The 56820-nt window shown below is 72.7% G+C and carries 50 protein-coding genes (2 of these 50 only partly in view); 21 read left to right on the plus strand and 29 right to left on the minus strand.

Annotated elements, in window-relative coordinates:
- A protein-coding gene (locus tag ACF1AL_RS29065) for an MFS transporter (protein ID WP_386912716.1) crosses the window boundary here: on the minus strand, positions 1-502 show its 5' end (the start). It extends 803 nt beyond the left edge of the window; the window shows 502 of its 1305 coding nt (coding positions 1-502); it begins with the start codon at positions 500-502; its stop codon lies off the left edge, out of view.
- A gap of 70 nt (positions 503-572) precedes the next feature.
- On the opposite strand from ACF1AL_RS29065, the gene ACF1AL_RS29070 reads away from it, so the two are divergent.
- Positions 573-1616: a GlxA family transcriptional regulator gene (locus ACF1AL_RS29070; RefSeq protein WP_391702723.1), complete on the plus strand. Its 1044-nt coding sequence runs from the start codon at positions 573-575 to the stop codon at positions 1614-1616.
- Positions 1617-2189: 573 nt separating this feature from the next.
- Here ACF1AL_RS29070 and ACF1AL_RS29075 read toward each other — a convergent pair.
- The 3 genes from ACF1AL_RS29075 to ACF1AL_RS29085 all read right to left on the minus strand — a co-directional run bounded on the left by ACF1AL_RS29075 (position 2190) and on the right by ACF1AL_RS29085 (position 4188).
- Entirely contained in the window at positions 2190-2645 is a 456-nt protein-coding gene (locus ACF1AL_RS29075) for an ATP-binding protein (protein WP_366835766.1), read from the minus strand.
- Positions 2646-3150: 505 nt separating this feature from the next.
- Positions 3151-3663, minus strand: coding sequence for an EF-hand domain-containing protein (locus ACF1AL_RS29080; protein WP_384213881.1), 513 nt, complete (start codon positions 3661-3663; stop codon positions 3151-3153).
- 150 nt (positions 3664-3813) lie between these two features.
- The gene (locus tag ACF1AL_RS29085; protein WP_391828079.1) at positions 3814-4188 is read right to left on the minus strand and encodes an STAS domain-containing protein; all 375 of its coding nucleotides are present in this window, start codon (positions 4186-4188) and stop codon (positions 3814-3816) included.
- A 347-nt stretch (positions 4189-4535) separates the two neighbouring features.
- Between ACF1AL_RS29085 and ACF1AL_RS29090 the strand changes: the two genes are divergently transcribed.
- Positions 4536-5117 carry a sigma-70 family RNA polymerase sigma factor gene (locus ACF1AL_RS29090; RefSeq protein WP_366835525.1) on the plus strand — a complete coding sequence of 194 codons (582 nt, stop codon included), beginning with the start codon at positions 4536-4538 and terminating at the stop codon, positions 5115-5117.
- Positions 5118-5737: 620 nt separating this feature from the next.
- Positions 5738-6958 carry a zf-HC2 domain-containing protein gene (locus tag ACF1AL_RS29095; protein WP_391780723.1) on the plus strand — a complete coding sequence of 407 codons (1221 nt, stop codon included), beginning with the start codon at positions 5738-5740 and terminating at the stop codon, positions 6956-6958.
- A gap of 190 nt (positions 6959-7148) precedes the next feature.
- On the opposite strand, the gene purU is transcribed toward ACF1AL_RS29095, so the two are convergent.
- Complete coding sequence (gene purU / locus ACF1AL_RS29100; RefSeq protein ID WP_366835523.1) at positions 7149-8039, minus strand: formyltetrahydrofolate deformylase; 891 nt, start codon at positions 8037-8039, stop codon at positions 7149-7151.
- A 45-nt stretch (positions 8040-8084) separates the two neighbouring features.
- A complete protein-coding gene (locus ACF1AL_RS29105; protein WP_391702712.1) occupies positions 8085-8585 on the minus strand; it encodes a hypothetical protein in 501 nt (166 codons plus the stop codon).
- A 118-nt stretch (positions 8586-8703) separates the two neighbouring features.
- Here ACF1AL_RS29105 and ACF1AL_RS29110 point away from each other — a divergent pair, with 118 nt between their 5' ends.
- Positions 8704-10011, plus strand: coding sequence for an ABC transporter substrate-binding protein (locus ACF1AL_RS29110; protein WP_366835521.1), 1308 nt, complete (start codon positions 8704-8706; stop codon positions 10009-10011).
- A 38-nt stretch (positions 10012-10049) separates the two neighbouring features.
- On the opposite strand, the gene ACF1AL_RS29115 is transcribed toward ACF1AL_RS29110, so the two are convergent.
- Together ACF1AL_RS29115 and ACF1AL_RS29120 are read right to left on the minus strand one after the other, a co-directional pair.
- Entirely contained in the window at positions 10050-11036 is a 987-nt protein-coding gene (locus ACF1AL_RS29115; protein ID WP_391828081.1) for a hypothetical protein, read from the minus strand.
- A 1317-nt stretch (positions 11037-12353) separates the two neighbouring features.
- Entirely contained in the window at positions 12354-13739 is a 1386-nt protein-coding gene (locus ACF1AL_RS29120; protein WP_391660202.1) for a transcriptional regulator, read from the minus strand.
- 328 nt (positions 13740-14067) lie between these two features.
- On the opposite strand from ACF1AL_RS29120, the gene ACF1AL_RS29125 reads away from it, so the two are divergent.
- The 3 genes from ACF1AL_RS29125 to ACF1AL_RS29135 are packed head-to-tail and all read left to right on the plus strand — an operon-like array spanning position 14068 to position 17143.
- Positions 14068-14721 carry a bifunctional DNA primase/polymerase gene (locus tag ACF1AL_RS29125; RefSeq protein WP_391780725.1) on the plus strand — a complete coding sequence of 218 codons (654 nt, stop codon included), beginning with the start codon at positions 14068-14070 and terminating at the stop codon, positions 14719-14721.
- A gap of 44 nt (positions 14722-14765) precedes the next feature.
- Positions 14766-15557, plus strand: a complete 792-nt coding sequence (locus ACF1AL_RS29130; protein ID WP_384213867.1) for an ABC transporter ATP-binding protein — start codon at positions 14766-14768, stop codon at positions 15555-15557.
- Positions 15554-17143, plus strand: a complete 1590-nt coding sequence (locus ACF1AL_RS29135) for a transporter (protein WP_391780727.1) — start codon at positions 15554-15556, stop codon at positions 17141-17143. The genes ACF1AL_RS29130 and ACF1AL_RS29135 overlap by 4 nt, the downstream gene beginning before the upstream one ends.
- Before the next feature lie 145 nt (positions 17144-17288).
- Here the strand turns inward: ACF1AL_RS29135 and ACF1AL_RS29140 are convergent, their stop codons facing one another.
- Both ACF1AL_RS29140 and ACF1AL_RS29145 read right to left on the minus strand, forming a co-directional pair.
- A complete protein-coding gene (locus ACF1AL_RS29140; RefSeq protein WP_391828083.1) occupies positions 17289-18155 on the minus strand; it encodes an alpha/beta fold hydrolase in 867 nt (288 codons plus the stop codon).
- A gap of 624 nt (positions 18156-18779) precedes the next feature.
- The gene (locus ACF1AL_RS29145) at positions 18780-19472 is read right to left on the minus strand and encodes a metal-dependent transcriptional regulator (protein ID WP_366835514.1); all 693 of its coding nucleotides are present in this window, start codon (positions 19470-19472) and stop codon (positions 18780-18782) included.
- A 231-nt stretch (positions 19473-19703) separates the two neighbouring features.
- Here ACF1AL_RS29145 and ACF1AL_RS29150 point away from each other — a divergent pair, with 231 nt between their 5' ends.
- Entirely contained in the window at positions 19704-20183 is a 480-nt protein-coding gene (locus ACF1AL_RS29150) for a GNAT family N-acetyltransferase (protein ID WP_391828085.1), read from the plus strand.
- A gap of 161 nt (positions 20184-20344) precedes the next feature.
- Positions 20345-21742, plus strand: a complete 1398-nt coding sequence (locus ACF1AL_RS29155) for a PAS domain-containing protein (RefSeq protein WP_384213860.1) — start codon at positions 20345-20347, stop codon at positions 21740-21742.
- Between the two features lie 84 nt (positions 21743-21826).
- Here ACF1AL_RS29155 and ACF1AL_RS29160 read toward each other — a convergent pair whose 3' ends face one another.
- Positions 21827-22579, minus strand: a complete 753-nt coding sequence (locus ACF1AL_RS29160; RefSeq protein ID WP_391702694.1) for an SIS domain-containing protein — start codon at positions 22577-22579, stop codon at positions 21827-21829.
- Between the two features lie 648 nt (positions 22580-23227).
- Here ACF1AL_RS29160 and iscB point away from each other — a divergent pair.
- Positions 23228-24580 carry an RNA-guided endonuclease IscB gene (gene iscB / locus ACF1AL_RS29165; RefSeq protein WP_391828087.1) on the plus strand — a complete coding sequence of 451 codons (1353 nt, stop codon included), beginning with the start codon at positions 23228-23230 and terminating at the stop codon, positions 24578-24580.
- A 253-nt stretch (positions 24581-24833) separates the two neighbouring features.
- Here iscB and ACF1AL_RS29170 read toward each other — a convergent pair whose 3' ends face one another.
- Entirely contained in the window at positions 24834-25943 is a 1110-nt protein-coding gene (locus ACF1AL_RS29170) for a citrate synthase 2 (protein ID WP_391660211.1), read from the minus strand.
- A 186-nt stretch (positions 25944-26129) separates the two neighbouring features.
- On the opposite strand from ACF1AL_RS29170, the gene pdxH reads away from it, so the two are divergent.
- Complete coding sequence (gene pdxH, locus ACF1AL_RS29175; protein WP_384213855.1) at positions 26130-26810, plus strand: pyridoxamine 5'-phosphate oxidase; 681 nt, start codon at positions 26130-26132, stop codon at positions 26808-26810.
- A gap of 15 nt (positions 26811-26825) precedes the next feature.
- Here pdxH and ACF1AL_RS29180 read toward each other — a convergent pair whose 3' ends face one another.
- From ACF1AL_RS29180 to ACF1AL_RS29220, 9 genes are read right to left on the minus strand one after another with little or no spacing between them, the layout of a single operon-like run.
- Positions 26826-27446 (minus strand): hypothetical protein, encoded by a 621-nt coding sequence (locus ACF1AL_RS29180; protein WP_391828089.1) that lies wholly within the window; start codon positions 27444-27446, stop codon positions 26826-26828.
- Positions 27447-27480: 34 nt separating this feature from the next.
- Entirely contained in the window at positions 27481-28086 is a 606-nt protein-coding gene (locus ACF1AL_RS29185) for a TetR/AcrR family transcriptional regulator (protein ID WP_366835507.1), read from the minus strand.
- Between the two features lie 4 nt (positions 28087-28090).
- Positions 28091-28828 carry an enoyl-CoA hydratase family protein gene (locus ACF1AL_RS29190; protein WP_391828091.1) on the minus strand — a complete coding sequence of 246 codons (738 nt, stop codon included), beginning with the start codon at positions 28826-28828 and terminating at the stop codon, positions 28091-28093.
- On the minus strand, positions 28825-30393 hold the full coding sequence (locus ACF1AL_RS29195; protein WP_391828093.1) for a 4-coumarate--CoA ligase family protein: 1569 nt from the start codon (positions 30391-30393) through the stop codon (positions 28825-28827). Before ACF1AL_RS29195 ends, ACF1AL_RS29190 begins: the two co-directional genes overlap by 4 nt.
- A gap of 19 nt (positions 30394-30412) precedes the next feature.
- Positions 30413-31543: an acyl-CoA dehydrogenase family protein gene (locus ACF1AL_RS29200; protein WP_386584256.1), complete on the minus strand. Its 1131-nt coding sequence runs from the start codon at positions 31541-31543 to the stop codon at positions 30413-30415.
- 60 nt (positions 31544-31603) lie between these two features.
- A complete protein-coding gene (locus tag ACF1AL_RS29205; RefSeq protein ID WP_391828095.1) occupies positions 31604-33475 on the minus strand; it encodes a biotin carboxylase N-terminal domain-containing protein in 1872 nt (623 codons plus the stop codon).
- A gap of 5 nt (positions 33476-33480) precedes the next feature.
- The gene (locus ACF1AL_RS29210) at positions 33481-35079 is read right to left on the minus strand and encodes an acyl-CoA carboxylase subunit beta (protein ID WP_391828097.1); all 1599 of its coding nucleotides are present in this window, start codon (positions 35077-35079) and stop codon (positions 33481-33483) included.
- A complete protein-coding gene (locus ACF1AL_RS29215; protein WP_391828099.1) occupies positions 35076-36839 on the minus strand; it encodes an acyclic terpene utilization AtuA family protein in 1764 nt (587 codons plus the stop codon). The genes ACF1AL_RS29210 and ACF1AL_RS29215 overlap by 4 nt, the downstream gene beginning before the upstream one ends.
- Entirely contained in the window at positions 36836-37630 is a 795-nt protein-coding gene (locus ACF1AL_RS29220) for a TIGR03084 family metal-binding protein (protein WP_391828101.1), read from the minus strand. Before ACF1AL_RS29220 ends, ACF1AL_RS29215 begins: the two co-directional genes overlap by 4 nt.
- Before the next feature lie 143 nt (positions 37631-37773).
- Here ACF1AL_RS29220 and ACF1AL_RS29225 point away from each other — a divergent pair, with 143 nt between their 5' ends.
- Positions 37774-38532 (plus strand): class I SAM-dependent DNA methyltransferase, encoded by a 759-nt coding sequence (locus ACF1AL_RS29225; protein ID WP_391828102.1) that lies wholly within the window; start codon positions 37774-37776, stop codon positions 38530-38532.
- 162 nt (positions 38533-38694) lie between these two features.
- On the opposite strand, the gene ACF1AL_RS29230 is transcribed toward ACF1AL_RS29225, so the two are convergent.
- A complete protein-coding gene (locus tag ACF1AL_RS29230) occupies positions 38695-39609 on the minus strand; it encodes a DMT family transporter (protein ID WP_391828142.1) in 915 nt (304 codons plus the stop codon).
- Positions 39610-40053: 444 nt separating this feature from the next.
- Between ACF1AL_RS29230 and ACF1AL_RS29235 the strand changes: the two genes are divergently transcribed.
- Positions 40054-40818, plus strand: a complete 765-nt coding sequence (locus tag ACF1AL_RS29235; protein ID WP_391821215.1) for a GNAT family N-acetyltransferase — start codon at positions 40054-40056, stop codon at positions 40816-40818.
- A 162-nt stretch (positions 40819-40980) separates the two neighbouring features.
- On the plus strand, positions 40981-41205 hold the full coding sequence (gene infA, locus ACF1AL_RS29240; protein WP_366835497.1) for a translation initiation factor IF-1: 225 nt from the start codon (positions 40981-40983) through the stop codon (positions 41203-41205).
- 99 nt (positions 41206-41304) lie between these two features.
- Here the strand turns inward: infA and ACF1AL_RS29245 are convergent, their stop codons facing one another.
- Entirely contained in the window at positions 41305-44385 is a 3081-nt protein-coding gene (locus ACF1AL_RS29245) for an FAD-binding and (Fe-S)-binding domain-containing protein (RefSeq protein ID WP_391828104.1), read from the minus strand.
- A 168-nt stretch (positions 44386-44553) separates the two neighbouring features.
- Between ACF1AL_RS29245 and serC the strand changes: the two genes are divergently transcribed.
- The gene (serC, locus tag ACF1AL_RS29250; protein ID WP_366835495.1) at positions 44554-45672 is read left to right on the plus strand and encodes a phosphoserine transaminase; all 1119 of its coding nucleotides are present in this window, start codon (positions 44554-44556) and stop codon (positions 45670-45672) included.
- Positions 45673-45854: 182 nt separating this feature from the next.
- On the opposite strand, the gene ACF1AL_RS29255 is transcribed toward serC, so the two are convergent.
- Together ACF1AL_RS29255 and ACF1AL_RS29260 are read right to left on the minus strand one after the other, a co-directional pair.
- A complete protein-coding gene (locus ACF1AL_RS29255; RefSeq protein ID WP_391828106.1) occupies positions 45855-47375 on the minus strand; it encodes a cellulase family glycosylhydrolase in 1521 nt (506 codons plus the stop codon).
- A gap of 351 nt (positions 47376-47726) precedes the next feature.
- Complete coding sequence (locus tag ACF1AL_RS29260) at positions 47727-48704, minus strand: WD40 repeat domain-containing protein (protein WP_386584248.1); 978 nt, start codon at positions 48702-48704, stop codon at positions 47727-47729.
- Between the two features lie 256 nt (positions 48705-48960).
- Between ACF1AL_RS29260 and ACF1AL_RS29265 the strand changes: the two genes are divergently transcribed.
- From ACF1AL_RS29265 to ACF1AL_RS29275, 3 genes are all read left to right on the plus strand, one after another.
- A complete protein-coding gene (locus tag ACF1AL_RS29265; protein WP_384213829.1) occupies positions 48961-49635 on the plus strand; it encodes an SGNH/GDSL hydrolase family protein in 675 nt (224 codons plus the stop codon).
- A gap of 72 nt (positions 49636-49707) precedes the next feature.
- The gene (locus ACF1AL_RS29270) at positions 49708-50298 is read left to right on the plus strand and encodes a Uma2 family endonuclease (RefSeq protein WP_384213827.1); all 591 of its coding nucleotides are present in this window, start codon (positions 49708-49710) and stop codon (positions 50296-50298) included.
- A gap of 40 nt (positions 50299-50338) precedes the next feature.
- Complete coding sequence (locus tag ACF1AL_RS29275; protein ID WP_391780740.1) at positions 50339-51334, plus strand: aldo/keto reductase; 996 nt, start codon at positions 50339-50341, stop codon at positions 51332-51334.
- A gap of 155 nt (positions 51335-51489) precedes the next feature.
- Here ACF1AL_RS29275 and thpR read toward each other — a convergent pair whose 3' ends face one another.
- From thpR to ACF1AL_RS29290, 3 genes are all read right to left on the minus strand, one after another.
- Entirely contained in the window at positions 51490-52062 is a 573-nt protein-coding gene (gene thpR / locus ACF1AL_RS29280; protein ID WP_391660226.1) for an RNA 2',3'-cyclic phosphodiesterase, read from the minus strand.
- Positions 52063-52213: 151 nt separating this feature from the next.
- On the minus strand, positions 52214-53488 hold the full coding sequence (locus ACF1AL_RS29285) for an MFS transporter (RefSeq protein ID WP_384214069.1): 1275 nt from the start codon (positions 53486-53488) through the stop codon (positions 52214-52216).
- A gap of 99 nt (positions 53489-53587) precedes the next feature.
- Positions 53588-54025, minus strand: a complete 438-nt coding sequence (locus tag ACF1AL_RS29290) for a MarR family transcriptional regulator (protein WP_366835488.1) — start codon at positions 54023-54025, stop codon at positions 53588-53590.
- 154 nt (positions 54026-54179) lie between these two features.
- Here ACF1AL_RS29290 and ACF1AL_RS29295 point away from each other — a divergent pair, with 154 nt between their 5' ends.
- Positions 54180-54362 carry a ribbon-helix-helix protein, CopG family gene (locus tag ACF1AL_RS29295; RefSeq protein WP_110636649.1) on the plus strand — a complete coding sequence of 61 codons (183 nt, stop codon included), beginning with the start codon at positions 54180-54182 and terminating at the stop codon, positions 54360-54362.
- A 90-nt stretch (positions 54363-54452) separates the two neighbouring features.
- Here the strand turns inward: ACF1AL_RS29295 and ACF1AL_RS29300 are convergent, their stop codons facing one another.
- On the minus strand, positions 54453-55904 hold the full coding sequence (locus ACF1AL_RS29300) for an NCS2 family permease (protein WP_366835487.1): 1452 nt from the start codon (positions 55902-55904) through the stop codon (positions 54453-54455).
- Positions 55905-56018: 114 nt separating this feature from the next.
- On the opposite strand from ACF1AL_RS29300, the gene ACF1AL_RS29305 reads away from it, so the two are divergent.
- Positions 56019-56288, plus strand: a complete 270-nt coding sequence (locus tag ACF1AL_RS29305; RefSeq protein ID WP_366835486.1) for a DUF2530 domain-containing protein — start codon at positions 56019-56021, stop codon at positions 56286-56288.
- A gap of 155 nt (positions 56289-56443) precedes the next feature.
- On the plus strand, positions 56444-56820 hold the start of the coding sequence (locus tag ACF1AL_RS29310) for an HAD-IC family P-type ATPase (RefSeq protein ID WP_391821880.1). The gene runs 2020 nt beyond the window's last position; 377 of the gene's 2397 nt are visible here — the first part of the coding sequence; the start codon lies at positions 56444-56446; the stop codon falls past the right edge of the window.

Here is a 56820-nt window from a genome sequence, read left to right on the forward strand (position 1 = left end):
GCAGGAAGATCAGCTGGCCGGAGGCGGAGCCGGCCGTGAGGATGCCGCTGACCAGGCCGCGCCGCTCGGTGAACCAGCGGTTGGTGACGGTCGCCGCGAAGGCGAGCGCCATCGAGCCGGAGCCGAGGCCGACCAGCAGGCCCCAGCACAGCCACAGCTGCCAGGCTGCGGTCATCCACACGGTCAGGCCGGAGCCGAGCGCGATGATCGTCAGCGCGACGGCGACCACCCGGCGGATGCCGAAGCGGTCCATCAGCGCGGCGGCGAAGGGGGCGGTGAGCCCGTACAGCGCGAGGTTGAGGGAGACCGCGGCGCCGATCGTGCCGCGCGACCAGCCGAACTCCTGGTGCAGCGGATCGATCAGCAGCCCCGGCAGGGAACGGAAGGCGGCCGCGCCGACGATCGTCACGAACGTGACCGCGGCGACGAACCACGCGCGGTGGATGCGTCGCCGCCCGGCGGGTTCCTGGCGGGCGGTGAGGGCTTCGGTCGTCTGCGTCACAGGCTGAGCCTCCCGGAAAGTTGCTCCTCGAACGAGTGGCCCGAAGGACAGCATTCGCTAGGATCGGGCCATGGACTCAGCCGCACCGGCCACCACCCGGGAGCCGGCCGCCCCCTCCGGCGGCCCGCGCCCGCACCGCGTCGTCGTCCTCGCCCTGGACGGTCTGCTCCCCTTCGAACTCGGCATCCCGCACCGCATCTTCGGCCGCCCCCGCGACACCGCGGGCCGCCCCCTGTACGAGGTGGTGACCTGCTCGGTGCGCCCGCCGGGCCCGGTGCAGACCGACGCCGACTTCAGCCTGTACGTCGAGCACGGCCCCGAGGCGCTCGCGCAGGCCGACACGGTGATCGTCCCGGCGTCGTACGAACTCGGCCCGGTGTGGGAGCAGGGCGTGCTCACCGACGAGTTGAAGGCCGCGTTCGCCCTGATCCGGCCCGGCACCCGGCTCGCCTCGATCTGCACCGGCGTCTACGTCCTGGCCGCCGCCGGCCGGCTGGACGGGCGCCCGGCCACCACGCACTGGGCCGACGCCGAGCGCTTCCAGCGCATGTTCCCCCGGGTCGCGCTGGACCCGGACGTGCTGTTCATCGACGACGGCGACGTCCTCACCTCCGCCGGGGTGGCCGCCGGGATCGACCTGTGCCTGCACATGCTGCGCCGCGACCACGGCACGGCCGTCGCCAACGAGGTGGCCCGCTACACCGTCGTACCGCCGCACCGGGACGGCGGGCAGGCGCAGTACATCGCGCGGCCGGTGCCCGATCCGCAGCAGGCCACCACGACCGCCGCGCGGGCCTGGGCGCTCGGGCGGCTGCACGAGCCGATCCAGCTGCGGGACATGGCCGCGCAGGAGTCCATGTCGGTGCGCACCTTCACCCGCCGGTTCCGCGAGGAGACCGGTGTCAGCCCCGGCCAGTGGCTCACCCAGCAGCGCGTGGAGCGGGCCCGGCACCTGCTGGAGTCCACGGATCTGTCCATCGACCAGATCGCCCGGGACGCCGGCTTCGGCACGGCGCAGTCGATGCGGCAGCACCTCCAGGCCGCGGTCGGTGTCACCCCGACCGCCTACCGGCGCACCTTCCGCACGACGACGGCCAAGTCGCTCGCGGGGTGAGAAGTTGTCCACAGCCTGTGGACAACGGAGCCGACAAACGGCCGCGCGCAAGCAGCCGGCCGCACGCAAAGGACCGATCACGCACAGCCGTCCGCACTTAAGCGGCCGATGGTGCACAGCTGTCTGCACCTAAGCGGCCGATCGCGGGCGGCTGTCCGCACGTAAGCGGCCGATCGCACGCGGCCGTCCGCACGCAAACGGCCGGCGGCGCGTGGCTGTCCGCCCCGAGCACGGCACCACGCACCACCGGCCGACTCCGGCGTACCCGCCCCGGCTCCCTCGCCCTGAGCCCCCTCGGGGGAACCACCGCCGAACCGAACGACCCGCACTCGCCAAGGGCTTGTCGTCATCGACGCCCTCGCCGTCCCCTCGCGGCGGATCGCTGACCACAAGCGTGATCAAACGGACACCCGACGTCAACACCGAGGAGGCGAAATATTACTTACCTCCGTTTTGGTACGGGCGCGCACGGAAGCACACCCCAGGCGCACACCAACTCCACAGGGATCACACAGCGGACCGGGGTCGCACCGTGGCGCGCGGCTCACGGCACGGCCGGTGGCCGCTCGCCGGTCAGACCGCCTCGAAGGCCAGCCCCTCGTACGGCGACGCCAGGCCCGAGCAGGCGGACGCGTGGGCGTCGTCGCAGCGGTCCAGTTCGCACCAGATGCGCTTGCCGCCGCCCTCCCGGCTCCAGCCCCACCGGTCGGCGAGGCCGTCGACGAGGGCGAGACCGCGGCCCCCGGTGGCGTCGCCGTCCAGACAGCGCGGCACGGGCGCGCGGTCGCTGGAGTCGGCCACCTCCAGCCGCACGGTGGCGTCTTCGGCGGCGGCCCCCGGCAGGGACAGTCGCAGCACGGCCGGACGGCCGGTGTGCACCACGGCGTTGGTGACCAGTTCGGACACGAGCAGGATCAGCGTCTCGGCGAGGGGTTCGTCGGCCGCTATCCCCGAACCGGCGAGCCGCGAGCGGGCCCACCTCCTGGCCCGCCCCACCTCCGCGGGGTCGGGTCGGATCTCCAGCTGCACTTGAAGCACCTGCACCGCTCACACCATCCGAACCGGCGGACACATGGCCGCGCGCCACGCGAGCACCACGACGACGAGGGCCACGATCGTAGCCATTTTCTGCATGGCCAGGACAATGGCCGGAGCCTGGGTCACGGAACGTGAAACCCTTACAGACCAGCTTGGTTGACGTACCGTCACGTCAACAAGCGCTTCGGGCATATTCCAGCGCGAAGGAGTACCCGTGCGGCATACTGTGCGACGCTCGCCAGGGGGAGTCGAACAGGCACCACCGGCATGGCTCGTACCGGGAACCACTCGCATCCCACACAAGGTACCCGAGCCGTCCCTCGACTCCGGGCCGTGACGGCCCCGGCCGAGGACACAACCCGGTATCGACGCTCCGTGACACCGTGATGCCACGATCCGCGACATCTTTGGCCATGGCTGGGACTTACGGCTCACGGTTCAACGGCTCACGACTCACGACTCACGGCTCACGGCTCAAGCGCTCACGGCTCATCACTTATGCGGGAACGGTGAAGTAGCGGGCGAAGGCCGCCACGCTCTCCGCCTCGCCGACCCTGCCGTCGCCGTCCGTGTCGAGGGCGGCGGCCGCGGCCTCCGCACGCTCCGGTGCGACGCCGAGGGCGCGCAGCACGCGCGCGGTGTCGGCGGCGGTGGCGAGGCCGTCGCCGTCGGTGTCCGCCACGGCGAGCGCCGCGTGCAGGAACGGACGGGCGATCTCGGCGAACCGCTCGGGGTTGTCGCGCAGTCGCTTGACCGCGCAGGTGACGAACTCCTCGCGGGTGATGCGCTGGTCGCCGTCGCGGTCGGCCATGCCGGCCATGCCCTGCCAGAACGCCTCGGCGCCGGCGTACAGCGCCTGGCCCTTGTCGGAGCGGGCCGCCGTGCCGAACTCCGCGAGCAGCGCCTTCGCCGCGACGCAGAAGTCCGCGCGGTCGATCCAGCCGTTGCCGTCCTGGTCGAAGGTGGCGAACCGGGCGGCGATCTCACGCTCGTACTCGCTGCTGACCATGTCCTTCGGCCGCCTTCCGTCGAGTGGGTGCATCCGGCATGCGAGCGTACGACGCGCGAGGGAGCGGAGCGGTGAGGCGGCGGCGGTTGTACCGGGACCGCGTGCGATCCGGGACGAAACTGTGGCAGTTCGCGTGAAACGGATCACAGATCAGGCGGAGAGCGGTTCCTCGCCGAGGGCACCCTCGAGGTCGGCGTACACGTCGAAGAGGCGGCGCACCCCGAGCGCTCCGAGCACCCGGTTCACGTGCGAACCGTCCACGGCCCCCTGAGCGGGCAGGACCAGCCGCAGCCGGCCCTGGCAGGAGCGCAGCAGCCGTCGGGCGGCGATCAGTACGCCGACCCCGCTGGAGTCGCAGAACTGCACCTGGGACAGGTCGAGGACGAGGCTGTGCCGGCCCTCGGCGACGACGTCGTGCACGCGCTGCCGCAGCACCGGTGACGTCACCAGGTCCAGCTCACCCGACACCTGGAGCACGGCCCACGGGCCCTGCTCCGAGTCGGTCACGTTGAACGTCACCACCACGCCCCTCGCTCGCCAAACGGAAGGAGTTCCTACGCTTCCTCGCAGCGTGGCTGCCCAGCGGCGTTTCCCTGAAACGCCCCCCTGAAAACGAGTTCCTTTCAGAATCGGCTTGTTTCAGTCGGATTCAATCTCATTTCGATACCGTTCGATCAGGGCCGGTGGTGTTCCGCGGGGTGTCTCCTGGGTAGGCCACCCCGGGGCCCGGGAGGAGACGGGCCCTAGCACGCACGCCCGCGCGGGGGGCGCACATTGGCACAAAGGGGCGTGCGTTGTCAGACGTGCCGACTACATTCGAGGAGTCGGTGGGCGCACGCTGGAGACGGGCACGCGCAGGGTGAGGGGGCCTCATGGCGAAGAAGGACGCACCGCCCCGCTGGGACCGCAAGATGCAGCAGCGGCTGGCGCGCGGGGAGGCGGCCGCCCTCGGCGAGCTCTACGACCGCTTCGCCTCCCTCGTGCACGGGCTCGCGCACCGCGTGCTCGGCGACGAGCGCGCCGCCGACGGCGTCACCCGCGAGGTGTTCGCCCACGTCTGGGAGCACCCGGACACCTACGACCCGAAGAAGGGCCCGCTGCGCACCTGGGTGGCCACGCTCACCCACCGCATGGCCGTGCAGCGGCTGCGGGCCACCGAGACCGCGGCCCTCGCCCTCGGCGGCCCCGGCTCCACCGAGGAGCTGGAACGCAAGGTGCGGCACGCCTCGGTCGCCGCCCGCGCCGACTACATCGTCCAGTCCATGCCGGCCCCGCTGCGCGCCGCCCTGGAGCTGGCCTACTTCCAGCGCCGCGACTACCGCCAGACCGCGGCCGACCTCGGCGTCACCGAGGACGAGGCCCGCCGCCGGCTCCGCCTCGGCCTGCAACTGCTGGCCACGGCCCACGACAGCGGCACGCCCGGCGCACCACCGGAGTACGGGGGTGCGGCGTGACCGACGCGAACCGCTCCGCGGCGTACGACGGCCAGGAGGGGCACGGCACAAACGCGCCGGACACGGCGAGCGCGTCCACCGGTCCTGGGGACGGACCGGGGGCAGGTGAGGCGGACGTCTGGGGGGACATTCCGATGCAGGGTGGCGCCGGGGGCCGGGAGAACGGGAAGACCACGCGGCCCGCAGACCCCGACGGGTACGGCTCCGAGGGGGCCGCCGCCGACGACGGGGCCCACGACGGACGGGATTCCGGGGGTGGGCCCGGGTCGCGGTCCGAACCCGGGTCCTCGTGGGCATCGGGACCCGGCGCCGGGTCCGGGCCGGGAGGCGAGTCCGGACCCGGGTCCAGCTCCGGGTCCGGGCCGGGAGCCAAGTCCGGAGCCAGGTCCAGCTCCGGGTCCGGGTCGGGAGGCGAGTCCGGGCCCCGGTCGGGTTCGGGGTTCGGGGACGGTTCCGAGTCCGGTTCCGCGGACGCGTCCGGGGCGGGTCCCGCGGACGCGTCCGGGACGGGTCCCGGGGACGGTTCCGGGAACGCGTCCGGGACGGGGCCTGTAGACGGGTCCGGGTCCGGGAGCGGCGGTGGCGGTGGCGGTGGCGGCACCGGGCGGCCCGGTGACGGGGTGTCCGGGGCGGCCGAGCCCGCGCGGCCGCCCCGGATACCGCTGCCCCGGGTGTCCGTCGAGGACAGCGGGCAGCCGTTGCCCGATCCGCCGCCGGCCCCTCAGCCGCCCGATCTGCCGCACCCGGTGCTGAAGTCGCTGCTCGGGGCGTGGGCGCTGGCCGCCTGCTCGCCCGAGGAGACCGCGGCCGTCGAGGAGCACCTGGGCGCGTGCGGCGCGTGCGCCGTCGAGGCGCGGCGGCTGCGCGAGGCCGTCGGCCTGCTGCAGCGCCCCGAGAGCCTCGACCTCGACCCCGGTCTGCGCACGCGGGTGCTGCAGGGCTGCCTGGACCGGCGCCCGCCGCGCATCCCGGTGCCGGAGTGGGCGACCGCGTACGACGCCGAGACCGCGCGACTGGACGCGCTGCTGCAGGACTTCGGCGACGCCGAGTGGCACGCGCCCGTGCGGCTGCGGTGGTTCGAGGCCGACGCCGCCACCAGCCGCCGTACGACCGTGGCCGGGGTGATCGCGCATCTGCTGGCCGTCGACGGGCTGGTCGCGGTGGCGCTGGGGCTGGACGACCCGCTCGGGGACGTGCCCGCGAAGGCGCCGACCCCGGCGGGGCGCACGGAGGCGTACTGGCGCGCCTCGCACTTCCCGCCGACGCGTTCGGTGCGCGGGCCGTGGCGTGAGCAGAGCCATGAGCTGGTGCGCACGGTGTCGTTCACCGGCAGCAGCGCGGGCCTGCTGAGAGTGCCGTACGGGGAGGGCGAACTGGCGCTGCGGGACGCGATGCTGGACCGGGCCTTCGAGTGCTGGGTGCACGCCGGTGACATCGCCGAGGCGGTGGACTACCCCTACGACCCGCCCGCGCCCCGCTACTTGAACAGCATGATCGACCTGGCGGCGCGGATGCTGCCGCGGGCGCTGGCGGCCCGCCGGCAGGCGGGGCTGACCTCGCCCGGCGCGACGCGCCACCTGGTGGGGGCCGGGCGGCCCGGCCGCAGTCTGCGGCTGGAGATCGAGGGCTCGGGCGGCGGCGAGTGGCTGATCCCGCTGGACTCGCCGGCGGCGGTCGGCTCCGCGGACCACGAGGTGGCCCATGTCGCTCTGGACGACGTGGAGTTCTGTCAGCTGGCGGCGGGCCATGTGTCGCCGGCGGAGGCGGCGGCCGGGCAGTCCGGTGACCGCGAGGCGATCAGAGACGTCCTGTTCGCGGTGGCCACGCTGAGCCGCCTGTGACCCACCCCGCAGTGCGACGAACACCGCGGGGACTGCAACCCTTAAAGGGTCACGGGGAACTGCGCGACCGGCCACCCACGCGCCCGCAGGGACCCACGGCCGCCCGCAGGTACCCACGGCCGCCTGCGGCGCCCGCGGTCGCCCACCCGCCCGCAGCCATCCACGGTCGCCCGTGGAGCGCACGCCCCGGTCAGGCGAAGACGACCGTCCGCCGCCCGTTGAGCAGGATGCGCCGCTCCGCGTGCCACTTCACGGCCCGCGCCAGCGCCTGGCACTCCACGTCCCGCCCGATCGCGACCAGCTGGTCCGGGTTGACCTCGTGCCCCACCCGCTCGACCTCCTGCTCGATGATCGGTCCCTCGTCGAGGTCGGCGGTGACGTAGTGCGCCGTCGCGCCGATCAGCTTCACACCGCGCGCATGCGCCTGGTGGTACGGCTTCGCGCCCTTGAAGCTCGGCAGGAACGAGTGGTGGATGTTGATGATCCGGCCGGCGAGCTGCTTGCACAGCTCGTCGGAGAGCACCTGCATGTAGCGGGCGAGGACGACCAGCTCGACGTTCTCCTCGCGCACGATCTCCAGCAGCCGCGCCTCGGCCTCCGCCTTGGTGTCCTTCGTCACCGGGATGTGGTGGAAGGGGATGTTGTAGGAGGCCACCAGCTCGGCGAAGTCGGTGTGGTTGGAGACCACCGCCGCGATCTCCACCGGCAGCGCGCCGATCCGGGTGCGGAAGAGCAGGTCGTTCAGGCAGTGCCCGAACTTGCTGACCATCAGGACGATGCGCATCTTGTCCTCGGCCCGGTGGATCTGCCAGTCCATGTGGAAGGAGTCACCGACCGCCGCGAAGCTGGCGCGCAGCTTGTCCACGGTCACCGGCGCCTCGGCCGAGAAGTGGACGCGCATGAAGAACAGTCCCGTGTCGTGGTCGCCGAACTGCTGGCTGTCCTCGATGTTGCACCCGGTCATGAACAGGTAGCTGGACACCGCGTGCACGATGCCCCGCTTGTCCGGGCAGGACAGGGTGAGGACGTACTGGTCGACGTCGTCGACCGGGACCGCGTCTCGGGGGGACTGCTCGTTCATCACCACAGGATCTCATGTCCCGCCCCGCGCACGGACCGCCGTCCGCTACGCGGACCTCGTCATGATCCGCAGGACCTCCAGGCTCCGCGGGGGCGCGTCGGGATCGTCGCCGTCGCTCGCCGCGAGGCGTGTGTGCGCGTCCCGCGCCGCCCGTACCGCCTCCGGCCAGTCCGGGTGCTCCAGGTACGTGGCGACCGGGGCGTCCGGGCCGACCTGGTGCATGATCCGCAGCACGCGCAGCACCGCGGTGTCGACGAGCGCCGCCTCCTGGGAGTCACGGAAGATCGTGCCGACGTACTTCTCGGCGGACCAGTGGTCCAGCCAGGTGTCCTCGACCAGGCGGTACACGGCGTCGGTGACGTCGCCGTACCCCTCCGCGCCGGCCAGCCAGACGTCCCGCTGGAAGGCGGGGTCGGAGAGCATGTGCAGCGCGGAGCGCACATTGCTGCGCCAGCGCCACCACGGCATGTCGTTCAGTGGCATGCCGCCCATGGTGCTGGAGCGACGGCCACGACGGGAAGACTTCTCCGAACCTTGCACGGTCATCGATCGTACGTTCCCTTTCCGGGCCGCCCCTCCGGCCCCCCGCAATTCACCTGCACGTCACCGCCCGTTGACCCTGGGTCACTCCCAGGTTGGTGATGTGACGGAATCGTGTGTGCGCATGACCGGCAGGCGACGCACGAGAAGCACCGTCCTCCCCCTCACCACCCGGCCCCTGACCAGAGCCGCCACCGCGGCGGCGGCCACGGTGGCATGTGCGTCGCTGGTCGCCGGCTGCGGAATCATCCCCGGTGCCACGGGGGGCTCCGGGGGCGATCCCATCACCGTCATGACGTGGGCGCCGATCGACAGCCCGGCGACCAACAAGCCCGGCATACCCGCCTTCGCCCAGGCCTACGCCCGCTGGATCAACGACCACGGCGGCCTGGGCGGGCGCAAGCTGAAGGTGCTGACCTGCGACGACCGCAACGACAGCGTGGGCGCCGCCAAGTGCGCGCGGCGCGCGGTCAACGAGAACGCCGTCGCGGTCGTCGGCTCCTACAGCCAGTACTCTGACTCCTACTTCCCGCCGCTGGAGAGCGCCGGCATCCCCTACATCGGCGGCTACGGCGTCACCACCGCCGAGTTCACCAGCCCGCTGTCCTACCCGGTCAACGGCGGCCAGCCGGTGCTGCTCGCGGGCCTCGGCCGGGAACTCGCCGCCCGCTGCGGCCGCGTCGCCCTCGTCCGGCCCGACTCCATCGTCGGCGACGAACAGCCCTCGCTGCTGAACGCCGGGCTGAAGGCGGGCGGCCACCCGGACGCCACCGACCTGCTGGCCGCCGAGGACGCCACCGAGTACGAGACGCCCTCGCGCCGGGCCCTGGAGCAGAGCGCCCGCGGCTCCGGGAAGAAGGGGTGCGTGGTGCCCGCCCTCGGCGAGCGCACCGGCACGTTCATGGACTCCTTCCGGCGCGCCCGCGACTCCTACCCCGAGGTGGCCGCGGCCACCGTGATGGGCAGCGTCGACCAGACCGCCGTCGACGCCTCCGGCGGCCAGTCCGGGCCGTACGAGGGGGCGTACATCACCGGCTGGTACCCGGTGGCCACCGACCCGCGCTGGGACGGCATGAAGCAGGTGATCAGCCAGCAGGCCTTCACCGACAACCGCATCGACCCGGCGGACGCCGGGGTGCAGACCACGTGGATCGCCTACACCGTCTTCCGCAAGGTCGTGGAGTCCCTCGGCGGCGGCGAGGTGACCCGCGACAGCGTCCGGCACGCCCTCGACGACGGCCTGTCCGTCGGCACGGGCGGGCTCACCCCGACCCTGCGCTGGGCCTTCGAGGGCAAGCTCGCCCCCGTCGGCTTCCCGCGCCTGGTCAACACCGACGTGACCCTCCAGGTCGTCCGCTCCGGCCGGCTCGTCGCCGCCCGCAAGGGCTTCGTCGACGTCACCGACACCCTGAAGAACGCCGATCTGAACTGAACCCGGCGCCCCAGGGCCTGAAGGCCCCGGGGCACGGGTCACAGCTGCCCGGCCTGCCGCTGGGTGAGCCCGTACCGCTGCGCGATCGCGTTCCACAGCTGGGCGGCCTTCTGCTTCTGCGCGCTGGCCGTGCCGCTCGCCCGGTTGCCGGCCTGCGTCTGCCCGGTCCCGGACGCCTTGCCCTTCTTGCACAGCTTCTTGTTGCCGGCGACCTGGTCCGCCCACGCCGCGTAGTGGCCGTCGGCCGACGCGGACGCCTGCCAGGCGCTCTTCAGCGCGCCGGTCAGGGCGTCGTGGTCGGGCAACTGGTCCACCGCGAGCGCGTCCAGCCGGGTCACCAGGGCGGTGCGCTGCTGGGCCGCATCGCGCAGGTTCTTCGCCGCCGGGCCGAGGTTGCGGCAGCCCTTGATGTCCGCGACCGCCGCGATCACCGCGGCCCGGCTGTTGCCGCTGTCGGCGAGCAGCTGGTCCAGCGCCACCGCCTGCTGCCTGGCCGGATCGGCGGACGGGGAGGCGGACTGCGCGGTCGGCGGGGCCGTCGCGGACACGTTCGCCGGGGCGTCGGCCTTGGTGTCGTCGGAGCCGCCGGTGGAGCCGAGCAGCGCGCCCGCGCCGATGCCGACGACGGCGATGACGACACCGACCGCCGCGAACAGCGGCACCCGCGAACCGGTGCGGCGCCCGCCGCCGCGGCCGTCGTCCTCCCGGTCGCCGCGCCGGCCCCCGGCGGGCGGGACGTACCCGGGCTGCGGTGCGCCGGACCGGTCCGGGCCCACCTGCGGCAGCTGCTGCGTGGCCCCCGCGGGGGCGGCGGCCGGCTCGTCGCGGAACAGGCCCGCGAACTCCGCCGGCGGCTGCCGGTCGCCGAACCCCGGCTGCGCGCCGGGTTGCGCCGGGACCGGCTGGATGTACTGGGTGGCCTGCGCGTCGGGGTCGGCGGCGGGCGGCATCGCTCCACCGCCCGGCCGCTGCGGGGCGCGGCCGAGGAACTGGGTGGCCTCCCCCGAGGACGCCTCGGGCGGCAACGCCCCCGGCGCGACGGGCGGAATGTACCGCGTCGCGGCTTCGTCCCCGCCCTGCCCGGGCCGCCCGGCCTGGCCGGTCTGGCCGGATATAGGGGGTATGTACTGCGTCGCCGCGTCACCGCCGGCCTGCGCGGCGACGGGCGGCAGGTACTGGGTGGCCCCGTCGTCGGCGGAAGCGCCTACGGGAGGGAGCGGGGCGCCGTGCGCGGGAGCGGAGTGGGACGGGGCCGCGTGGTTCGGGGCGCCGTGCGCCGGGGCCGCGTGGTTCGGGGCGCCGTGCGCCGGGCCTCCGTGTCCCGCGCCTCCGTGCCCCTGTCCTCCGTGCGTCGGGGCCGGGGTGCCCGCCGGGGGAAGCGGCGCGCCGTAGGACGGGGCGCCGGTGGGCGGCAGGGCACCGCCCTGGCCGGGAGCCGGGGCTCCGGCGGGCGGGAGCGGGCCGGGACCGGTCCCGTGCCCGGTCGGCGCGGCGGATCCGTAGCCGCCCGCACCGGCCCCGGTCGGCTGCGGCAGCGGCCCCGGGCCGGACGGGTGACCGCCCAAAGCGCCGGGCCCGTAGCCGTGCGCACCGCCACCGGCCGGCGGGAGCGGGCCGGGACCGGCCGTGTGCCCCGTGGGGGCACCGGGGGTCGCGGAGCCGTAACCGCCCGCGCCGCCGTCCGTCTGCGGAAGCGGACCGGCTCCGGGCTGCTGTCCGGCGTGTCCGGCGCCGGCGGCGGGACCGTAGCCGCCGGAATGCGTCTGCGGGGCGCCGTAGGCGTCGTGCGGGGCGGGTGTCCCGCCGTACGGCTGCGGGGTCCCCTCCGCGGGCAGCGGGCCCGCGCCGGACTGACCGGCCGCCGGGGGCCACTGCCCGCCGCCGGACCACTGCTGCCCCTGGGGCGCGCCGCCGGGCTGCTGCCCGGGGCCCCAGGCACCGCCCCACGCCTGCCCCTCCGCCGGCGCCGCGGCACCGGGCGTGCCGTACTGCGGCGTACCGGGCTGCTGACCGTGGTGGGCGCCGGGCTGCGGGCCCCCGCCGTACGGTCCCCCAGTGTACGGGCCCTGCGCGGGGCCGCCCGGCAGTACGGGATCGCCGCCGTCGGAGGGCAGCACGATGCCTTCGCGCGCGGGCTGCGCCGAGGGCTCCTCGCCCTGTCCACTCTGCGTCACCGGGACTCCTACGAATGGGGGACCTTGGTCAATCGTCGGCTCACGCTACCGGGTCCCCGGATGCCCATGCCACGCAGCTGAGGACGGCACCTCCTTCCCTGTGACGGCAGTAACAAACCCGCGCACCGGCACGCTGTACAAGGTCCCCCACGCCCGGACCCGTCCCGTTCACGCCGCGGTCTGCAGCTCCAGGCGCGCCCCGAACTCCCGTACCACCGACTCCTCCCGGTAGGGCTCCAGCCGCTGCTGGAAGTCCTCCAGATACTCCGCGCCCCGGTTGGAGCGCAGCGATTCCAGCAGCTCGACGGCCTTCAGCCCGGTGCTGCAGGCCAGTTCGATCTCCCTCTGCTGCACCTGCGCCGTGGCGAGCAGCACATAGCCGATGGCCCGGCGGCGCGCCCGCGACTCGGGATGCCCGGCCAGCGACTGCTCGGCGTACCGCGCGGCCGCGTCCGCCTGCCCCAGGTCGCGGTGGCAGTGCGCCAACTCGTCGGCGAGATAGGCCTCGTCGAAGTGCGCGATCCACGCGGGGTCGTCGCCGGAGGCGGCGTCGGCCGACTCCATGGCGCTCACCGCGCGCCCGCTCGCCGCGTGCGCGGCGCGCACATCGCCCATCAGCGCGTGCCCGCGCGCCTCCGCCGCGAAGAACATCGCCTCCGCGCGCGGGGTGACCCGCCCGCGCGCCCCCTCCTGCGCGGCCCGCGCCAACTGCGCGATCTCGCGCGGGTTTCCGAGCTGCGCGGCCAGGTGACTCATGGAGGCGGCGAGCACGTATCCGCCGTAGCCGCGGTCGCCGGCCGCCTGCGCGAGGCGCAGCGCCTGGATGTAGTACCGCTGGGCGAGGCCGGGTTGGCCGGTGTCGACGGCCATGTACCCGGCGAGTTCGGTCAGGCGGGCCACGGCCGCGAACAGTTCCCGGCCCACCGCCTCCCGGTAGGAGCCCGCGAGCAGCCCGGAGACGACGCTGTTGAGGTAGTGCACCACCACCGGCCGCACATGCCCGCTGCCGTACTGGTGGTCGAGGCCCACCAGCGCCTGCGTCATCGCGCGCACGGCGGCCACGTCGGACAGGCCCACCCGCGGGCCCGCCTGCCGCGCCACCTGCGCGTCGGGCGCGGAGATCAGCCAGTCGCGGCTGGGCTCGACCAGCGCCGAGGCGGCGACGGACGAGCCCGACAGGAAGTCGCGGCGCCCCACGTCGCTGCGCCACAGCTCGCAGACCTGCTCGATGGCCCCCAGTACCGTCGGCGAGAACTGGAGACCGACGCCGGACGCGAGGTTCTTGCCGTTGGCCATGCCGATCTCGTCGATCGTGACCGTGCGGCCCAGCTTGCGTCCCAGCGCCTCCGCGATGATCGCCGGCGCCCGCCCCCGCGGCTGCTGCCCGCGCAGCCAGCGCGCCACCGACGTCTTGTCGTAGCGCAGATCGAGTCCGTGCTCGGCGCCGCACATGTTGACCCGGCGGGCGAGCCCGGCGTTCGAGCATCCCGCTTCCTGGATGAGCGCCTGCAGCCGTTCGTTCGGCTGCCGCGCGACAAGCGGCCTTGCGGCCATTGGCACTACCCCCTGTGGCTGCGGTGCCTGCCCGTGCACCGAGTTGTCGTGTCTTCCATGGCCCTCTCCACGCGTCGAGCGAGTCGCCGGGCGGCGTGCGGATCCGGCCGTGAAGATCAATGCCCAGCGGACATACCGAAAATGCGAGGCATGGGCGGATTGCCGGGGTAACGGCGGATGCCGCCCCCACGTGGCTACCCGCTCACTCCGTCGAACCTTCCGCGCGCCCCCACCTGTGCACCCATGCGCCCCGCGCGCCGAATCGATGCTCCTCCCCAGCGCGCGATACAGCCCGTAACCGGAGGTGGGTGCGGGAGTTGAGTTCCACGTGGAAGAGACGATCCCGGGCACCGAAGCCGCGCAGATTCCCAAGCAGCGCGGGGACTCCCTGCTGGAAGCCGCAGTTCGCTACGCCGAGGAGCGCCACTGGGACGTGTTCCCCGGCACCTGGCTGGAAGCCGTCGACGGGGTGCAGGTCTGCTCCTGCGGCGACCCGGCGTGCGCCGTACCCGGCGCGCACCCGGCGCGCGAGGACTGGGCGACGCAGGCGACGGGCAGTGCCACGGTCGCCCGCCGGATGTGGCAGAAGCAGCCGGCGGCGTCCATTCTGCTGCCGACGGGCCGCACCTTCGACGCGCTGTCCGTCCCGGAGACCGCCGGGTTCCTGGCGCTGGCCCGGATGGAGCGCATGGAGCTCACGCTCGGGCCGGTGACCCTCAGCCCCAACCGGCGGATGCACTTCTTCGTACTGCCGGGCGCGGTGGCGAAACTTCCCGACCTGGTGCGCAAGCTCGGCTGGTCGGTGGCCTCGCTGGACCTGGTCGCGCTCGGCGAGGGGTCGTACGTCGCCGCGCCGCCGACCCGGTTCGGATCGCGCGGTGCCGTGCAGTGGGCGCGCCGCCCGACGCCCGCGAACCGGTGGCTGCCGGACGCGGAGGAGCTGGTGTCGCCGCTGGCCTACGCGTGCGGGCGGGACCGCTGAACGCCGGCTGACCCGACCGGTCGTCCCCCACCGTAGGCTTCCCGGTGACGGAGGGAGACGCGGTGGGTGTCAGTGCCGTACGGGTGCAAGGGCTGTGGAAGCGGTTCGGGCAGCAGGTCGCCGTGGCCGGGATCGATCTGGACCTGCCCGCCGGGCGGTTCATCGGGCTCGTCGGGCCGAACGGGGCGGGCAAGACCACCACGCTGTCCATGGTGACCGGGCTGCTGCGCCCCGACCAGGGCACCGTCGAGGTCGTCGGCCACGACGTGTGGCGCGACCCGGTCGAGGTGAAGGCGCGGATCGGGGTGCTGCCCGAGGGGCTGAGGCTCTTCGAGCGGCTGTCGGGGCGGGAGTTGCTGGCGTACACGGGCAGGCTGCGCGGCCTGCCCGGCGCCGAGGTCGACAAGCGGGCCGGCCAGCTGCTGGACGTCCTGGACCTGGCGGGCAGTCAGCACAAGCTGGTCGTCGACTACTCGACCGGCATGCGCAAGAAGATCGGGCTCGCTGCCGCGCTGCTGCACAACCCCGAAGTCCTTTTCCTGGACGAGCCGTTCGAGGGCGTCGACCCGGTGTCCGCGCAGACCATCCGGGGCGTCCTGGAGCGCTACACCGCCTCCGGCGCCACCGTCGTCTTCTCCTCCCACGTCATGGAACTCGTGGAGTCGCTGTGCGACTGGGTGGCCGTGATGGCCGCCGGCCGCATCCGCGCCCAGGGCACCCTCGCCGAGGTGCGCGGTACGGCACCGACCCTGCACCAGGCGTTCCTGGACCTGGTCGGCGCGAGCGGCCGGGACGCCGGCACCGACCTCGACTGGCTGGGCGGCGGCAGCCGATGACCGACGTGACCGCCACCGTCGTACGGCTGAAGCTGTCGCTGCTGCGCAACGGGCTGCGGCAGTCCGGGGGGCGGCGGGCCGCCTACATCGCCTCGGCCGTCCTCGTGCTGCTGTTCGCGGCGCTGCAACTGCTCGGATTGATCGCGTTGCGCGGGCACGCGCACGCCGTGTCCCTGGTGGTGCTGCTGATCGCCGTCCTGGGGCTGGGCTGGGCGGTGATGCCGCTGTTCTTCCCCAGCGGCGACGAGACGCTGGACCCCTCCCGGCTGGTGATGCTGCCGCTGCGGCCCCGGCCGCTGGTGCGGGCGCTGCTCGCCGCCTCGCTGGTCGGCATCGGGCCGCTGTTCACGCTGCTGCTGCTCCTCGGGTCGGTGATCGCGCTGGCGCACGGGCCGGCCGCCGTCGCGGTCGGGGTCGTCGGCGTCGTGCTCGCGCTGCTGGTGTGCGTGGCGCTGGCACGGGCCGTCGCCGCCGCCAACGTCCGGCTGCTGACCAGCCGCAAGGGCCGCGATCTGGCGGTGCTGAGCGGCCTGGTGATCGCCGTGGGCGCGCAGGTGGTCAACTTCGGTGCGCAGCGGCTGGGCACGGCCGGGCTCGGGCAGCTCGACCCGGTGGCCGACGTGGTGCGCTGGCTGCCGCCGGCGTCCGCGATCGGCGCGGTGGACTCCGTCAGCACGGGCGCGTACGGCCTCGCGGCCGGGCAGCTGCTCGTCAGCGCGGGCGCGCCGGCGGCCCTCATCGCCGTCTGGGCGCGCACCCTGACCAAGGTGATGACCGCGCCCGACGCCTCCACCCTGCAGGCCGCCGAGCCGTCCGGCCGCGCCCGCGGCTCCTCCCGGGGGCTCGCGCGGCTGCTGCCCGCCGGGCGCACCGGCACCGTCATGGAGCGCAGCCTGCGCTACATCTGGCGCGACCCGAAGACCAAGGCGGCCTGGGTGACCTCGCTGGCGATCGGGCTGATCGTGCCGGTGTTCAACGCCGTGCAGGGCACCGGCTCGATCTACTTCGCCTGCTTCGCCGCGGGCATGCTCGGCATCCAGATGTACAACCAGTTCGGGCAGGACACCTCCGCGTTCTGGATGGTCGCGATGACCATCTCCTCCCCGCGCGACGCCTACGTCGAGCTGCGCGGCCGGGCCCTGGCACTGCTGGTGGTGACCCTGCCGTACGCCACGCTGGTGACCGTGGTGACGACGGCCCTGCTCGGCGACTGGCCGCGGCTGCCCGAGGTGCTGGGCCTGTCGCTGGCGCTGCTCGGCGCGATGCTCGCCACGGGCGCGTGGACGTCGGCCCGCTTCCCCTACTCCATCCCGCAGGAGGGCCACAAGAACGTCGTCCCGGGCCAGGCCGGACTGGCCTGGATCGCGATCTTCGGCGGCATGGTCTCCGCCGCGCTGCTGTGCGCCCCGGTCATCGCGGCGGTGATCTGGCTGAACATCACCGGCGAGGCCACCGCGTACGGCTGGCTGCTGCTGCCGGCGGGCATCGTGTACGGCACCGCGATCACCGCCCTGGGCCTGCGCCTGGCCGCCCCGAGAACGGCGGCCCACCTGCCGGAGATCCTGACGGCGGTGAGCAAGGGCTGACGGCACGCGGAAGCCCGGGGCAGCGCACCCCACCAGGGGCGCGGGGCAGCGCACCCCACCAGGGGCGCGGGAAACCGCACGGCCGGCCCCCACCCCCACGGGGGGCAGCCGCCGACCTGTCCGGCCATCCCCTCGGCGGGCGCTCCTACACGCCCAGCACCGAGTCGACGAACGGCTCCACCGCCGCCCGCCAGGCCTCCGGCCGGTCGTAGTGCACCAGGTGACCCGCGTCGGCGACCTCGGCGTACTGGCCGCGGGGCAGCACCCGGACCATCTCCTGTGCCTCGGCCCGGCCCAGCTCCCCGTCCAGGCCGCGCAGCACCAGCGTGGGGCAGCGCACCTGCGCCAGCTCCTCCCAGTGCGCGTCGTACACCCAGGTCTCGCGGGAGCGGAGCATCTGCTGCGGGTCGAAGACGGGGCGCCAGCCGTCGGGGGACTCGTGCATGACCTCGGCGTAGAACGCGCCGCGCGCCGGGCTGGGGCGCTCCACCCAGGGGTCGTCCTCGCCGAACCACTTGCGGACGTCGGCGAGCGTGGCGAAGGGCAGCGGCCAGGAGCGGAACCAGTCTGCCCACTCGCGCTGCGAGGCCGCGCCCAGCGCGGAGGCCCGCATGTCGCAGATGACCAGACCGCTGACCAGGTCCGGGCGTTTGGCGGCGAGCTGCCAGCCGGTCAGCGCGCCCATCGCGTGGCCGACCACGACGGCGGGACCGAGGCCCAGCTGCTCCAGCGCGGCCTCGGCGTCCTCGACGTAGGCCTCGCGGGTGTAGGCGGCCTGCGGGGGCTTCTCGCTCTGGCCGTGGCCGCGCTGGTCGAGGGCGACGGCGCGGCGCCGCTCGGACAGCCAGCGGGCGGTGGACGCCCAGTGCGAGGCACGGCCCATCAGACCGTGCAGTAAGAGCACACCGGGCGCGGGCACCGGTGCGTTCGGGTCGTCCTTGGGAGGATCGCCGAACTCCCAGGCCGCGAGGCGTACGCCGCCCGCGCCGGTCACGTCGATACGCCGCGCCATTGGATCTGGCACCCCCCAAGCTCCGCGCTGTCGGTTCCGTGGTGCACGTGCCGTGTGTTGCGCCCCGGTCACCCGCAGACTATCGAATGGGCATTCGAAAATAGTCGTGTCGCCGGGCAACACCCCTCGTTCGAGTGACCTCGCTCAAGGAATGATCGCCGCCGCCGAGGGGAGATCTTCAACGGGAGGCGGACCGCTCGGGGAAAACGGTCCGAGGGGGACGACCCTGAGAGCTCGGGGCTCCGGGTCGGAACAGGGGAGGACAGGCCCCGGCGCCTCAGGGCGCCGGGGCCCTCCTGCTGTCTGCGGCGCATCCTTCGCCCCCTCGACTGCGGTCCTCGCGACAGCCTCGCACGCGACGGCTGCGCGGCGCTGCGATTCCGGCACAGTGAAACCCGCCGCCGGGAAGCCCCCGGCGACGACTGGGCGGACACCGGGGAAACGGAAGCGGAAGCCCTGCCTCGCGGGCCACTCCCGCCCCGTGGACCGCTCGCTTGCGGGCGCTCCGGCCGCCCTTGGAGGTCGGCGCCCCTCGCGGTCAGCGCTCGGCGACCGGTCAGTGCTCGGCGACAGTCAGTTCTCGGCGGCGGTCAGCGCTCGGCGACGGTCAGCGCTTGGCGACGGTCAGCGCTTGGCGACGAACACGTGCGAGGCCACGTCGGCCGCCAGCTCGGCCGCCTCGCCGCCGCTGCCCACCAGCACCCCGCCGGCCGACTCCGTCACGCTCACCACCGAACCGGGCTGCACACCCGCGCGGCGCAGCGTGTACATCAGCTGCGCGTCCGTCTGGATCGGCTCACCGATACGGCGCACGACCACCGTCTTGCCCTCCGCACCCGGGTCCAGGTCCGCCAGCGACACCATGCCCTCGTCCAGGAACGGGTCCGCGCCGTCCTTCTCGCCCAGCTCCTCGAGCCCCGGGATCGGGTTGCCGTACGGCGACTCGGTCGGGTGCCGCAGCAGCTCCAGCACCCGGCGCTCCACGGCCTCGCTCATCACGTGCTCCCAGCGGCACGCCTCGGCGTGGACCTGCTCCCACTCCAGACCGATCACGTCCACCAGCAGACACTCGGCCAGACGGTGCTTGCGCATCACGCGCGTCGCCAGCCGCCGGCCCTCGTCGGTGAGCTCCAGATGCCGGTCACTGGCGACGGACACCAGGCCGTCACGCTCCATCCGGGCCACCGTCTGGCTGACCGTCGGCCCGCTCTGGTCGAGCCGCTCGGCGATCCGGGCGCGCATGGGGACCACACCTTCCTCCTCCAGCTCGAGGATGGTGCGGAGATACATCTCCGTGGTGTCGATCAGTCCGGACATACGTGCCCCTCGATGAGATCTGCCGAAGGCTCGACGGCTCTTTCGGCGCGTGCGCTGGCCCTGGTCTCAATTCTGCCGGATCCCACTGACAACCGTGCCGCGCCGCCGAAAGGCCCGGTCCGACGGCACCGCGCCGCGCCGCAGGAAGGCCCGGTCCCGACAGCCGTGCCACGCCCGCTGAGGGCCCGGTATCCGATGGACGTGTCCATGCCCGTCGCCTAGCGTGCCGCCATGACCAGCGACACACGGCACGCGGCACCGCGCACCGCACCCGGCCTGCGCATCGCACCCGTGACCGGCGAGGACATGCTCGAACAATGGCGCCACGTGCACAACGTGATCGTGCCGCCCGCCGCCATGACCGCCGACCAGGCCCGCGAGCGCCGGGACCGCTACCGGCTGGCCAACGCCTACCTCGGCGACGTCCTCGTCGGCTGCTCCACCGTCCGGCCACCGCAGGACGGCACCGCGACCGTCATCGCACGCGTGCTGCCGCCCTACCGCCGCCAGGGCATCGGCACCGCCCTGTACGAGGACGGACTCGCCCACGCGCGCGTGCGGGGCGCCCACGCCGTCGAGACGTGCGTGCTCGCCGCCAACACCGACGGACTGCGGTTCGCCGAGGACCGTGGTTTCGTGGAGACCGACCGTTATGTACTGGACGGCGAGAGCGACCTGTGGATCGACCTGCGCCTGACCACGCTCCCGTAACCTCCGCCTTCCGGCCGTTCTCCGCCGGTTTCCCGCCGTACAACGATTCCTTCAATCTTGGGGGAACCCGGTGTGTGCTGCGTCACGTTCAAGTTGAATGATGGCAAGTGAGCGAACCGTCGCTCGCCACGTGCGGACGCAGCCTGCAGCAGGGGGTCCAGGTGAGTGCTTCCCGGCGTAGTGGGACCACCGACGAGCTGGGGCCCGACGAGCCCGAGCCGCCCGAGCGGGACGGAGCGGACCTGCTCGCCGCCCTCCTCGACGGCATGGACGCGGCCCTGTGCGCCTTCGACGCGCACGGAGTCGTCACACACTGGAACCGCGAAGCCGAACGCATCCTCGGCTGGAGCGCCGCCGAGGCCGTCGGCCGCCAGGGCTTCGCCGGCTGGGCCGTCCGCAGCGCCGACGCCGCCGAGGTCGAAGCCCGGCTGCTCTCCGCGATGAACGCACCCGGCCGGCAGGTGCACGAGTTCGCCCTGCTCACCAAGGACGGCGGCCGCGTTCTCGTGCGCACCCAGTCCGCCGCCGTCCGCGGCCCCGACGGCAAACCCGCCGGCGTCTACTGCGCCTTCAGCGAGGTCCACGCCCAGATCGACCTCGAACGCTCCATCGCCCTCAGCGAAGCCCTCTTCGAGGACGCCTCCTGGGGCGTCGTCCTCGTCGACGCCGACCTGCGCCCCGCCGTCGTCAACGCCCACGCCGCACGCGCACTCGGCACCGGCCGCACCTCCGCCCTCGGACGGCCCCTCGGCGACCTGCTCTCCCAAGGCGTCGAAGAACTCGAAAGCGCCCTCACCCACGTCCTCGCCGAAGGCGCCCCACCCGCCCCCGCCGAGATCTGGGTCGCCGTCCGCACCCCCGAGGGCGACCGGCGACGCTGCTGGCGCAGCGGCTTCGTCCGCCTCGCCAGCCCCCTCGCCGAAGAACCCGTACCGCTCGGCGTCGGCTGGCTCTTCCAGGACGTCACCGAGGCCAAGCAGACCGAACAGGAAGCCTCACTGCTGCGCTTCCGCTCCAACCAGCTGCACCGCGCCGCCCGCGCCGCCGCCGAGTGCGAGGACCCCGCCGAAGCCGCCACCGTCCACCTCGACTTCGCCCTCGCCGGCTTCGCCGACCACGCCCTCATCGACCGCCTCGCCGGCGGCCCCGTCACCGACGCCGAGGCCGGCGAACCGCTCCGGCTGATCCGCGTCGCCGCCACCCCCTCCGGCGCGCCCGGCCCCAGCGGCCTCGACACACCCGCCGGCCTGCCCGTCCGCTACGGCGACGGCCACCCCGCCCTGCAGTGCGCGGAACGCGCCGGATCCGTCCGCGCCACCGCCGGCAACGTCTCCGCCGAACGGGCACGCGCGTGGGCACAGGAACGGCAGTGGCCCGCGGACACCGTGCACGCCCTGTGCGCCGTCCTGCGCAGCCGGGGCCGCACGCTCGGCGTCGTCACCTTCCTGCGCGGCGGCGGCCGCACCACTTTCGAACGCCTCGACACCGCGTACGCCGAGGACGTGGCCGCGCACATCGCGATGGCCCTCGACCTGGCGGAGGCGACGAAGGAGAAGTGACCGGGTGGGCCGGCAGGTGAGCTCGCCGGTGAAGAGAGCCGGAGACGACTCCCGCCGGTGGACGACTCACCGCCGGTGGACGACTCACCGCCGGTAGAAGATCCGCTCCCCGTACTCCTCGAAGACCCGCCCGTTCCACTCGTGGCCGCCGTCCACGTTCCCCGAGCGCAGCAGCGGCGGCTCGACACCGCGCGCGGCGAGCGCACCGGCGGCGGCCGCCATCACCGCCTGCATCAGCGCCGTCGTCACGACCGTCGACGCGGGCGCGAAGGGCGCGGGAACCGTGTCCAGCGTCAACTCCGCGTCCCCGACCGCGATCTTCGAGTCCAGGACCAGATCGCAGTGGTCCTTCAGATACGTCCCCGAGACATGCCGCGACTTCGTCTCCGACGCGTACGCCACCGACGTCACCCCGATGACCTTCACGCCCAGCGCACGGGCGTTCATCGCCATCTCCACGGGCAGCGCGTTGCGCCCCGACAGCGAGATGATCACCAGCGCGTCCCCGGCCCGGACCGGCGAACTGTCCAGCACCGCGCTCGCCAGCCCGTCCACCCGCTCCAGCGCCGACCCCAGCGTCGCCGGCATCACGTCCACCCCGACCACACCGGGCACCGCCAGAAGATTCATCAACGCGAGCCCACCGGCCCGGTAGACGACGTCCTGCGCGGCCAGCGAGGAGTGCCCCGCACCGAACGCGAACAGATTCCCCCCGGCGGCGACGGTGTCGGCGAGCAGCACCCCGGCCGCCTCGATCGACTCGGCCTCCTCGTCCCGCACGCGCTGCAACAGCCCGATCGCGGCGTCGAAGAACTGACCGGCCAACTTGTCGCTCATCCGCGGGGCTCCTTCGCAAACGCGGCTCCATACCGCCGCTCACGGTGCGGTCTGGACCATCCCGGTGTCAATACGCCACCGGGCCCGGGGACGTCTCCCAGTCCCCGGCATCTGCACTGCCGATCGCCGGGAGAGGCGCTCTAGCAGCTCGGTCGACCGGTTGTTCGGGGAACGGGGGCGGTTCGCACGAATTGACGGGTGTCGGGACGTTCGCCGTACGCGCGCGATCCATGCCGCTAGCGTGCGATTCCGACACGAGAAGGGAGGTCACTCGCTCCCCGCCGCAAGGGCGTCGAGTGACCAGCCCCAGTCATCACGATCCCCCGGGATCAGGGAGGTGCCCCGATGACTACGTTTCCTGCAGGCGAGCAGACCCACCAGGCTGTACTTCCTCAGCAGCCTGCTCTGGAATCCGAGAGCGCAGACACCCCCGGGAGCAGGGACGAAACGGCTCACGGACACCCCGCCACCGTGCGGGGCACCGGCAGGGAACATGGGCGAGGGGAGACCGACGGGCGCGGCACCACAGCTCGTCGGCGTCACGCCAAGCACACCGCTCCGGCGGCGCGCGCGGCAGAGAACGGGAGCGGTGACGCTCCCCCGACCACCGCCTCGTACGCCGGTGGTACCGGAGCGAGCAGGGTCTTCGTGCTGGCCAAGGAAGGGCAGCCGCTCATGCCCTGCCACCCGGCCAGGGCCCGGGAACTCCTCCGCAAGGGACGAGCCGTCGTGGCCAGGCACGCGCCGTTCACCATCCGGTTGAAGGACCGCACGCGCGCCCAGTCGGACGTCGACGGAGTCCAATTACGCATCGATCCGGGCTCCAAGGGCACCGGCCTCGCCCTCACCGACGTGAAGGAAGAGTCCGACAGCCACGGTGTCAGCCCCGCACGACGGGGGCTGATCTCCCTGGAACTCCAGCACCGAGGCGACCAGATCCGCACCTGCATGGATCAACGCGCCGGTTACCGCCGCAGGCGCCGGTCGGCCAACCGCCGGTACCGAGCACCCCGCTCGCTCAACCGATCCCACCCGCCGGGATGGCTGCCACCGTCCCTCCGCCACCGTGTCGACACCACGTTCTCCCTCGCCAAGCGGCTGTGCCGGTACGCACCCGTCACCGAGATCCACGTGGAACGCGCGTCTTTCGACACCCACTCCCTGAGCGCGGGCAAACGCCTTACGGGAGCCTCGTACGAACGCGGCACCCTTGCCGGTACCAGCGCCCGCGCCCACCTCCGGTCCCTGTGGAACAGCGCCTGCGCCTACTGCGGCGCCACCGGCGTTCCGCTGAACGTCGAGCACCTCCGCCCCCGCTGCCGCGGAGGATCGAACCGCATCTCCAACCTCGTCCTCGCCTGCGTACCGTGCAACAACGCCAAAGGCAGCATGCCTGTCGAGTCGTTCCTGGCCGATCGACCCACACTCCTCGCCAAGATCCTCCGCCAGGTCACAGCACCCCTCACGGACGCCGCCGTCATGAACACAACCGGCTGGCAGCTCATGAGCGCCCTGGCCGCCCTCGACAGGCCAGTGCTCCCCTGGCCCAGCCGGCTCACGGCAGAGAATCGCAAGGCCATGGGGCTGGCCAAGACCCACACCCTCGACGCCCTGTCGGTGGGACCGCTCGAACACGAGGCCGGCGGCAGAATCGTCCGGCTACCGTCCCACGTGCTCGTCGTCAGAGCCACGGGGCGCGGCTCCTACGCGCGGACGACGCCTGACCGGTACGGCTTCCCGCGCCTCCTGCGCAGCCGCGCCAAGCAGCACTTCGGTTACATCACCGGGGACCTCGTACGAGCCGTCGTACCCACGGGAAAGTGGGCCGGTAGGTGGACCGGCAGGATCTCCGTCCGCGCCAGGGGGCAGCACAGCCTCGGCACTCCGGACGGCCGGTTCAACGTCTCCCACCTGCACCTGAGACTTCTGCAGCGCGGCGACGGATACGGCTACGACACCCGTCCGGAAGGCTCGCGGCGAATCCCGCGAAAAAACGGTTGATGTGCGGGAGAGGGCTTCTTAAGGTGGTGCGCACACTGAAAGGAGGTGATCCGGTACATGTATGAATCCCGGACGCGTGAGGTGGCTGCGGGCTAGCGGTCCGTCACCACATCCAGTGCGGTGCCGGACCCGTGCGTGACAGACGCGTGCAGCCGGCCCAATCCCAAGCAGTCACCCGACCCGCGAGTCGCCGGTACGTCCGGCCGGCTCCTCCTCTGGAGGAACCAGACTCGCGGGTCGTCTGCGTTTCGGGTCAGTGCTGGATGCCGGCGATGTCGTCGTAGCCGGCGATGTCGCGGGGGCTGCGGGGGCCCGGGCCGACGTAGCGGGCGGAGGGGCGGACCAGGCGGCCGGTGCGCTTCTGCTCGAGGATGTGGGCGGACCAGCCGGCGGTGCGGGCGCAGGTGAACATGGACGTGAACATGTGCGCCGGGACCTCGGCGAAGTCGAGGATGATGGCGGCCCAGAACTCGACGTTGGTGGCGAGGACGCGGTCGGGCCGGCGGTTGTGGAGTTCTTCGAGGGCGGCCTTTTCGAGGGCTTCGGCGATTTCGAAGCGAGGGGCGCCGAGTTCGCGCGCGGTGCGGCGCAGCACGCGGGCGCGGGGGTCTTCGGCGCGGTAGACGCGGTGGCCGAAGCCCATGAGGCGTTCGCCGCGGTCGAGGGCGTTCTTGACGTAGGCCTCGGCGTCGCCGGTGCGCTCGATTTCCTCGATCATGCCGAGGACGCGGGAGGGGGCGCCGCCGTGGAGGGGGCCGGACATGGCGCCGACCGCTCCGGAGAGGGCGGCGGCGACGTCGGCGCCGGTGGAGGCGATGACGCGGGCGGTGAAGGTGGAGGCGTTCATGCCGTGTTCGGCGGCGGAAGTCCAGTAGGCGTCGACGGCCTTGACGTGCTTGGGGTCGGGTTCGCCGCGCCAGCGGATCATGAAGCGTTCGACGACGGACTGGGCCTTGTCGATCTCGCGCTGGGGGACCATGGGCAGGCCCTGGCCGCGGGCGGACTGGGCGACGTAGGACAGGGCCATGACGGCGGCGCGGGCGAGGTCTTCGCGGGCCTGTTCGGCGTCGATGTCGAGGAGGGGTTTGAGGCCCCAGACGGGGGCGAGCATGGCGAGTGCGGACTGGACGTCGACGCGGATGTCGCCGGAGTGGACGGGGATGGGGAAGGGTTCGGCGGGCGGCAGGCCGGGGTTGAAGGCGCCGTCGACGAGCAGGCCCCAGACGTTGCCGAAGGAGACGTGGCCGACGAGGTCTTCGATGTCCACGCCGCGGTAGCGGAGGGCGCCGCCTTCCTTGTCCGGTTCGGCGATCTCCGTCTCGAATGCGACGACTCCTTCGAGGCCGGGTACGAAGTCGGACATCAGGCGGCTCCTCGTGGTGGTGTTCGATGGTCACCCTGGTGATGCCCCGTGGGGTCGGCGGTCACCCAACCGGGTTCCGCCACCATATCTCCGAGTGCCACCTTTGGGGAGGTCTCGCGGCACTCAGTGCCATCGACAGCTTGCGCGGGGGTTCGGTGCGGACGGTCGATACGGCAAGATGCTCGCGTGAACGACCACGACGCCGCCTTCTTCGGTCCCGCTCCCGATCCTGCCGCGATGCGCAAGCAGTACCGTGCCGAGGGCCTGTCCGAGGCCGGTCTGGCCGCCACGCCGGTGGCGCAGTTCGCGCGCTGGTTCCGGCAGGCGGCGGAGGAGGCGCATCTGTTCGAGCCGAACGCGATGGTCGTCTCCACGGCGGACGCGGAGGGCCGGCCGAGTGCGCGGACGGTGCTGTTGAAGGGGTTCGACGAGCAGGGTTTCGTCTTCTACACGAACTACGACTCGCGCAAGGCGCGGGAGCTGGCCGAGAACCCCCATGTGTCGCTGTTGTTCCCATGGCATCCGATGGCCCGGCAGGTGATCGTGCTGGGTGAGGCGCGGCGTACCGGCCGGGACGAGACGGCGGCGTATTTCCGGAGCCGGCCGCACGGCTCGCAGCTGGGTGCGTGGGCGAGTGCGCAGTCCTCGGTGATCGCCTCCCGGGCGGAGCTGGACGAGGCGTATGCGGAGCTGGAGGCGCGGTATCCGGAGGGCGAGCAGGTGCCGGTGCCGCCGCACTGGGGTGGTTTCCGGGTGGTGCCGCGCAGTGTGGAGTTCTGGCAGGGCCGGGAGAACCGGATGCACGACCGTCTGCGGTATGTCGCCAAGGCGGACGGCGGGTGGCGGGTGGAGCGGCTCAGTCCCTGAGGGCCGCCGGGGTGGTCAGAGTTTGCCCCCAACGCGGACGGTGCGGTGGCCGCCGAGGAGGTCGGCCACGCGGGAGTGGAACGCGTCGGTGAACAGGGGCCAGTTCCAGAACTCGAAGCCGAGGTGGGCGAAGGCGAAGTAGTCGTCGGCCCAGGTCCACGCCGGCAGGGGGACGGCGGTGGTGCAGGCGGGGCAGACGACGTCGGCCTCGCCTGTCTCGTGCCAGGGGTTGATGGCGGCGGCGAAGCGCGCCCAGGCGTCGTCGCCGGCGGCTGCGGGCGCCTCCTCGCCCTCCTCGTCGGGGAGGTGGTCGTAGTCCTCGGTGAGCAGGGGTGTCGTGACGCCGCAGCGCGGGCAGGTCACCGCCTCGGGACCGCCCTGTCCGCCGTGGAACACGGTGCGGCCGGTGTAGACGGCCAGTCCGTCATACGGCTCCCAGTCCGCGTCGTCCTCGGCGACCGCCCGGTGCCAGTTCGGCCCGGGCGGATGTCCGGTCGGCGGGCCGAAGACGCAGTCGGTGCGTTCGGCGAGGACGATGCCCTCGGTCACGAGCCAGTCGACGACTCGCTGGGCGAGGGCGGGGGCGTCCTGCGGGGAGGCGTCGAGGTCGACGATCGTCTGGAAGTAATCACCCATGCCCTGACCGTAGCGGCGGGCACTGACATCGCTCTCAGCCGAGCGCGGTGTCCAGCAGGTCCGCCCACTGGGCGACCACTCGTTCGCGACGGGGGGTGTCGTCGGTGAGGAGGTTGGCGAGGCCGAGGCCGCGGGCCATGTCGAGGAGGCCCTGGACGGTTTCGCGGACGCCGGGGCGGGATTCGTCGGCGCCCAGGAGGTCCACGGCTATGCGGTGGGTCTCGCGGCCGACGCGGGCTTCGAGTTCGGTGACGCGTCCGCGCAGCTGGTCCTCGTTGGAGGCGGCGACCCACAGCTGGAGGGCGGCGCGGAAGAGGGGGCCGGTGTAGAGGTCGACGAGGGCGGTGACCACGGCGCGGCGGTCCGCGGCCTGCGCGCCGTCGGGGAAGAGGGCGCGCAGGGCGAGGGAGCGTTCCTCGGCGACGTATTCGACGGCGGCGGTGAAGAGGTCCTCGCGGGTGGGGAAGTGGTGCTGGGCGGCTCCGCGGGAGACGCCGGCGCGTTCGGCGACGACGGTGACCGTGGAGCCGGCCCAGCCGTGTTCGGCGAGGCAGGCCACGGCCGCTTCCAGGAGGCGCTGCCGGGTGGCCCGGCTGCGGTCCTGTTTGGGCGCGCGGTCGCGTTCCGCCGTCGTGCTCATGTGCTCACACCACCCATGCGGGGTCCCGTTTCTCCAGGAAGGCCGTCATTCCCTCGCGTGCTTCGGCGGAGGAGAACAGCCGGGCCGAGAGCGCGGTCAGGCCGGCCGCGTCCCGGTCGAATGTTTCCAGCACCCTAGCCGTGAGCAGCCGTTTCGTCTCGGCCAGGGCCTGGGGTGAGGAGCGGCGCAGTCCGTCGAGGACGGGGGCGAGGGCTTCGTCTACGTCGTCGGCGGTGGTGGTGAGGAGGCCGAGGCGTACGGCTTCGGCGGCGTCGAAGCGTTCGCCGGTGAGGTAGTAGCGGGCCAGGGCGCGGGGGTCGGTGCGGGGGATCACCGGGAGGGAGATCACGGCGGGGGCGACGCCGATGCGTACCTCGGTGAAGGCGAAGGTGGCCTCGGGGGAGGCGGCGGCGATGTCGCAGGCGGCGAGGAGCCCGAGGCCGCCGGCGCGGACGTGTCCGGTGATGCGGGCGACGACGGGTTTGCGCAGGTGGAGGATCTGCCGGAGCAGGTCGACGAGGGCGTCGGGGTGGGGCGGGTCGCGCAGGTCGGCGCCGGCGCAGAAGGTGGTGCCGGTGTGGGTGAGGACGACGGCGCGGACGTCGGGGTCCTTGGCGCTGTCGGTGAGGGCGTCGGCGAGGGCGGTGACGAGGGCGGCGGACAGGGCGTTGCGGGTGTCCGGGGAGTCGAGGCTGAGGGTGTCGATGCCGCGGGTGCGGCTGCGGCCGACGAGGGTGGTCATGGGCGCTCCCGGAGCCGGCGCCGCAGGATCTTGCCGGAGGCGGCGCGGGGCACGGCGTCGATGAAGGTGATCTTGCGGATGCGTTTGTAGGGGGCGACGCGTTCGGCGACGTACATCATGATCTCGGCGTCGGTGAGGTCGGCGGCGGTGGGCTGGCGGACGACGTGGGCGTGCGGGAACTCGTTGCCGTCGGGGTCGAGGTCGCCGATGACGGCGGCGTCGGCGATGCCGGGGTGGGTGAGCAGGAGGGCTTCGAGTTCGGCGGGGGCGACCTGGAAGCCCTTGTACTTGATGAGTTCCTTGACGCGGTCGACGACGAAGAGCCAGCCGTTCTCGTCGACGTGGCCGACGTCGCCGGTGTGCAGCCAGCCGTCGGGGTCGATCATGGCGGCGGTGGCGTCGGGGCGGCCGAGGTAGCCCTTCATGACCTGGGGGCCGCGGATGAGGATCTCGCCGGACTCGCCGGCGGGGAGGTCCTTGTCGGGGTCGTCGAGGGAGACGATCCGCATCTCGGTGCCGGCGATGAGCTTGCCGACGGTGCCGGCGGGGGCCTCGTCCATGGCGTCGAGGGGGACGACGTGGGTGCCGGGGGACAGTTCGGTCATGCCGTAGGCCTGGCCGACGGGTGGCAGGCCGAGGCGTTGTGAGCAGGCCGCGGCGAGGGCGGCGTCCAGGGGGGCGGCGGCGCTGACGAGGTATTTCAGCGACGACAGGTCGTACTGGGCGACGAGGGGGTGTTTGGCGAGGGCGAGCACGATGGGCGGTGCCACGTACAGGCCGGTGATGCGGTGGGTCTGGATCGCCGCGAGGAAGCTTTCCAGTTCGAAGCGGGCGAGGACGACGACGGTGGCGCCCTTGCGCAGGGGCGCGTTCATCAGCGCGGTGAGGCCGTAGATGTGGAAGAAGGGCAGGACGGCCAGGATGTGTTCGCCGGGTCCCGTGGTGATGGCGGGTTCCAGCTGGGCGAGGTTGGTGGCGATCTGCCGGTGGGTGAGCATCACGCCCTTGGGGATGCCGGTGGTGCCCGAGGAGTACGGCAGGGCGGCCACGTCCTCGGCGGGGTCGATCGTGACGGACGGTTCGGGGGCGGCGGAGCCCAGCATGTCGATCAGGGAGCGGTGGCCGGGTGCCTGGTCGCAGACGAAGATCTCCACGACGCCGCCGGCGAGTTCGGCGGCCCGTTGGGCGATGCCCAGCAGCGGGGAGACGGTGATGATCCAGCGGGCGGCGCAGTCGGCGAGCTGTTTGGCGAACTCCTCGGCGGTGGCCAGGGGGTGGGCGGTGGTGACGGAGGCGCCGGCGCGGGTGGCCGCGTAGAAGGCGACGGGGAAGAACACGGTGTTGGGGCTGTGCAGGGCGAGCACGTCGCCCTTGCGCACGCCGGCCTCGGCGAGTGCCGCGGCGATGCGCCGGTGGAAGCGGTCCACCTGCTCGTAGGTGAGGGTGGTGCCGTCGGTGCCGTCGACGAGCGCGGGGGTGTCCGCGAACTCGGCGGCCCGGCCGAGCACGGCCTCGTGGATGGGGAGGTCTACGGGCTGGACGTCTGCGTACGCACTGCGGAACACGGTTCCTCCAGTCGGTCGCCTAGTACGACTTGGGCAGGCCCAGGGTCTGATGGGAGACGTAGTTGAGAATCATCTCCCGGCTCACCGGGGCAATACGAGCCACACGCGCGGCCGTTATCAACCGGGCGAGGCCGAACTCGCGGGTGAGGCCGTTGCCGCCGAGGGTGTGCACGGCCTGGTCGACGGCTTTCACGCAGGCCTCCCCGGCCGCGTACTTGGCCATGTTGGCGGCCTCGCCGGCACCGAGGTCGTCGCCCGCGTCGTAGAGGTGGGCGGCCTTCTGCATCATCAGCCGGGCCAGTTCCAGGTCGATGTGGGCCTGGGCGAGGGGGTGGGCGATGGCCTGGTGGGCGCCGATGGGGGTGTTCCACACGGTGCGCTCGCGGGCGTACGCGATCGCCTTGGCGAGGGCGTGGCGGCCCATGCCGATCGCGAACGCGGCGGTCATGATCCGCTCGGGGTTGAGCCCGGCGAACAGTTGCAGCAGCCCGGCGTCCTCGTCGCCGACGAGCGCGTCGGCGGGCAGCCGGACGTCGTCGAGGACGAGCTCGAACTGCTTCTCCGCCGCGTTCAGTTCCATGTCGATGGGGCGGCGCTGGAAGCCGGGGGCGTCGCGCGGGACGATGAACAGGCAGGGCTTGAGGCGTCCCGTGCGGGAGTCCTCGGTGCGGCCGACGATGAGGGTGGCGTCGGCGATGTCCACGCCGGAGACGAACACCTTGCGGCCGGTGAGCAGCCAGTCGCCGCTGTCGCCGTCGCGGCGGGCGGTGGTGGTGATGCGGTGGCTGTTGGAGCCGGCGTCGGGTTCGGTGATGCCGAAGGCCATCAGGCGGGATCCGTCCGCGAGTGCGGGCAGCCACTGCTGTTTCTGGGCGTCGGTGCCGAAGCGGGCGATGACGGTGCCGCAGATCGCCGGGGAGACGATCATCATGAGCAGGGGGTTGCCGGCGGCGCCGAGCTCTTCGAGGACGAGGGAGAGCTCGGTGATACCGCCGCCGCCTCCTCCGTAGGCCTCGGGGAGGTTGACGCCGATGTAGCCGAGTTCGGCGGCGTCCTGCCACACCGTGGCGGGGTCTTTGTGGCTGGTGGCGAAGGCCGCGACGGCCTCGCGCAGGGCCTTGTGCTCTTCGGATTCGATGAGGGTGGTCACGGTCGTCCTCCGGGTGCGGTGGTGGGTGGCTGGGCGCGCTCACGCGGCGCCGGCCGCATGTCAGTGCGGGCCCGCGCCCTGGTGCCGGCTGCTTTCGACCACGGCCAGGAGGGTGCCGACCTCCACTTGCTGGCCCTCCGTCACCGGCAGGGCCGTCAAGGTGCCCGTGGTCGGGGCGGAAATGCGGTGTTGCATCTTCATCGCTTCCAGCCAGACGATCGGTTCGCCCGCCTGGACACTCGATCCGGTGATGAGACCGTCGGCGATCTTGACGACCGTGCCGGGCATCGGCGCGAGCAGGGAGCCGGGGGCGTGCTGGGCGGTGGGGTCGGGGAAGCGGGGCAGGACGGTCAGCGCGGTGCCGTTCACCCAGACCCGGTCGCCGTGGCGGGCCACGTCGAAGGTGCGGCGCACGCCGTCCGCTTCGAGGACGACCCGGCCGGGTTCGGCGCGCACCACCCGCACCCCGTCCGCCTCCGCGGCCAGGCCGTCGCGGGTGTGCCGGTAGCGGACCTCGTGCTCCTCCCTCGCCAGGGCGTACCGCTTGACCTGGGGCTGGGAGGGCAGGTTGCGCCAGCCGCCGAAGCGGGAGCGGCCGCAGGCGTCGGCGAGGGCGGCGGCGAGCGGGGCCAGCGGGTCGGCGGCCGGCTCGGTGAGGGCGGCGAGGTGGCGGTCGTAGAAGCCGGTGTCCATGCGGCCGGAGGTGAACTCCTCGTGCCGCAGGGAGCGCACGAGCAGGTCGCGGTTGGTGACCGGGCCGTGCAGGACCGTCCGCTCCAGGGCGCCGGCGAGGGCGCGGACGGCCTCCGCGCGCGTGGGGGCGTGGGCGACGACCTTGGCGATCATCGGGTCGTAGTGGACGCCGATCTCGTCGCCGTCGGTGTAGCCGGTGTCCAGGCGGACGCCGTCGGGTACGGCGAGGCGGTGCAGGGTGCCGGTCTGCGGGGCCCAGTCGCGGGCGGGGTCCTCCGCGTACAGGCGGGCCTCGACGGCGTGGCCACGCGCGTGTGGCGGCTCGCCGGCGAGGGCGTGCCCCTCCGCGACGCGGATCTGCTCGGCGACCAGGTCGAGCCCGAAGACCGCCTCCGTGACGGGGTGTTCGACCTGGAGGCGGGTGTTCATCTCCAGGAAGTGCGCGCGCTCCCCGGCCACCAGGAACTCGACGGTGCCGGCGCCGACGTAGGAGACGGCGCGTGCGGCGCGCACGGCGAGCGCGTGCAGCTCCTGGGTGAGCGGCGCGGGAAGGCCGGGTGCCGGTGCCTCCTCGATCACCTTCTGGTGGCGGCGCTGCAGGGAGCAGTCGCGGGTGCCGAGCGCCCACACCGTGCCGTGGGTGTCGGCGAGGATCTGCACCTCGACGTGGCGGCCGTTCTCCAGGTAGGGCTCGACGAAGACCTCGCCGTCGCCGAAGGCGCTCGCCGCCTCGGCGCGGGCGCCCTCCAGCGCGGACGGCAGGTCCTCCAGGCGGCGCACCACGCGCATGCCGCGTCCGCCGCCGCCCGCGGCCGCCTTCACCAGCACCGGCAGGTCGGCCTCGGTGACCTCCCCCAGCGGTGCGATGCCCATCAGCTCCTTGGCCCGGGTCTTGGAGGCCATGGCCTCGATGGCCTGCGGGGGCGGCCCGATCCAGGTCAGGCCGGCGTCGAGGACGGCGCGGGCGAAGTCGGCGTTCTCCGACAGGAAGCCGTAGCCGGGGTGCACGGCGTCCGCGCCGGCCGCGAGCGCGGCCTTCACGATGAGGTCGCCGCGCAGATACGTCTCGGCGGGCGCCGCTCCCGGCAGCCGTACGGCGGTGTCGGCCACGCGCGCGTGCAGCGCGTGGGCGTCGGCGTCGGAGTGCACGGCGACGGTGCCGATGCCGAGCCGGCGGCAGGTGCGGACGATCCGGCAGGCGATCTCGCCCCGGTTGGCGACGAGCAGGGTCTGGATCATGTTCCTCACATCCGGAAGACGCCGAAGCCGCCGCGTGCGCCCTCGTAGGGGGCGGTGTGGATCGCGGACAGGCACAGGCCGAGGACGGTGCGGGTGTCGCGCGGGTCGATGACGCCGTCGTCGTAGAGCCGGCCGGACAGGAACATCGGCAGCGACTCGGACTCGATCTGCTGCTCCACCAGCGCCCGCAGTTGGGCGTCCGCGTCCTCGTCGTACGGCTGTCCCTTGGCGGCGGCGGACTGGCGGGCGACGATCGACAGCACGCCGGCGAGCTGCTGCGGGCCCATGACGGCGGACTTGGCGCTGGGCCAGGCGAACAGGAAGCGCGGGTCGTAGGCGCGTCCGCACATGCCGTAGTGCCCGGCGCCGTAGGAGGCGCCCATCAGCACGGACAGGTGCGGCACCGTCGAGTTGGACACCGCGTTGATCATCATCGCGCCGTGTTTGATGATGCCGCCCTGCTCGTACTCCTTGCCGACCATGTAGCCGGTGGTGTTGTGCAGGAACAGCAGCGGGATGTCGCGCTGGTTGGCGAGCTGGATGAACTGGGCGGCCTTCTGCGACTCGGCGCTGAACAGCACGCCCTGGGCGTTGGCGAGGATGCCGACCGGGTAGCCGTGCAGGGCCGCCCAGCCGGTGACCAGGCTGGTGCCGTACAGCGGCTTGAACTCGTCGAAGTCGGAGCCGTCCACGATCCGCGCGATGACCTCGCGCGGGTCGAAGGGGGTCTTGAGGTCGCCGGGGACGATGCCGAGCAGTTCCTCGGCGTCGTACTTGGGCGGCTCGGCCGGGCCCGGGTCCGGGTGCGCCTTGCGGTGGTTGAGCCGGGCCACCACGCGCCGGGCCTGCCGCAGCGCGTCGGGCTCGTCCACGGCGAAGTAGTCGGCGAGGCCCGACACGCGCGCGTGCATCTCCGCGCCGCCCAGGGACTCGTCGTCGCTCTCCTCGCCGGTGGCCATCTTCACCAGCGGCGGGCCGCCGAGGAACACCTTCGCCCGCTCCTTGACCATGATCACGTGGTCGGACATGCCGGGGACGTAGGCGCCCCCGGCCGTGGAGTTGCCGAAGACGACGGCGATCGTCGGGATGCCGGCGGCCGACAGCCGTGTCAGGTCGCGGAAGATCGCCCCGCCCGGGATGAAGATCTCCTTCTGCGAGGGCAGGTCGGCGCCGCCGGACTCCACCAGGCTGATGCAGGGCAGCCGGTTGGCGAGCGCGATGTCGTTGGCGCGCAGCGCCTTCTTCAGCGACCACGGGTTGCTCGCGCCGCCGCGCACGGTCGGGTCGTTGGCGGTGATCAGGCACTCCACGCCCTCCACCACGCCGATCCCGGTGACCAGGGACGCGCCGACGGTGTAGTCGCTGCCCCAGGCGGCCAGCGGGGACAGCTCCAGGAACGGCGTGTCCGGGTCGAGCAGCAGCTCGATGCGTTCGCGGGCGAGGAGCTTGCCCCGCCCCCGGTGCCGTTCGACGTACTTCGGGCCGCCGCCCGCGAGCGCCTTGGCGTGCTCGGCGTCGAGGTCGGCGAGCTTGGCGAGCATGGCCTCGCGGTTCGCCCGGTGGTCGGGGGCGGCCGGGTCCAGGGCCGAGGTCAGCACGGTCACAGCAGGGCCTCCGGGATGTCGAGCCGGCGCGAGCGCAGCCATTCGCCGAGCGCCTTGGCCTGGGGGTCGAATCGGGCTTGTGCGGCGACACCGGCGCCGAGCAGTCCCTCGACGACGAAGTTGAGGGCGCGCAGGTTCGGCAGGACGTGCCGGACCACGGTCAGCGGGCGGGTCTCGGGCAGCAACTCCTGGAACCGCTCGGCGGTCAGCTCGTGGGCCAGCCAGCGCCAGGCCTCCTCCGAGCGCGCCCACACCCCGACGTTCGCGTCGCCGCCCTTGTCCCCGCTGCGGGCGCCGGCGACCAGTCCCAGCGGGGCCCGGCGCACCGGCCCCGCCGGCAACGGTTCGGGAAGCTCCGGTTCCGCGACCGGTGACAGGACGGCCGTCTCCGCCGGCGCGGGCACCGGCACGCGCCGCCCGTCGTCCAGCACCGCGACGTGCTCCACCGCGTCCTGCGGGACGTGAGCGGCCTCGAACACCCCATAGGGAGAGCCCTTTCCGGGGGGCGCGAGCACATGGAAGCCGGGGTAGCTCGCCAGCGCCAGCTCGACGGCCGCGCCGCTCAGCGCCCGCCCCACGAGCCGCTGGTCCGGGTCGCGGACGACCAGCCGCAGCAGGGCGCTCGCCGTCTCCTCGGTGTCCGCGTCGGCCCGGTCGGTGCGCACCAGCTCCCAGCGCACCTCGGCGGGCGGCGACTTGGCGAGCGCGTCGGAGAGCTGCTCGCGCACGAGCGCCGCCTTGGCCTCGACGTCCAGGCCGGTCAGCACGAAGACGACCTCGTTGCGAAAGCCCCCGAGCCGGTTGACGCCGACCTTGAGCGTGGGCGGCGGCGCCTCCCCGCGCACCCCCTCGATCCGCACCCGGTCCGGCCCGTCCTGACTCAGCCGTACCGTGTCCAGCCGGGCGGTGACGTCCGGTCCCGCGTACCGGGCGCCCGCCGTCTCGTACAGCAGCTGCGCGGTGACCGTGCCGACGTCGACGAAACCGCCGGTGCCGGGATGCTTGGTGATGACGCTGCTGCCGTCGGCGTGGATCTCGGCGAGCGGGAAGCCGGGGCGGCGCAGGTCGCGGCCGCCGTCGCGGAAGAAGGCGTAGTTGCCGCCGGTGGCCTGCGCCCCGCACTCCAGGACGTGCCCGGCGACGACCGCGCCCGCGAGCCGGTCGTGGTCGCCGGGCTGCCAGCCGAAGTGGGCGGCGGCCGGGCCGGTGACCAGGGCCGCGTCGGTGACCCGCCCGGTGACCACGACGTCGGCGCCGGCGCGCAGGCAGGCGGCGATGCCGTGACCGCCGAGGTAGGCGTGCGCCGCGAGGCTGCCGGGGTGGTGCGCGGCGCGGTCGTCGCCCTCGACGTGCGCGACCCGCACCGGGACGCCGAGCCGGCCGGCGAGCTGCCGTACGGCGTCGGCGAGCCCGGCCGGGTTCAGCCCGCCCGCGTTGGCGACGATCTTCACGCCCCGCTCGTGGGCGAGGCCCAGGCACTCCTCCAGCTGGCGCAGGAAGGTGCGGGCGTATCCGGCGGCGGGGTCCTTCAGCCGGTCCCGGCCGAGGATCAGCATGGTCAGCTCGGCGAGGTAGTCGCCGGTGAGGACGTCCAGCTCACCGCCGGTGAGCATCTCGCGCATCGCGTCGAAGCGGTCGCCGTAGAAACCGGAGGCGTTGCCGATGCGCAGGACGGAGTCGGGGCCGGGGACGGCGTGGGGATGCGTTTCGGTGGGCGTCCGGGGGGCGCCGGCCTGTCGCGTGGCGCCGTCCCCGCTCATCGCTCCTCCCCCGTGGCCGGGCGGCCGGGGCCCGGTGGGCCCGCGAAGGCCTGGGCGATGTCGAGCCACCGGTCGGCGTCGGGGCCTTCCGCGCGCAGGGCCAGGTCGGCGCGGTGCGCGCGCTGGGTGACCAGCAGGCAGAAGTCGAGCGCGGGGCCGGTGACGCGTTGCGGGGCGTCCTCGGGGCCGTAGCTCCACAGGTCGCCGGAGGGGGCGCGCAGGGTGACGCGGAACTCCTCGGCCGGCACGGGCAGCCCGCGCACGCCGAAGGCGAAGTCGCGGGTGCGCACGCCGAGCCGTGCCACGTGCCGGATGCGGTCCGTGGGCGGCCGCCGCACCCTGAGCGCGTCCGCCACGTCCTGGCCGTGCGCCCAGGTCTCCATCAGGCGTGCGGAGGCCATCGAGGCGGCCGCCATGGGCGGGCCGTACCAGGGGAAGCGGGCGCCGGGCGGGGCGGAGCGCAGCGCCTTGTCGAGGGCGGTCCGGCCCTCGCGCCAGCGGTGCAGGAGGGCGTCCGGCGGGAGGGCGGCCCCCTCCTCGGCTCCCTCGTCGACGAAGGTGTCCGGCGCGGCGAGGGCCTGCTCCACCAGCGCGCGGAACCCGTCCTGGTCCGTGACGGCGAGCAGAGCCGAGCGGTCGGTCCAGGCGAGGTGGGCGATCTGGTGGGCGATGGTCCAGCGGGGCGCCGGGGTGGCGAGGGCCCACTGCGCGGGGCTCAACCCGGCCACCAGGCGGTCGAGTTCGTAGCTCTCGTCGCGGAGGTCGTCGATCACGGGCGTCGGATCTGACATGCGGCGAGCATGGCAGCGGGCCCGAAAACAATCAAGCATGCTTGCATGATTTTTTGAGGGCACCGTGTACCCGGTGCGAGCCGCTGCCGGCCCCGCGAAAATCGCGCGCGCCGGCCCGCCCGCCGCCCCTACCGTCGATCCCGATGAATACAACGGACGGAAACGACACAGACGGTTACTTCGGAGAATCGGTCGCGGCCACCTACGACGAGTCGTCCGCGGAGATGTTCGAACCCGAGCGCGTCGAACCCGCCGTCGATCTCCTCGCGGAGCTGGCGAGCGGCGGCCGGGCGCTGGAACTGGGCGTCGGCACCGGCCGTATCGCGCTCCCGCTGGCACGGCGCGGCGTCGAGGTGCACGGCATCGACCTGTCCCGGGCGATGACGGACCGGCTGCGCGCCAAGCCGGGCGGCGACGCGATCGGCGTGACGATCGGCGACTTCGCCACCACGCGGGTGGACGGCACCTTCTCGCTCGCCTACCTGGTCTTCAACACGATCAACAACCTGACCACGCAGGACGCCCAGGTGGACTGCTTCCGCAACGCCGCCGCCCACCTGGAGCCCGGCGGCTGCTTCGTCGTGGAGGTCGGCGTGCCCGACCTGCGGCGGCTGCCGCCGGGGCAGACCGCGGTGCCGTTCCGCGTGGACGGCTCACGGCTGGGCTTCGACCTGTACGACGTGGCGACGCAGTCGCTGAGCTCGCACCACGTGACCGTACGGGAGGACGGCACCGTCTCGTACGTCTCGATCCCGTTCCGCTACGTGTGGCCCGCCGAACTGGACCTGATGGCCCGGCTCGCGGGGATGCGGCTGCGGCACCGCTGGGAGGACTGGGACCGCTCACCGTTCACGAACGAGAGCCGGCGCCATGTGTCGGTGTGGGAGAAACCGGGCGCCTGACCGGCGGCGCGGCTGCGCCTCCTGGGTCGCTGCGGGCCCGGCAGCGGGGCTGCACTTCCCGGGTTGGCCGCCTGGCCCGGCAGCGGGGCTGCGCCTCCCGGGTGGCCGCCTGGCCCGGCAGCGGGCTTGCGCCTCTCGGGCGGGCTTGCGTTGCCGGGTGGGTTACGCCTCCCGGGTCGGCCTGCGCCGTCCCACCTGTGTGCGGACCGCGCCCATGCTCGCCGCGATGACCAGGGCGATCGCGATCGCCTCGACCGGGGAGAGGGCCTGGCCCAGGATCAGAAAACCGGCCGTCGCGGCGATGGCGGGCTCCAGGCTCATCATGATGGCGAAGGTGGGCGCGGGCAGCCGGCGCAAGGCAAGCAGTTCCAGGGTGTACGGCAGGACGGACGACAGCAGCGCGACCGCCGCGCCGAGGCCGACGGTGACCGGGTCGACCAGCCGGGAGCCGGCCTCCGCGATGCCGAGCGGCAGGAACAGCACCGCGCCGACCGCCATCGCCAGCGCCAGCCCGTCGGCCTGCGGGAAGCGGCGGCCGGTGCGGGCGCTGAAGGTGATGTACGTCGCCCACATCGCGCCCGCACCGAGCGCGAACGCGACGCCGACCGGGTCGAGGTCGCCGAATCCGCCGCCGCTGAGCAGGAACACCCCGGCCAGCGCCAGCCCGGCCCAGACGAAGTTGAGGGCGCGGCGGGAGGTGAGCACGGACAGGGCCAGCGGGCCCAGCACCTCCAGGGTGACCGCGGGTCCGAGCGGGATGCGGGCGACGGCCTCGTAGAACAGGCCGTTCATGCCGGCCATCGCGACACCGAAGGCGATCACCGTGCCCCAGTCGGCGCGCGAGTGGCCGCGCAGTCTCGGCCGGCAGACCAGCAGCAGCACCACGGCGGCGACCAGCAGCCGCAGCGACACCACGCCGAGGGCACCCGCCCGCGGCATCAGCGTCACCGCGAGCGCGCCGCCGAACTGCACCGAGGTGCCGCCCGCGAGCACCAGGCCGACGGGGCCCAGCGAGCCGAGACGGCCGGCGCGGGAGGCGGCCGCCGTCGCGGCACGGGCGGCCTCGGGCGTGGTCACGGCCGCGGAGGCCGCAGCAGCGGAGGCCGCCGAACCGGGGTTCGTCGGGCCGGGGGTCGCCGAGGCGGACGGGGCGGTGTCGGGGCGGGTCACGGGCGGTCCAGGGGCTTGTGGCGTGCGGAGGTCTCAATCGGTGACGCGTACGGTGCACTGTTCATCGTAATGCACTGCGAAGTCGAGAGTAATGGACTTCGTCAGGGGCGTGAAGCCCTCATGCCACTGTCCCGGAGGATGAGATTCCTGTCCAGGCGGGCCCGGAGAAAAAGGAGTGGGCGGACCGGCGGAGGGGCTGATAGCTTCCAGGTCGACCGTGGCTCTGCCGGAGGAGGTGACACCCGTGAACGCTGTATCGAGGTGGGTGCTCCCCCTTTCCGTCACGGTGTGCGACTGACTCAGGTGTCGTCGGAGCGCCCCATCAGAGGCACTCCTGAGAGGCGAACACCTATGAACACTGTGACGATCACGCGGGTCGCGACGACGCAGTGGGAGGCCGTGACCGACGAGCGGATCGTCGGCCGGGGCGATGTCTCCCACCGGCCCGACGGGCGGCTCTTCCTCAGCATCGACGTCTGGCAGGACGCGGTCTTCGACCAGCTCGCCACCGCCATGCTGGCGGAGCTGCCCAAGCCGCTGCACACTCTGGTCGACGAGACCGACCACGCCCTCACCGCGCGCTGGGCACGGCTCGGCTTCACCGTAGGACGCCGTGAGCGGGAGTACGTCCTGCCCACCGACCCGCGGGAGAACGGGCTCGGCGCCTCCCACCTCCCCGCCGGGGTGACGATCCTGCCCGCCGGCGAGGCGGACGAGAGCCGCCTGCGCGCCCTGGACCACGCGATCCGCGAGGAGGTCGAGGCCACCGTCGGCTGGCACACCATGCCGGCCGAGATGCTGCGCGGACCGGCCGGCGACACCCTGGTGGACCCGTCGAAGTACGCGGTGGCCGTCCGCGACGGCGCGTACGTCGGCCTGGTCCGGGTCGTGCCGATCCGCACCCGGGCGCGCATCGGGCTGCTCGCGATCCGCGCCGACCAGCGCCGGCAGGGCATCGGGCGGGCGCTGCTCGCCCACGCGCTGGGCGCGCTGCACCACGCCGGGATCGACTCCGCCTGGGCCGAGGTCGACGAGTCCAACGCCGCGGCGATCGCGCTGGTCGAGGGCGCCGGCGCCCGGCGACCGGGCGGCTACCTGGAACTGGTCCGCCCCTGACGCCACGCCCACGCCGGGCCGAGCCGAGCCGAGCCCTACCGGGCCGAGCAGGGCCCAACCGGCCGAACCGAGCCCGACCGGCCGAGCCGGAACGCAGGCCCACTCACCCACCCGCTCCATCCCTCACCCCATCCATCTCACCGAATCGAAAAGCAGGAGACCTTGGCGAGAAAAGCGAACGGCCTGGAAATCGAGGGCACCGTCCTCGAGTGCCTGCGCAACGCCACCTTCAAGGTGGAGTTGCAGAACGGGCACCACGTGCTCGCGCACATCAGCGGGAAGATCCGGAAGAACTACATCAAGATCCTCCCCTTCGACCGCGTGCTCGTGGAGCTGAGCCCGTATGACCTGACCCGCGGCCGGATCCTCTACCGGTACCGCACCTGACCGGACCCGACCTGACGGGCCTGACCGGGCCTGACCGGGCCTGACCGGGCCTGATCCGCAGGAGGCGTGCGCCCGGGCGAGCACCCCGGGCGCACCGCCTCACCCCTCGGCATCCTCACCTGCCGCATCCAGCGCGTCCGCCAGGACCTCCGCCAGGTGCCGGCCGCGGATGCCGCCCAGCTGCTCCAGCTGGGTGCGGCAGGAGTAGCCGTCCGCCAGGACCACCGCCTCGGCCGGTGCCTGGCGCACCGAGGGCAGCAACTGGTCCTCCGCGCACGCGGCCGACACCGCGTAGTGGCCGCGCTCGAAGCCGAAGTTGCCCGCGAGGCCGCAGCAGCCGCCGCTCAGCTCGCCGGTCAGCCCGGCGGCCGCGCGCAGCCGGCGGTCGGCGGCGTCGCCGAGCACCGCGTGCTGGTGGCAGTGGGTCTGACCGGTCACCGGGCGGTCCAGGACCGGTGGGCTCCAGTCGGGGGCGAACCGTTCCAGTGCCTCCGCGAAGGTCACCACCCGCTCCGCCAGCCGGGCCGCCCGCGGATCGTCGTGCAGCAGCTCGGGCAGGTCGCCGCGCAGGGCGGCGGCACAGCTCGGCTCCAGCACCACCACCGGCAGGTCCGTCTCCAGCACCGGCGCCATCAGCTCCAGCGTCCGCCGCAGCACCGCACGCGCCCGGTCGAGCTGGCCGGTGGAGATGTACGTCAGCCCGCAGCACACCCGCGCTCTGCGGGCCGTGAGCAGCGCCGCCGCGCTTCTCGACCTCGCGTCCCCGACGGGCCGGCCGCGCATCCGCAGCGTCGGCGGCAACGTCACCCGCAGCCCGGCCGCCTCCAGCACCCGCACCGCCGCGCGGCCGACGGAGGGCGAGAGGTGCTCGGTGAAGGTGTCCGGCCACAGCACCACCAGCCGTCCCCCACCGCCCTGCACCTGGCCACGGCCCTGCACCTCACCACCGCCCTGCACCCGGCCACGGCCGTGCACCTCGCCACCGCCCTGCGCCCGGCCCCCACCGGCCACTTGGCCACGACCGCTCGCCTGGCCACCACCCATCGGCCCGCCCCCACCGATCCGCCGGCCACCACCAGTCCCCCCGCCACCCGTCGACCCGCCGACCGCAGTCGCCCCCCGCCCCCGCCACCACCGGCTGAACGGCTCCCTGGCCACCCGCGGTATCTCCCGCTCGGCCGCGATCCCGCCCCACCGCTTGGCCAGGCGGGCCAGCGGGCCGATCGCTGCCGCCGCGTTCACCAGGCCCGCCGCGCGCAGCACCGCCACCCACCGCAGCCACTCGGGCAGCCGGCCCATCGTGTAGTGGGCCGCGGGGCGGCGGCGGCCCGCGTAGTGGTGGTGCAGGAACTCCGCCTTGTACGTGGCCATGTCGACGCCGACCGGGCAGTCGGAGCGGCAGCCCTTGCAGGACAGGCACAGGTCCAGGGCGTCCCGCACCTCCGCCGAGCGCCAGCCGTCGGTGACCACCTCCCCGGCGAGCATCTCGTGCAGCAGCCGGGCCCGCCCGCGCGTGGAGTGCTCCTCCTCGCCGGTCGCCCGGAACGACGGGCACATCACCGCCGGGCCGGACACCGTGGTCGTGCGGCACTTGGCGACGCCGACGCAGCGGCGCACCGCCGCGGAGAAGTCGCCGCCGTCGGCCGGGTAGCCGAACGCCACGTCCACCTTCTCGCGGGGCAGCACGGAGAAGCGCAGGTCCGCGTCCAAGGGGGCCGGGCGGACCAGCATGCCGGGGTTGAGCAGGTCGTCGGGGTCCCACACCGCCTTGGCGCGCTCGAAGAGGGAGACCATCCCCGCGCCGTACATCACCGGCAGCAGCTCCGCCCGCGCCTGCCCGTCGCCGTGCTCCCCGGACAGGGAGCCGCCGTGGGCGACGACCAGGTGGGCGAGCTCCTCGGAGAAACGGCGGAAGCGGGCGACGCCGGCCTCGGTGAGCAGGTCGAAGTCGACGCGGACGTGGATGCAGCCGTCCCCGAAGTGGCCGTAGGGCGTACCGCGCAGCCCGTGCGCGGACAGCAGGGCGCGGAAGTCCCGCAGATAGGCGCCGAGCCGGGCGGGCGGCACCGCGCAGTCCTCCCAGCCGGGCCAGGCCTCCGAGCCGTCTGGCATCCGGGTCGCCGTGCCGGACGCGTCCTCGCGGATGCGCCACAGGGCCCGCTGGTCCGCCGGGTCGGTGACGACCAGCGCGTCGAGTACGTCGGCCGCGCCCACGACCGCTTCCGCCGCCGCCCTCGCCTCGGCCGGCGTCGCCCCGCCGGTCTCCACGAACAGCCATGCCCCGCCCCTGGGCAGGCCCGCGGTCGGCGGCACCAGGTCGGCCGCCATGCCCTCGACGGTGAGCGGGCCGTGGACCAGCAGTCCGGCGGCGGCCTCGGCGGCGGCGCTCTCGTCGGCGTAGCCGAGCACGGCCAGGGCGCGGGCGCGCGGCGCCTGAACGAGCCGTACGACCGCCTCGGTCAGCACGCCCCAGGTGCCCTCGCTGCCGCAGAAGGCGCGGGCCACGTCCGCGCCCCGCTCCGGCAGCAGCGCGTCCAGCGCGTACCCGGAGATGCGGCGGGGCAGGTCGGGGAAGCCGGTGCGCAGCCGCGCCAGTTCGCCGTCGACCAGGTCCCGCAGTCCCGCCGGGGCGCCCGCCCAGCCCTGTCCGAGCCGCAGGCGTGCGCCGCGCCCGGTGATCACGGACAGCTCCCGCACGCTGTCGGCGGTGGTGCCCCAGGCCACGGAGTGGGAGCCGCAGGAGTTGTTGCCGATCATCCCGCCGAGCGTGCAGCGGCTGTGGGTGGAGGGGTCGGGGCCGAAGCGCAGACCGTGGGGGGCGGCGGCCTCCTGGAGCCGGTCGAGGACCAGTCCGGGCTGGACGACGGCCGTCCGCGTGCCCGGGTCGAGGTGCAGCAGCCGGTTCATGTGCCGGGTGAAGTCCAGGACCACGCCCGTGCCCGTCGCCTGCCCGGCGATCGACGTGCCCCCGCCGCGCGCGACCACCGGCACCCCGCGCGCCCGGCAGACCTCCAGCACGGCGGCCACGTCGTCGGCGTCTCTCGGCGCCACCACGCCCAGCGGGACGCGCCGGTAGTTGGACGCGTCCATGGTGACCAGCGCCCGGGAGGCGGTGTCGAAACCCACCTCGCCCCGGACGGCGGCGCGCAGCTCCGCTTCGAGACCCGAGTGATCCGTCATGCGTCCAGGATGCATCCGCTCACGCACAGTCACCGCGACTTTTCCACAGCCCCGGCCCTATCGTCATACGAATCGTCGTACGAATCGACCAGTCCATCCCCCGGCGATCCTGTCTCATCCGACGGACACGTTTCCGTCCGGTTTGGCCCAGCCGATACCCTCCGACTCGTGGCCGACATCCAGATTCCCGCTGACATCAAGCCCGCCGACGGACGTTTCGGCGCGGGTCCCTCCAAGGTGCGGACCGAGGCGCTGGACGCCCTCGCCGCCACCGGCACCTCCCTCCTGGGCACCTCCCACCGCCAGGCGCCCGTGAAGAACCTGGTGGGCCAGGTCCGCGAGGGCATCTCCGAGCTGTTCCAGCTGCCCGAGGGCTACGAGGTGATCCTCGGCAACGGCGGCTCCACGGCGTTCTGGGACATCGCGACCCACGGTCTGATCGAGAACAAGTCGCAGCACCTCACCTTCGGCGAGTTCAGCTCGAAGTTCGCCAAGGCGGCCAAGCTGGCCCCGTGGCTGGCCGAGCCCACCGTCGTCTCCGCCGACCCGGGCACCCACCCGGAGGCGCGGGCCGAGGCCGGTGTGGACGTCTACGCGTTCACCCACAACGAGACCTCGACCGGTGTCGCCATGCCCATCAAGCGGGTGGAGGGCGCCGACGAGGGCGCCCTGGTCCTGGTCGACGCCACCTCCGGCGCCGGCGGCCTGCCCGTCGACGTCAGCGAGACGGACGTCTACTACTTCGCCCCGCAGAAGTCCTTCGCCTCCGACGGCGGCCTGTGGATCGGCGTCTTCTCCCCGGCCGCGATCGAGCGCGCCGAGCGGATCCACGCCTCCGGCCGGCACGTCCCGGAGTTCTTCTCCCTGCCGACGGCGATCGACAACTCCCGCAAGAACCAGACGTACAACACCCCCGCCCTCGCCACCCTCTTCCTGCTCAACCAGCAGCTGGAGTGGATCAACGGCCAAGGCGGCCTGGACTGGGCCGTGCGCCGCACCGCGACCTCCGCGCGCACGCTGTACGGCTGGGCGGAGGACGTGAAGTTCGCGACGCCGTTCGTCACGGACCCGGCCAAGCGCTCGCAGGTCATCGGCACGATCGACTTCTCGGACGACATCGACGCCGCGGCCGTCGCCAAGGTGCTGCGCGCCAACGGCATCGTCGACACCGAGCCGTACCGCAAGCTCGGCCGCAACCAGCTGCGCGTCGCGATGTTCCCGGCGATCGACCCGGCGGACGTCGAGGCGCTGACGAAGTGCATCGACTACGTGATCGAGAAGCTCTGATCACGTAGATCCGACGACGAGGGGCGCCCGGTGCCACACCGGGCGCCCCTCGCGCGTGTCACGGGACCGGGCGACGCCCACCCGGCCCCGCAGCGGCTCACGCGGCCGTACAGCTCACGCGGCCTCGGGATGCACGCCGCCATGCAGCTGACGTCGCCGTACAGCTCACGCGGCCGTAGGGTTCACGCCGCCGTGCAGCTCACGCTCGGTGTTCCCGCGCCCCCGGGTGCGCCGCCGAAGCCGAAGCCGGCCGAACCGCCCACCGGTACCGACCCGTTGTGGGCGGCGTTGACGGCGGTCACCGTCTGGCCGCTCTGGGTCGCGGTGGCGTTCCAGATGTTGGTGATCTTCTGCGATCCGGGGAAGGACCACGTCACCTTCCACGACGACAGCGCGGCGGTGCCCGTGTTGCTCACCTTCACCTCGGCGTTGAAGCCGCTGCCCCAGTCGTTGGTGACCGTGTAGGTGGCGCTGCACGCGTGCGTGCCGCCGCCTCCGCCACCGTCGCCGCCACCGCCGCCGGTGCCGGTGCCGGTGCTCGGGAAGAGCGGCGCCTTGATGCCCGTGAGGTAGCCGTCCTTGACCGTGTCGACGGTGGTCCAGTCGCTGTTGAGGATGCCGCCGGTGTCACCGGAGTTGGGGTTCAGCGACCAGAAGGTCCAGTGGAAGGAGTCGGCGCCGTAGGTCGCGGTGGGCCGCAGGTAGGACGCCAGGGCGGCCAGCCACTTCTGGTCGACCGTCGACTGCAGGGTGGTGCCGAACTCGCCGACCCACACGGGGGCGATGTTCTGCTTGAACAGGTAGCCCCAGTACTTGTCCCAGATCCCGGGCATGTTGGACGGGAAGGACGGATCGCTGAACCAGCTCTGCTGGGCGACGCTGGTGGCGTAGTCGTGGGCCGAGTACACGACCCGGTTCGCCACGTCGAGCTGCACCGGGTACTGCCCGGCGCCCATCAGGTTGCCGCCCCACCAGCCCGAGACGCCGTTGTAGGTCTGCACGCCCTCGACGAAGACGAGCAGGTCCGGATTGACGGCGAGGACCGCGTTGCCGGCGCGCTGGGCGGCGAGCCGCCAGTCCTTCGTCGTGTCGCCGCAGCCCCAGCAGGCGGGGTCGTGCGGCTCGTTGTGCAGGTCGATGCCGATGACCGCGTCCTGCCCGTCGTAACGGGCGGCGAGCGCCTTGAGGTTGGTGATCCAGGTCGACTCCGGCACCGACGCCGTGTACCAGAGCGCGCTCTGCCCGGCCGAGTCGGGCCGGTGCCGGTCGAGGATGACCTTGAGCCCGTCCTGGCCGGCGTACGTGACGATCTTGTCGAGGACCTGGAGGGAGGTCAGGCCCTGGAGGTCGGCGTTCATGCCGCCGGAGACGTTGATGCTGTCCGGCATGGTGCCGGGCTTGAGGATGTCGTCGCTGTAGGGGATGCGCAGGGTGTTGTAGCCCAGCGACCTGATCTGGTCGATCACGCTCTTGTAGTCGCGGGACCAGAGGCCGTGGACGACGTGGTTGCTCGTTTCGAAGCCGAACCAGTTGATGCCGGCGATCCGCACGGGATGCCCGGCCGCGTCCAGGATCTGACGGCCGCTGGTGTGCCAGTACCCGGCGCCGGGGGTGTCGGCGGCGTGCGCCGTGTGCGCGCCGGCCAGGGGCAGCAGAAGCGCGGCCGCCGCGGCGCAGAGCGCTCTTCGTAAGCTGCGGAACATGGGCTGCTTCCTCTCGGGGCTGTCGGAGTGAGCGGAACGGGGAGTGGAACGAACGCGGTTGGGAGCGCTCCCATGCAGAGAACAGGAAAGGGCGCCTTTCATGCACGCGTCAACCCTGCGGACGTGTTCGCGTTCGAACTCCGAAGTCACGGCAGGGATGGCCGAAAACCACCCCTGCGGCAGCCCCTCCCAGCGCGCCGAGCCCCCTCACCCGCGCCGAACCCATGTCAGCCGCGTCGAGCCCCTGCCACCCGCGCCGAACCCATGTCAGCCGCAGCCGAGCCCCCGTCAGGCGCGCCGAGCCCATGCCGGCCCGCCGGGAGCCCTGTCAGCCACGTCGAGAGAGCCCCGTCAGCCGCGCCGGAACAGCCTCCGCAGCCCGAACAGGGCGAGGCAGGCGGCACCCACCGCCAGGGCACCGGTCGTCAGGCTGATGTCGTGCCCGCCCCCGCCGGCCTTCCCCGACGCCGAAGGGCCCTGCCCCGCACCGGAGTCGGCGCCGCCGCCCGGTGCGTCCCGGACGACGACCTCGCTCCCCGCGCCCTCGCTGCTGTAGAGCAGCTTCTTGCCGTCGGCGGAGTAGGTGACGCCCTCGCCCTGGCGTTGCAGGGGCACGTCCAGCCGCCCGGCCTTCTTGATCTTCCCGCCGTTCCAGTCGTAGGCGATGCCGCCGAAGTAGCCGCGGACGGCGAGGTGTTCGCCGTCCGGGGAGAAGGCGGCGTCGGTGGCCCACAGGTCGACGGGGGCGACGGGCCGGAAGAGGTTGGTGCCGGACGCGGAGAGCCGGGCCGGGCCCTCGAAGAGGTGCCCGCCGTCCTCGTGCTTGTCGACGATGTAGACGCGCCCGGTCTTCGGGTGGACGAGCAGCGACTCGGCGTCGCGCGGCCCGCCCTCGTACTTGACGATGTACTGCGTGGCCTTGACGGTCTGGTCCTTGAGCTCCTTGGGCTCGGGCAGCTTGTAGATCCACACGTACGGCCACCGGCCGCCGAAGTTGTCGCCGATGTCGCCGACGTAGATCTCGTTGCCGGGGCCGATGGAGATGGCCTCGACGTCCCTCGGCGTGCCGATGCCCTTGAGGGTGAGGCGGGCGACCGTGCGGCCGGTGGAGCCGTCGACGGCGTACAGGTACGGGCCGTCGTCGCTGTCGTTGTGCGTCCAGTAGACGCCCGGGTGCAGCCGGGAGGCGGCCAGCCCGCTGGACTCGGTGATGCGCGGGTCCTGGAGGGTGAACCCCTGGTCGCCGTCGGCGGCGGAGGCAGGCGCGGCGGGCGCGGCGAGCGCGGCCACGAGCAGGGCCCCGGCGAGCAGGGCGAACGGTCGGCGCATGCCCTCCAGCCTGCCATCCCGCTCGCGCGGCGGGTGATCGGCGGCGGGTACCGGGGGCCTTGACCGGTGCATCCTGGCCGGTACCGGGGCTTCGTAGCCGGTGCATCCTGGCCGGTACCGGGGCTTCGTAGCCGGTGCATCCTGGCCGGTACCGGGGCTTCGTAGCCGGTGCATCCTGGCCGGTACCAGGGGTCCGTGGCCGGTTTCACACTGCGCGCCAGGGTTCGGCCGAGTGCTGATCGTCCATGATGAGCGGATGCTCAGGTTCATGCCCGTCGGTGACTCCCAGACGATCGGCAGCGCCGGTGAACACACCTGGCGTTACCGCATGTGGCAGCACCTGTCCGCGACGTACGACGGCCCGTTCGAGATCGTCGGCCCGCGCGAGACGCTGTACGACCAGCAGGCCGGCGCGCCCGTGTCGTACGCCTACGCCGACCCGGAGTTCCCCCGCGCCCACCTGGCCGGCTGGGGTGAGGGCTGGCTGCACATGGCCCCGCTGATCGAGGACGCGGTACGCGAACACCGGGCCGACGTGCTGCTCGTCGCGCTGGGATTGATCGACCTCGGCTTCTACACCAACGCCGAGCAGACCGCCGAGAACGTGACCGCCTTCGTGGCGGGGGCGCGGGCCGCCAACCGGCGGGTGCGGATGGTGGTGCTGCCGGTGATCCCCAATGTGCGGGCCACGGCGGACGCGCCCTTCGCCGCGGAGGTCGCCCGCTTCAACGAGCTGCTGGGCAAGGCCGTCGCCGACCTCGACACCCCCGGCTCCCCCCTCCTGCTCGCCTCGCCCCCGGCCGGCTACGACCTCCGCACCGACACCTACGACGGGACGCACCCGAGCGCGAGCGGCGAGCACAGAATCGCGGGAGCGTTCGCGGAGGCCATGTGGCAGGCATGGGGGGTCGGCGGCCCGTACCGCCCGTGACGCGGTCACCGTGCGTATCGTGGTCCTGCGCGGCTGTGCCTGTCCGTGGCGCAGCCGGGGAGGAGCGCCACGATGACCGTCGTCGAAGACAGGATCGAGATGGCCGACGCCGACGCCAACACCATCAGTCTGGACCAGTGGTTCGAGCGGCTCGAGCGTATGCCCGTCCCCGAGGGATACAGGGTCGAGATCGTCGAGGGCAACGTTTTCATGACGCCGCAACGGGACACTCATTGGCACATCACCTTCCGGATCGCAGGGGCTGTCGCGGCCAAGTTCGGCATGGAGAAGGTCCTCTCGGACGTCCGGATCGACTTCCCGGGCTACAAGAACGGCTTCTGCCCGGACGTGGCCCTGCTCAGCGAGTCGGCAAAGAAGGACGACAAAGGTCGCTGGAACTGCCAGGACGTCGACTTCGTCGCAGAGGTCATCTCCGGCGGGACAGCCCAGAACGACTACGGACCCAAGATGCGGGCGTACGCGGCCGCCGAGGTCCCTCTCTATCTCGTCGCCGACCCCTACCAGGGCCGCTGTTACGTCTACACCGACCCCAAGGACGGCGACTATCGGACGCGGACACCCGTCGACTTCGGAGAGGACATCGACCTCACCGGCACCGTCGTCGATCTGGTCCTCAAGACCGACGGCTTCCCCCGCGACTGACCTTGCTTCGAGCGCGCTCCAAGCCGTTGGCTAAGGAGTCATGAAGTACACGCAGCTCGGACGCACCGGACTCAAGGTCAGCCGTCTCGTTCTCGGCACGATGAACTTCGGGCCCCAGACCGACGAACCCGACAGCCACGCGATCATGGACGCGGCGCTGGACGCGGGGATCAACTTCTTCGACACCGCCAACGTCTACGGCTGGGGTGAGAACAAGGGCCGTACCGAGTCGATCATCGGCAACTGGTTCGCCCAGGGGGGCGGGCGGCGCGAGAAGACCGTCATCGCCACCAAGGTGTACGGCAACATGGCCGCCGACGGCGCCCAGCCCTGGCCCAACCACGACAAGCTCTCCGCGGTGAACATCCGCCGGGCCGTGGACGCGAGCCTGAAGCGGCTGCAGACGGACTACATCGACCTCTACCAGTTCCACCACGTCGACCGCAGCACCCCGTTCGAGGAGATCTGGCAGGCGATCGACGTCCTGATCCAGCAGGGCAAGATCCTCTACGTCGGCTCGTCGAACTTCCCCGGCTACAAGATCGCCCAGGCCAACGAGATCGCCGCCCGCCGCGGCGGGACGATCGGCCTGGTCAGCGAGCAGTGCCTGTACAACCTGTTCGAGCGCCGCGCCGAGATGGAGGTCATCCCGGCCGCGCAGGACTACGGCCTCGGGGTCATCCCCTGGTCGCCGCTGCACGGCGGCCTGCTCGGCGGGGTGATCAAGAAGGAGGTCCAGGGCGGACGCCGGGCCTCCGGGCGCGCGGCCGACACCCTCGCCGACCCCGCCGCCCGGGCGCGGATCCAGGCGTACGAGGACCTGCTCGACAAGCACGGCCTGGAGCCGGGCGAGGTCGCGCTGGCCTGGCTGCTGACCCGGCCCGGCGTGACCGGCCCGATCGTCGGCCCGCGGACGGCGGAGCAGCTCGAGTCGGCGCTGCGGGCCGTCGAGCTGAAGCTGAGCGAGGAGCTGCTGTCCGGGCTGGACGAGATCTTCCCCGGTCCGGGCCCGTCGCCCGAGGCGTTCGCCTGGTAGACCTGCCGGCCGGCGACCGGCCGGGAGCGCAGTCGTCGTGGCGGCGGCGGGTCGGCTACTTTCCGACCGCCGCCGCCACGATCACCACCACGAACATCAGCACGAGCACGGCAGCCATGATCCGGTTACGGGTCTTCGGGTCCACGGCGTCGAGCCTAGCCGGACACGCCGAGTGACCAGCGTTCGACCGTTTCATAGCGGGGCTGCTCGCCGGGCACGCCCGAGCGCGGCAGATTGCTGCGCACGAGGACCAGCTCGCCGACCGTCCAGCGCGGGGAGGCGAAGTCGCCGAGCGCCGTCACGTACGGCCGCACGTCGACCGAGGCCCGGCTGCGGGCCACGGTCAGGTGGGCCTTGTAGCGGCGGTGCTCCCCCATCGCCACGCCCGCCTTGCGGCCGGCCGCCTCGGCCCGGTCGGCGAGCAGCCGCAGGGCCTCCACGTCGCCGTCCGCCCCGGTCCACAGCGCCTTGCCGTGCCCGAACTGGCCGCCGCCGCGCAGGGCGATCTCGAAGGGAGCGGTGCGGTGGGCGGCGCGCGCCAGCCGCTCCGACAGCTCCGGTACGACCTCCTCGTCCACCTCGCCGTAGAAGGCGAGCGTGAAGTGCCAGCCGGGGCGGCCGGTCCAGCGCAGCCCGTCCGCCCCGGGGAGCTTCTTCAGCGCGTCGACTTCGGCGGCCAGTCCCCGGGTGACCTCGTCGGGCGGCAACACGGCGGCGAAGAGTCTCATGGGGCCAGTGTGCCTCCGGGCACCCGCATGCCCCGGGCGTGTCCCGGTCACCGTGCGTATCGTCGTCCTGCCCGGCTGCACATGACACGCCCGGAGGGCCAGGGTCTTTCGTTTGGATCAGGCGAGCCCGGCCTGATCCGAACGAGAGCCCCTAGGCCGCCGTGGCCAGTTCCTCCCGCCGTTCGCGCGGCACGAAGCGCACGTGCGGGTGGCCGCCGTTCCAGCCGAACGACAGGCGCAGGCCGCCCGCCCGGGCGAGGGCCAGGGCGATGCCCGCGGCCGCCAGGGCCGAGATCGCGCCGCCGACCGCGAGGCCCGCGCGCACACCGTAGGCGTCGGTGACCCAGCCGGCGATGGGCGCGCCGATCGGCGTGCCGCCCATGAACACCATCATGTACAGAGCCATGACGCGGCCCCGCATGGCCGGGTCGGTGGACATCTGGACGCTGGTGTTGGCGGTGACGTTGACCGTCATGCCGAACATGCCGATGGGGGCCATCAGCAGCGCGAACAGCCACAGCGAGGGCGCCACGGCGGCGATCAGCTCCAGCAGGCCGAAGGCGAGCGCCGCCCCGATCAGCACCCGCATCCGGGACGTGCCGCGGCGGGCCGCGAGCAGGGCGCCGGCCAGGGAGCCGACGGCCATTACGGTGTTGAAGAGGCTGTAGGAGCCGGCACCGGCGTGGAAGACGTCGTCGGCGAAGGCCGACAGGTACACCGGGAAGTTGAAGCCGAAGGTGCCGATGAAACCGACCAGCGCGATCGTCCAGATCAGCTCGGGCCGCCCGGCCACATAGCGCAGGCCCTCGCGCAGCTGTCCCTTGCCGCGCGGCGCGCGCTCGACGACGTGCAGCTCACGGGCGCGCATCAGGAGCAGGGAGCCGATGGTGAAGGCGAACGACAGGCCGTTGAAGAGGAAGGCGTAGCCGGTGCCGACGCCAGTGATCATCAGGCCGGCGACGGCGGGGCCGACCAGACGGGCGGACTGGAAGTTCGCCGAGTTGAGGCTGACGGCGTTCTGCAGCTGGTCGGGGCCGACCATCTCGGAGACGAAGGACTGGCGGGCCGGGTTGTCGACGACGGTGGCGAGGCCGACCAGGAACGCGGCGAGGTAGACGTGCCAGACCTGGACGTGCCCGCTCAGGGTGAGGGCGGCCAGCGCGAGGCCGGTGACGCCCATGCCGGCCTGCGTGAACAGCAGCGTGCGGCGCTTGGGCAGCCGGTCGACGAGGACACCGCCGTAGAGGCCGAAGAGCAGCATCGGCAGGAACTGCAGGGCGGTGGTGACACCGACGGCGGTCGCGGAGCCGGTGAGGCTGAGCACCAGCCAGTCCTGCGCGATGCGCTGCATCCAGGTGCCGGTGTTGGAGACGACCTGGCCGAGGAAGAAGAGGCGGTAGTTCCTGATCTTCAGCGAGCTGAACATCGAGGAGGAGCGACGGGGGTAGTGGGTGGTCTTCGGTGCGGGTGCGGAAGGTGTTCCGGTTCCCGTACTCAAAAGCGTTCGCCTCCTTGATACGACTGCTTACAGATGTGCGAGCTTCTCCAGCACGGGGGCCGCCGCGCGCAGCTTGGCCCACTCGTCCTCGTCGAGGTTGTCGACCAGGGCGGCCAGGAAGGCGTTGCGCTTGGCGCGGCTCTCGGCGAGCATCGCCTCGGCCTGCTCGGTCCTGGTGACGACCTTCTGGCGCCGGTCCTCGGGGTGGGGTTCGAGGCGGACCAGGCCCTTGGCCTCCAGCAGCGCGACGATGCGGGTCATCGACGGCGGCTGGACGTGCTCCTTGCGGGCCAGTTCGCCCGGGGTGGCGCTGCCGCACAGGGAGAGGGTGCCCAGCACCGACATCTCGGTGGGGCTCAGGGACTCGTCGACCCGCTGGTGCTTGAGACGACGGGACAACCGCATCACGGCGGAGCGCAGGGAGTTCACGGCGGCAACGTCGTCGCCATGGGTCAGGTCCGGCATGTCTTTAGCGTAACTCATTACTCTGGCTAACAACTGCCGGACGCGCTCAGATATGCCCGTGACTCCGGTCACTGATGCGCTCTATCACTCATATGGGTGATCCAGGAGCGGAACGTGACGCACCGGCCGGAATGCTGCGGCGACCCTCGTGTGCATGGGGACCAGCGTGCTCAGCCTGCGGATAGACGGGGAGCTGCTCGAAAGGCTCCGGCACCACGCGGCGAAAAGAGGAATGAGCGTCCAGGACTATGTCGTCCGGACGCTCATTCGGGATGACTTCGACGAGCGGTTCCAGGCCGCCGTCGAGGAGACGGAGAAGTTCTACGGGCTGACGTAGGCCATCCGGCGGGACCGCCTCCCGACCCCGGGCCGAGAACCGGGACCGTGCCCCGGCCCCCGAGTCGGAAGCCGGGACCGGGCCCCGGGATCAGGTCAGGCCCAGAGCCGGCATCAGGTAGTAGAAGGCGAACACGGCGGAGACCACGTACATCGCCACCGGGACCTCCTTGGCCCGGCCGGCCGCCAGGCGCAGGGCCGTGAAGGTGATGAAGCCCATGCCGATGCCGTTGGTGATCGAGTAGGTGAACGGCATCATCAGCATCGTCACGAACGCCGGGATGGCGATCGTGTAGTCCGCCCAGTCGATCTCCTTGACCGAGTTGGCCAGGATCAGGAAGCCGACGGCGACCAGCGCCGGGGTGGCCGCCTGGGACGGCACCATCGTGGCGATCGGCGTGAGGAACAGCGCGACGGCGAACAGACCGCCGGTGACGACGTTCGCGAGGCCGGTGCGCGCGCCCTCGCCGACGCCGGCCGTGGACTCCACGAAGCAGGTGGTGGCCGAGGAGGAGCTGGCGCCGCCCGCGGCGACGGCGATGCCGTCGACGAAGAGGACCTTGTTGATGCCGGGCATCTGGCCCTTGGCGTCGGTCAGCTTGGCCTCGTCGGAGACGCCCATGATCGTGCCCATCGCGTCGAAGAAGCACGACAGCAGCACGGTGAAGACGAACAGGACACCCGTCAGCACACCGACCTTGTCGAAGCCGCCGAACAGGCTGACCTTGCCGACCAGCCCGAAGTCGGGCGTGGAGACCGGGTTGCCGGGCCACTTCGGGGTGGTCAGACCCCAGCTCGGCACCTTGGCGACGGCCTCGATGATCATGGCGACGACCGTCATCACGACGATCGAGATCAGGATCGCGCCGGGCGTCTTGCGCACGATCAGCGCGAGCGTGAGCAGCGCGCCGAGGATGAAGACCAGCACCGGCCAGCCGTTGAGGTGGCCGTCGCCGCCCAGCTGGAGCGGGACGGTGGTGTGGGCGGCGTCCGGGATGCGGGAGACGAAACCGGAGTCGACCAGGCCGATCAGCATGATGAACAGGCCGATACCGATGGAGATGGCCTTGCGCAGGCCGTAGGGGACGGCCGTCATCACGCGCTCGCGCAGACCGGTGGCGACGAGGAGCATCACCACGAAGCCGGCGAGGACGACCATGCCCATCGCGTCCGGCCAGGACATGCGCGGGGCGAGCTGGAGGGCGACGACGGAGTTCACGCCGAGGCCGGCGGCGAGCGCGATCGGCACGTTGCCGATGACGCCCATCAGCAGCGTGGTGAAGGCGGCGGTGAGGGCGGTCGCGGTGACCAGCTGGCCGTTGTCCAGCTGGTGGCCGTACATGTCCTTCGCGCTGCCCAGGATGATCGGGTTGAGCACGATGATGTACGCCATCGCGAAGAAGGTGGCCAGACCACCGCGGACCTCGCGCGCAAGGGTGCTGCCACGCTCCGAGATCTTGAAGTAGCGGTCGAGGGCGCCGTAAGCGGGCGCCTTGCCCGGCTGCTCGGGCGCGGGGACCTTGGCAGGTGCCGAGGTGGACATTTGTGGGTTCCTACGACTAGAAAGGGTCACAGACAAACGGTTTCAGTATGAACATATGAGTTCCATGATTGCCATCTCCGCGCGTAGACCGGAACGGCTCGTAAGCTGTGCGTCATGGCGAAGTGGACCCCCAGGCACGAGGCGCCGGAGCCCCTCGAAGGCCCGGTAGTAGCGACCATCACCGGCGGCACCATCCTGTGGTTCGTCCTCTTCCTGGCCCAGCTGCCCTTCTACGGCTGGTTCGACGACCACGGCCACACCTGGTGGCTGTGGACCTGCCTGGCCGGCGGCGGACTCGGCCTGATCGGCGTCTGGTACGTCCGCAAGCGCGACGCCGCGATCAAGCGGGCCGCCGCGCGGCGCGAGGACGCCCTGGACGGCTGACCCCGGCACCCCACCGGCGCGGGGACGTCGCCGAACCGCCGGCGGCGCCCACCCACGCGGGTCACCGCATCCCGGGCCTCCACACCGGCCGGAAAGCGCCCTGTCCGGCCGATGCCGAGGGGTGAACGCCCCCGGCGCCACGTACCGTCGAAGGCATGACGCACATCGACGCGGGCGCCGGACCGGCCCCCGTCCATCCCGTGCCGGTGCCGTCCGTCCCGCCGACCGGGCTGACCGGTGCGCAGGTCGCCGAGCGGACGGCGCGCGGTCAGGTCAACGACGTCCCGGTGCGCTCCAGCCGCTCGCTCGCCGAGATCGTCCGCGCCAACGTCTTCACCCGGTTCAACGCGATCATCGGTGTGCTGTGGCTGATCATGCTGTTCGTCGCGCCGATCCAGGACAGCCTGTTCGGCTTCGTGATCCTCGCCAACACCGGCATCGGCATCGTGCAGGAGTGGCGGGCGAAGAAGACGCTCGACTCGCTCGCCGTGATCGGCGAGGTGCGGCCCGCCGTCCGCCGCGACGGCACGGC

The sequence above is a fragment of the Streptomyces sp. NPDC014801 genome, from assembly GCF_043082085.1.
Taxonomy (GTDB): domain Bacteria; phylum Actinomycetota; class Actinomycetes; order Streptomycetales; family Streptomycetaceae; genus Streptomyces.

Excerpts from the sequence above, each read along its gene's own strand:
- ACF1AL_RS29070 (WP_391702723.1), top strand. The coding sequence starts at position 573 with ATGGACTCAGCCGCACCGGCCACCACCCGGGAGCCGGCCGCCCCCTCC.
- ACF1AL_RS29080 (WP_384213881.1), bottom strand. The coding sequence starts at position 3,663 with ATGGTCAGCAGCGAGTACGAGCGTGAGATCGCCGCCCGGTTCGCCACC.
- ACF1AL_RS29090 (WP_366835525.1), top strand. The coding sequence starts at position 4,536 with ATGGCGAAGAAGGACGCACCGCCCCGCTGGGACCGCAAGATGCAGCAG.
- purU (WP_366835523.1), bottom strand. The coding sequence starts at position 8,039 with ATGAACGAGCAGTCCCCCCGAGACGCGGTCCCGGTCGACGACGTCGAC.
- ACF1AL_RS29105 (WP_391702712.1), bottom strand. The coding sequence starts at position 8,585 with ATGACCGTGCAAGGTTCGGAGAAGTCTTCCCGTCGTGGCCGTCGCTCC.
- ACF1AL_RS29110 (WP_366835521.1), top strand. The coding sequence starts at position 8,704 with ATGACCGGCAGGCGACGCACGAGAAGCACCGTCCTCCCCCTCACCACC.
- ACF1AL_RS29120 (WP_391660202.1), bottom strand. The coding sequence starts at position 13,739 with ATGGCCGCAAGGCCGCTTGTCGCGCGGCAGCCGAACGAACGGCTGCAG.
- ACF1AL_RS29135 (WP_391780727.1), top strand. The coding sequence starts at position 15,554 with ATGACCGACGTGACCGCCACCGTCGTACGGCTGAAGCTGTCGCTGCTG.
- ACF1AL_RS29140 (WP_391828083.1), bottom strand. The coding sequence starts at position 18,155 with ATGGCGCGGCGTATCGACGTGACCGGCGCGGGCGGCGTACGCCTCGCG.
- ACF1AL_RS29145 (WP_366835514.1), bottom strand. The coding sequence starts at position 19,472 with ATGTCCGGACTGATCGACACCACGGAGATGTATCTCCGCACCATCCTC.
- ACF1AL_RS29150 (WP_391828085.1), top strand. The coding sequence starts at position 19,704 with ATGACCAGCGACACACGGCACGCGGCACCGCGCACCGCACCCGGCCTG.
- ACF1AL_RS29160 (WP_391702694.1), bottom strand. The coding sequence starts at position 22,579 with ATGAGCGACAAGTTGGCCGGTCAGTTCTTCGACGCCGCGATCGGGCTG.
- ACF1AL_RS29170 (WP_391660211.1), bottom strand. The coding sequence starts at position 25,943 with ATGTCCGACTTCGTACCCGGCCTCGAAGGAGTCGTCGCATTCGAGACG.
- ACF1AL_RS29180 (WP_391828089.1), bottom strand. The coding sequence starts at position 27,446 with ATGGGTGATTACTTCCAGACGATCGTCGACCTCGACGCCTCCCCGCAG.
- ACF1AL_RS29185 (WP_366835507.1), bottom strand. The coding sequence starts at position 28,086 with ATGAGCACGACGGCGGAACGCGACCGCGCGCCCAAACAGGACCGCAGC.
- ACF1AL_RS29190 (WP_391828091.1), bottom strand. The coding sequence starts at position 28,828 with ATGACCACCCTCGTCGGCCGCAGCCGCACCCGCGGCATCGACACCCTC.
- ACF1AL_RS29205 (WP_391828095.1), bottom strand. The coding sequence starts at position 33,475 with ATGATCCAGACCCTGCTCGTCGCCAACCGGGGCGAGATCGCCTGCCGG.
- ACF1AL_RS29215 (WP_391828099.1), bottom strand. The coding sequence starts at position 36,839 with ATGAGCGGGGACGGCGCCACGCGACAGGCCGGCGCCCCCCGGACGCCC.
- ACF1AL_RS29220 (WP_391828101.1), bottom strand. The coding sequence starts at position 37,630 with ATGTCAGATCCGACGCCCGTGATCGACGACCTCCGCGACGAGAGCTAC.
- ACF1AL_RS29225 (WP_391828102.1), top strand. The coding sequence starts at position 37,774 with ATGAATACAACGGACGGAAACGACACAGACGGTTACTTCGGAGAATCG.
- ACF1AL_RS29235 (WP_391821215.1), top strand. The coding sequence starts at position 40,054 with ATGAACACTGTGACGATCACGCGGGTCGCGACGACGCAGTGGGAGGCC.
- ACF1AL_RS29245 (WP_391828104.1), bottom strand. The coding sequence starts at position 44,385 with ATGACGGATCACTCGGGTCTCGAAGCGGAGCTGCGCGCCGCCGTCCGG.
- ACF1AL_RS29255 (WP_391828106.1), bottom strand. The coding sequence starts at position 47,375 with ATGTTCCGCAGCTTACGAAGAGCGCTCTGCGCCGCGGCGGCCGCGCTT.
- ACF1AL_RS29260 (WP_386584248.1), bottom strand. The coding sequence starts at position 48,704 with ATGCGCCGACCGTTCGCCCTGCTCGCCGGGGCCCTGCTCGTGGCCGCG.
- ACF1AL_RS29265 (WP_384213829.1), top strand. The coding sequence starts at position 48,961 with ATGCTCAGGTTCATGCCCGTCGGTGACTCCCAGACGATCGGCAGCGCC.
- ACF1AL_RS29270 (WP_384213827.1), top strand. The coding sequence starts at position 49,708 with ATGACCGTCGTCGAAGACAGGATCGAGATGGCCGACGCCGACGCCAAC.
- ACF1AL_RS29275 (WP_391780740.1), top strand. The coding sequence starts at position 50,339 with ATGAAGTACACGCAGCTCGGACGCACCGGACTCAAGGTCAGCCGTCTC.
- thpR (WP_391660226.1), bottom strand. The coding sequence starts at position 52,062 with ATGAGACTCTTCGCCGCCGTGTTGCCGCCCGACGAGGTCACCCGGGGA.
- ACF1AL_RS29285 (WP_384214069.1), bottom strand. The coding sequence starts at position 53,488 with ATGTTCAGCTCGCTGAAGATCAGGAACTACCGCCTCTTCTTCCTCGGC.
- ACF1AL_RS29290 (WP_366835488.1), bottom strand. The coding sequence starts at position 54,025 with ATGCCGGACCTGACCCATGGCGACGACGTTGCCGCCGTGAACTCCCTG.
- ACF1AL_RS29295 (WP_110636649.1), top strand. The coding sequence starts at position 54,180 with ATGGGGACCAGCGTGCTCAGCCTGCGGATAGACGGGGAGCTGCTCGAA.
- ACF1AL_RS29300 (WP_366835487.1), bottom strand. The coding sequence starts at position 55,904 with ATGTCCACCTCGGCACCTGCCAAGGTCCCCGCGCCCGAGCAGCCGGGC.
- ACF1AL_RS29305 (WP_366835486.1), top strand. The coding sequence starts at position 56,019 with ATGGCGAAGTGGACCCCCAGGCACGAGGCGCCGGAGCCCCTCGAAGGC.